The 43,961-nt window shown below is 54.3% G+C and carries 46 protein-coding genes and 1 tRNA gene; 26 read left to right on the top strand and 21 right to left on the bottom strand.

Annotation, left to right across the window (positions count from 1 at the left end; genetic code table 11):
* Together P8O11_RS10495 and P8O11_RS10490 are read left to right on the top strand one after the other, a co-directional pair.
* Positions 1–384: tyrosine-type recombinase/integrase (locus P8O11_RS10495; RefSeq protein WP_300294059.1), on the top strand; the 384-nt coding region annotated here is incomplete at its 5' end.
* A 21-nt stretch (positions 385–405) separates the two neighbouring features.
* A complete protein-coding gene (locus P8O11_RS10490; protein ID WP_300294058.1) occupies positions 406–1,104 on the top strand; it encodes a phosphatidylcholine/phosphatidylserine synthase in 699 nt (232 codons plus the stop codon).
* Here the strand turns inward: P8O11_RS10490 and P8O11_RS10485 are convergent.
* The gene (locus P8O11_RS10485; protein WP_300294057.1) at positions 1,101–1,556 is read right to left on the bottom strand and encodes a methylated-DNA--[protein]-cysteine S-methyltransferase; all 456 of its coding nucleotides are present in this window, start codon (positions 1,554–1,556) and stop codon (positions 1,101–1,103) included. The two genes, P8O11_RS10490 and P8O11_RS10485, sit on opposite strands and share 4 nt — an antisense overlap.
* Between P8O11_RS10485 and P8O11_RS10480 the strand changes: the two genes are divergently transcribed.
* From P8O11_RS10480 to rfbA, 11 genes are all read left to right on the top strand, one after another.
* A complete protein-coding gene (locus tag P8O11_RS10480) occupies positions 1,494–1,622 on the top strand; it encodes a hypothetical protein (protein ID WP_300294060.1) in 129 nt (42 codons plus the stop codon). The genes P8O11_RS10485 and P8O11_RS10480 overlap by 63 nt on opposite strands.
* Before the next feature lie 583 nt (positions 1,623–2,205).
* Positions 2,206–2,775: a universal stress protein gene (locus P8O11_RS10475; RefSeq protein ID WP_300294056.1), complete on the top strand. Its 570-nt coding sequence runs from the start codon at positions 2,206–2,208 to the stop codon at positions 2,773–2,775.
* Positions 2,776–2,902: 127 nt separating this feature from the next.
* Positions 2,903–3,085, top strand: a complete 183-nt coding sequence (locus P8O11_RS10470) for a hypothetical protein (protein WP_300294054.1) — start codon at positions 2,903–2,905, stop codon at positions 3,083–3,085.
* Between the two features lie 384 nt (positions 3,086–3,469).
* On the top strand, positions 3,470–4,696 hold the full coding sequence (locus tag P8O11_RS10465; RefSeq protein WP_300294053.1) for an MFS transporter: 1,227 nt from the start codon (positions 3,470–3,472) through the stop codon (positions 4,694–4,696).
* Between the two features lie 70 nt (positions 4,697–4,766).
* Positions 4,767–5,732, top strand: a complete 966-nt coding sequence (locus P8O11_RS10460; RefSeq protein WP_300294052.1) for a KpsF/GutQ family sugar-phosphate isomerase — start codon at positions 4,767–4,769, stop codon at positions 5,730–5,732.
* A complete protein-coding gene (locus tag P8O11_RS10455; protein WP_300294051.1) occupies positions 5,729–6,520 on the top strand; it encodes a 3-deoxy-manno-octulosonate cytidylyltransferase in 792 nt (263 codons plus the stop codon). Before P8O11_RS10460 ends, P8O11_RS10455 begins: the two co-directional genes overlap by 4 nt.
* Positions 6,517–7,341, top strand: a complete 825-nt coding sequence (kdsA, locus tag P8O11_RS10450; RefSeq protein WP_300294050.1) for a 3-deoxy-8-phosphooctulonate synthase — start codon at positions 6,517–6,519, stop codon at positions 7,339–7,341. The genes P8O11_RS10455 and kdsA overlap by 4 nt, the downstream gene beginning before the upstream one ends.
* 3 nt (positions 7,342–7,344) lie before the next feature.
* The gene (rfbC, locus tag P8O11_RS10445; protein ID WP_300294049.1) at positions 7,345–7,905 is read left to right on the top strand and encodes a dTDP-4-dehydrorhamnose 3,5-epimerase; all 561 of its coding nucleotides are present in this window, start codon (positions 7,345–7,347) and stop codon (positions 7,903–7,905) included.
* Positions 7,902–8,939 carry a dTDP-glucose 4,6-dehydratase gene (rfbB, locus tag P8O11_RS10440; RefSeq protein ID WP_300294047.1) on the top strand — a complete coding sequence of 346 codons (1,038 nt, stop codon included), beginning with the start codon at positions 7,902–7,904 and terminating at the stop codon, positions 8,937–8,939. Before rfbC ends, rfbB begins: the two co-directional genes overlap by 4 nt.
* The gene (rfbD, locus tag P8O11_RS10435; protein WP_300294046.1) at positions 8,936–9,769 is read left to right on the top strand and encodes a dTDP-4-dehydrorhamnose reductase; all 834 of its coding nucleotides are present in this window, start codon (positions 8,936–8,938) and stop codon (positions 9,767–9,769) included. Before rfbB ends, rfbD begins: the two co-directional genes overlap by 4 nt.
* Positions 9,766–10,638, top strand: a complete 873-nt coding sequence (gene rfbA / locus P8O11_RS10430; protein ID WP_300294045.1) for a glucose-1-phosphate thymidylyltransferase RfbA — start codon at positions 9,766–9,768, stop codon at positions 10,636–10,638. Before rfbD ends, rfbA begins: the two co-directional genes overlap by 4 nt.
* A 1-nt stretch (position 10,639) precedes the next feature.
* Here the strand turns inward: rfbA and P8O11_RS10425 are convergent, their stop codons facing one another.
* The 3 genes from P8O11_RS10425 to P8O11_RS10415 are packed head-to-tail and all read right to left on the bottom strand — an operon-like array spanning position 10,640 to position 12,911.
* The gene (locus tag P8O11_RS10425) at positions 10,640–11,224 is read right to left on the bottom strand and encodes a Smr/MutS family protein (RefSeq protein ID WP_300294044.1); all 585 of its coding nucleotides are present in this window, start codon (positions 11,222–11,224) and stop codon (positions 10,640–10,642) included.
* A complete protein-coding gene (locus tag P8O11_RS10420; RefSeq protein ID WP_300294043.1) occupies positions 11,221–12,216 on the bottom strand; it encodes a murein transglycosylase A in 996 nt (331 codons plus the stop codon). Before P8O11_RS10420 ends, P8O11_RS10425 begins: the two co-directional genes overlap by 4 nt.
* Positions 12,217–12,254: 38 nt before the next feature.
* Positions 12,255–12,911, bottom strand: a complete 657-nt coding sequence (locus tag P8O11_RS10415; protein ID WP_300294042.1) for a Tim44/TimA family putative adaptor protein — start codon at positions 12,909–12,911, stop codon at positions 12,255–12,257.
* Between the two features lie 105 nt (positions 12,912–13,016).
* Between P8O11_RS10415 and P8O11_RS10410 the strand changes: the two genes are divergently transcribed.
* Positions 13,017–13,496 carry an FxsA family protein gene (locus tag P8O11_RS10410; RefSeq protein WP_300294041.1) on the top strand — a complete coding sequence of 160 codons (480 nt, stop codon included), beginning with the start codon at positions 13,017–13,019 and terminating at the stop codon, positions 13,494–13,496.
* Between the two features lie 74 nt (positions 13,497–13,570).
* Positions 13,571–14,071, top strand: coding sequence for a protein-export chaperone SecB (gene secB, locus P8O11_RS10405; RefSeq protein ID WP_300294039.1), 501 nt, complete (start codon positions 13,571–13,573; stop codon positions 14,069–14,071).
* Here the strand turns inward: secB and dnaQ are convergent, their stop codons facing one another.
* The 4 genes from dnaQ to P8O11_RS10385 are packed head-to-tail and all read right to left on the bottom strand — an operon-like array spanning position 14,072 to position 16,776.
* On the bottom strand, positions 14,072–14,761 hold the full coding sequence (dnaQ, locus tag P8O11_RS10400) for a DNA polymerase III subunit epsilon (protein WP_300294038.1): 690 nt from the start codon (positions 14,759–14,761) through the stop codon (positions 14,072–14,074). It abuts the gene before it with no gap.
* Complete coding sequence (gene coaE / locus P8O11_RS10395; RefSeq protein WP_300294037.1) at positions 14,754–15,347, bottom strand: dephospho-CoA kinase; 594 nt, start codon at positions 15,345–15,347, stop codon at positions 14,754–14,756. Before coaE ends, dnaQ begins: the two co-directional genes overlap by 8 nt.
* The gene (locus tag P8O11_RS10390) at positions 15,347–16,180 is read right to left on the bottom strand and encodes a shikimate dehydrogenase (RefSeq protein WP_300294036.1); all 834 of its coding nucleotides are present in this window, start codon (positions 16,178–16,180) and stop codon (positions 15,347–15,349) included. The genes coaE and P8O11_RS10390 overlap by 1 nt, the downstream gene beginning before the upstream one ends.
* Entirely contained in the window at positions 16,177–16,776 is a 600-nt protein-coding gene (locus P8O11_RS10385; protein ID WP_300294035.1) for a nucleoside triphosphate pyrophosphatase, read from the bottom strand. Before P8O11_RS10385 ends, P8O11_RS10390 begins: the two co-directional genes overlap by 4 nt.
* Positions 16,777–17,179: 403 nt before the next feature.
* On the opposite strand from P8O11_RS10385, the gene hemJ reads away from it, so the two are divergent.
* From hemJ to P8O11_RS10350, 7 genes are all read left to right on the top strand, one after another.
* Positions 17,180–17,629: a protoporphyrinogen oxidase HemJ gene (gene hemJ / locus P8O11_RS10380; protein WP_300294034.1), complete on the top strand. Its 450-nt coding sequence runs from the start codon at positions 17,180–17,182 to the stop codon at positions 17,627–17,629.
* A 121-nt stretch (positions 17,630–17,750) separates the two neighbouring features.
* Positions 17,751–19,031 (top strand): transcription termination factor Rho, encoded by a 1,281-nt coding sequence (gene rho / locus P8O11_RS10375; protein ID WP_300294032.1) that lies wholly within the window; start codon positions 17,751–17,753, stop codon positions 19,029–19,031.
* A gap of 30 nt (positions 19,032–19,061) precedes the next feature.
* Positions 19,062–20,348, top strand: a complete 1,287-nt coding sequence (gene mnmE / locus P8O11_RS10370) for a tRNA uridine-5-carboxymethylaminomethyl(34) synthesis GTPase MnmE (RefSeq protein WP_300294031.1) — start codon at positions 19,062–19,064, stop codon at positions 20,346–20,348.
* Positions 20,349–20,360: 12 nt separating this feature from the next.
* Positions 20,361–22,223 carry a tRNA uridine-5-carboxymethylaminomethyl(34) synthesis enzyme MnmG gene (mnmG, locus tag P8O11_RS10365; protein ID WP_300294030.1) on the top strand — a complete coding sequence of 621 codons (1,863 nt, stop codon included), beginning with the start codon at positions 20,361–20,363 and terminating at the stop codon, positions 22,221–22,223.
* Positions 22,220–22,825 carry a 16S rRNA (guanine(527)-N(7))-methyltransferase RsmG gene (gene rsmG / locus P8O11_RS10360; protein ID WP_300294029.1) on the top strand — a complete coding sequence of 202 codons (606 nt, stop codon included), beginning with the start codon at positions 22,220–22,222 and terminating at the stop codon, positions 22,823–22,825. The genes mnmG and rsmG overlap by 4 nt, the downstream gene beginning before the upstream one ends.
* A complete protein-coding gene (locus tag P8O11_RS10355; RefSeq protein ID WP_300294028.1) occupies positions 22,818–23,627 on the top strand; it encodes a ParA family protein in 810 nt (269 codons plus the stop codon). The genes rsmG and P8O11_RS10355 overlap by 8 nt, the downstream gene beginning before the upstream one ends.
* Before the next feature lie 9 nt (positions 23,628–23,636).
* On the top strand, positions 23,637–24,521 hold the full coding sequence (locus P8O11_RS10350) for a ParB/RepB/Spo0J family partition protein (RefSeq protein ID WP_300294027.1): 885 nt from the start codon (positions 23,637–23,639) through the stop codon (positions 24,519–24,521).
* On the opposite strand, the gene P8O11_RS10345 is transcribed toward P8O11_RS10350, so the two are convergent.
* Genes P8O11_RS10345 through rph form a run of 4 tightly spaced genes read right to left on the bottom strand, consistent with a single transcriptional unit; the run spans position 24,522 to position 27,340 of the window.
* Entirely contained in the window at positions 24,522–24,872 is a 351-nt protein-coding gene (locus P8O11_RS10345) for a YbaN family protein (RefSeq protein ID WP_300294025.1), read from the bottom strand. It lies immediately after the preceding gene.
* Positions 24,873–26,030: a radical SAM family heme chaperone HemW gene (hemW, locus tag P8O11_RS10340; RefSeq protein ID WP_300294024.1), complete on the bottom strand. Its 1,158-nt coding sequence runs from the start codon at positions 26,028–26,030 to the stop codon at positions 24,873–24,875.
* Entirely contained in the window at positions 26,023–26,631 is a 609-nt protein-coding gene (rdgB, locus tag P8O11_RS10335; RefSeq protein ID WP_300294023.1) for an RdgB/HAM1 family non-canonical purine NTP pyrophosphatase, read from the bottom strand. The genes hemW and rdgB overlap by 8 nt, the downstream gene beginning before the upstream one ends.
* Entirely contained in the window at positions 26,624–27,340 is a 717-nt protein-coding gene (gene rph / locus P8O11_RS10330) for a ribonuclease PH (protein WP_300294022.1), read from the bottom strand. The genes rdgB and rph overlap by 8 nt, the downstream gene beginning before the upstream one ends.
* Before the next feature lie 112 nt (positions 27,341–27,452).
* Here rph and hrcA point away from each other — a divergent pair, with 112 nt between their 5' ends.
* Both hrcA and P8O11_RS10320 read left to right on the top strand, forming a co-directional pair.
* A complete protein-coding gene (hrcA, locus tag P8O11_RS10325) occupies positions 27,453–28,514 on the top strand; it encodes a heat-inducible transcriptional repressor HrcA (protein WP_300294021.1) in 1,062 nt (353 codons plus the stop codon).
* A gap of 10 nt (positions 28,515–28,524) precedes the next feature.
* Positions 28,525–29,088, top strand: a complete 564-nt coding sequence (locus P8O11_RS10320) for a nucleotide exchange factor GrpE (RefSeq protein WP_089893558.1) — start codon at positions 28,525–28,527, stop codon at positions 29,086–29,088.
* On the opposite strand, the gene P8O11_RS10315 is transcribed toward P8O11_RS10320, so the two are convergent.
* The 8 genes from P8O11_RS10315 to P8O11_RS10280 form a co-directional block, all read right to left on the bottom strand.
* The gene (locus tag P8O11_RS10315) at positions 29,085–31,082 is read right to left on the bottom strand and encodes a hydantoinase/oxoprolinase family protein (protein WP_300294020.1); all 1,998 of its coding nucleotides are present in this window, start codon (positions 31,080–31,082) and stop codon (positions 29,085–29,087) included. The two genes, P8O11_RS10320 and P8O11_RS10315, sit on opposite strands and share 4 nt — an antisense overlap.
* Positions 31,083–31,121: 39 nt before the next feature.
* Entirely contained in the window at positions 31,122–32,180 is a 1,059-nt protein-coding gene (gene queG, locus P8O11_RS10310) for a tRNA epoxyqueuosine(34) reductase QueG (protein WP_300294019.1), read from the bottom strand.
* Between the two features lie 5 nt (positions 32,181–32,185).
* Complete coding sequence (locus tag P8O11_RS10305) at positions 32,186–32,851, bottom strand: glutathione S-transferase family protein (protein ID WP_300294018.1); 666 nt, start codon at positions 32,849–32,851, stop codon at positions 32,186–32,188.
* A gap of 54 nt (positions 32,852–32,905) precedes the next feature.
* Positions 32,906–33,571 (bottom strand): monofunctional biosynthetic peptidoglycan transglycosylase, encoded by a 666-nt coding sequence (gene mtgA / locus P8O11_RS10300; RefSeq protein WP_300294017.1) that lies wholly within the window; start codon positions 33,569–33,571, stop codon positions 32,906–32,908.
* Between the two features lie 93 nt (positions 33,572–33,664).
* Positions 33,665–34,576: a Hint domain-containing protein gene (locus P8O11_RS10295; protein WP_300294016.1), complete on the bottom strand. Its 912-nt coding sequence runs from the start codon at positions 34,574–34,576 to the stop codon at positions 33,665–33,667.
* Between the two features lie 257 nt (positions 34,577–34,833).
* Complete coding sequence (gltB, locus tag P8O11_RS10290; protein WP_300294015.1) at positions 34,834–39,372, bottom strand: glutamate synthase large subunit; 4,539 nt, start codon at positions 39,370–39,372, stop codon at positions 34,834–34,836.
* A 4-nt stretch (positions 39,373–39,376) separates the two neighbouring features.
* Positions 39,377–39,802: a GFA family protein gene (locus P8O11_RS10285; protein ID WP_300294014.1), complete on the bottom strand. Its 426-nt coding sequence runs from the start codon at positions 39,800–39,802 to the stop codon at positions 39,377–39,379.
* A gap of 142 nt (positions 39,803–39,944) precedes the next feature.
* A complete protein-coding gene (locus P8O11_RS10280; RefSeq protein WP_300294013.1) occupies positions 39,945–41,378 on the bottom strand; it encodes an NAD(P)-dependent oxidoreductase in 1,434 nt (477 codons plus the stop codon).
* A gap of 216 nt (positions 41,379–41,594) precedes the next feature.
* On the opposite strand from P8O11_RS10280, the gene P8O11_RS10275 reads away from it, so the two are divergent.
* A complete protein-coding gene (locus P8O11_RS10275) occupies positions 41,595–42,401 on the top strand; it encodes an undecaprenyl-diphosphate phosphatase (protein WP_300294012.1) in 807 nt (268 codons plus the stop codon).
* Here the strand turns inward: P8O11_RS10275 and P8O11_RS10270 are convergent.
* Entirely contained in the window at positions 42,398–43,378 is a 981-nt protein-coding gene (locus P8O11_RS10270) for a complex I NDUFA9 subunit family protein (RefSeq protein ID WP_300294010.1), read from the bottom strand. The two genes, P8O11_RS10275 and P8O11_RS10270, sit on opposite strands and share 4 nt — an antisense overlap.
* 148 nt (positions 43,379–43,526) lie before the next feature.
* Here P8O11_RS10270 and P8O11_RS10265 point away from each other — a divergent pair.
* A tRNA-Leu gene (locus P8O11_RS10265) sits at positions 43,527–43,612 on the top strand.
* Positions 43,613–43,961: the final 349 nt, after the last annotated feature.

Below are 43,961 nucleotides of genomic sequence, written 5' to 3'. Positions count from 1 at the left end.
CGCATCAAGGGTAAAGGCGGCAAAGAACGTGTCGTCCCCGTGCTGCCCGCTGCACGCGACGCCGTGAATGCGTATCTGCGCGCATGCCCGCATAGCCTTGAGCCGCGCGTGCCCCTCTTTCGCGGTGTACGCGGTGGCCCGCTGTCCGCAGGTGCCATCCAGAAGGTGATGGCCTCTGCGCGCATGCAATTGGGACTGCCTGCCAGTGCCACACCGCACGCGATGCGCCACAGCTTTGCGACCCACCTGCTGGATGCAGGCGGTGATCTGCGCGCGATTCAGGAGTTGCTTGGCCATGCGTCCCTGTCTACGACGCAAGCCTATACGGCCGTGGATACTCTGCGCCTGATGGAAGTCTACAATAGCGCCCATCCGCGCGCTTGACCTGATGAACGAGAGACAAAGATGACCATCCAAAACAAAGCCCTTGCCGTTCACTTGCTTACCGCAACTGGCGCCGTCTTTGCCATGCTGGCCATGCTGGCAGCGGTAGATGCAAAATACGACATGATGTTTCTGTGGCTGGTGGTCGCATTCTTTGTGGACGGCATAGACGGCCCGCTGGCGCGCAAATACGATGTAAAGACCAACGCACCCGAATTTGACGGCATCCTGCTGGATCTGATCATCGACTATCTTACCTACGTCTTCATCCCCGCCTTTGCCCTTTTCAAATCGGGCCTGATGGACGGGTGGAGCGGGTGGTTGATGATCATCATCGTCACCTTCGCAAGTGCGATGTATTTTTGCGATACACGCATGAAAACAAAAGATAACTCTTTCTCCGGCTTTCCCGGCTGCTGGAACATGCTGGTGCTGGTGATCTTTGCATTGGGCATCCCGTGGTACATCAGCCTTGTTCTGGTGACTTTCCTTGCCATCACCATGTTTGTCCCGATCAAGTTTGTGCATCCCGTCCGCACAGAGCGCTGGCGCACAGTCACACTGCCCATGGCGTTGGCATGGACCTTCTTTGCGGGCTGGGCGGCGTGGGTCAATTTCCACCCCGACAGCTGGGCTGCTTGGGGGCTGGTCGTCACATCAATCTATCTGCTGTTTGCGGGCTTTGCGCAGCAAATCATGTACGATGGCCGCGAAATCTAGATCAGGAAACCGCCCGCGCCCTCGTGGCGCAGCAGTGCTACCTTCGTCTCAACCCCGCCTGCGCCGGAAAATCCAGTCAGCCCTTTGGCGCCCATCACACGGTGGCAGGGGATAATCACGGGGATCGGGTTACCGCCACAGGCACCGCCAACTGCCTGTGCAGGTGCGCCAAGCAGCTTGGCAATATCACCGTAGGTGCAGGTGTCACCAAAGGGGATGGCAAACATGGCATCACAAACCGCGCGCTGGAAATCAGAACCGCGCACCTGCAAGGGCAAGTCGAACTCTGTCAGCGTACCCAGGTCATAAGCCAGCAACTGCCGCCGCGCCTCCTCCAGCACATCTGTGCTGTCCTCGGACGGTGCGCGCCCCCAATTGAGTGCCACGATATGATGATCATCCTCGACGAGGATCAAATCGCCGAATTGGGTGGGAACAGTGCATGTTTTCATGGCGTGAGTATGGGCGCAGGGGCCAGTACACTCAATCCGAATGATGCGGATTACGGAACGGGCTGAAGTGCGGGTCTGCGCCTCGACCCGAACGGCTACGATCCGGCAGTCTCTTTTCGTCCGCTGTGCGGACAAAGCGACACGTATGCCGCTGATTATATGGGCGGCTGCTTTCGATAAATGATGTCTCCACCAAGCTGATCCTGTACTTTTTCATGAACGGGCTTGGCTGCATTCACTGTAGGCAACGAGTGGAAAACCAGAGCTGCCGTCCACTGACATTGATTTTTTTCCTTTGTTCCCTTTATGAGTGAGCGGACGGACCAAGAAGACTGGCATGATGCCGGATTTGAAGCGCGTGCTGGAACATGATGTCCAAGCTGCCCGCAAGGCCCAAGTCGACAAGTCCGAACAGGATGCTCGCACCCCACACCATTCAGACAGTTACTGCCGATTGCTTGTCAATCGCAGGGAAGAAGGAGCACCATGACGGGTTATGCACAAGCAAGAGTATCAAACCCCTCGCGCTACTTTGAAACCCCGGATCGCGTTCTGAGCGACGTCAAGCTCGGCCTCGCTGACAAGCGTGAAAATATTAAAGTCGATGGCTGTCGATGCGGATCAAAAGTTGGAAGCAACGTCTGAGGGCATGGCCGGATCAACTACATCCTTCAATGCGGAGGAACTACAGTCCGCCCTGGTTAATCTCGAAAACGTCAAGGATGTTGAAGGCGTAGAGGCCACAAACGTCGAAACAGCGCACTTCCAACGTATCATGGTCGTCACAACCGTCGATCAGTATCTCAATTGCGAAGTTGCTGGCGTTGCCTTTGATATTGCCGAGAGCAAAGGCGGCAAGGTCAGCTTGCTCAATGTTGTACCGTCAGCCTTCGACGGGGTGGGACTGGCGGCGGCAGGACCAATGGTCACCGCAGTTCCCTTTGTCGCGACTGACGATGCGCAAATCATCGAAGATCGCCAAGATCAGCTCGTAGAGCTGAAGACCGCCTGCGGATCAAATGTCGAAACCGAAATCGAGGTGCGCAGCGGCCAGATCGAGGAAGTTATCGTCGCTTATGCCAAAGAGTTTGACGCCGATCTTATCGTCGTCGGGTCACGAAATCGATCTTGGCTTGAAGCGTTTCTCGACACATCGGTCGCCCGCAAGGTTACGAGATCGGCACTTTGTCCGGTTCTGGTCGTACCTGAACCAGCATAACCGTTCTTCTCAACTCATCCGTCAAAAGCTCTTAGCCGCAAAAGTCGTCAAGTTTTGCGGGCAGAGCGATGACTTGCCGGTTGGCCACATCACAACATCGCTACACGAATATTTAAGGAGACCACTCATGGCCAATCTGGCTAAAACGACCGTCTTTACGTCCGACACTTCCCGAAAAGAGACACCGCTTGATAAGACCACGCGCATTGTGCGACGCATTACTGAAGACGAGGCAGAAGTACGTCATCAGAAGACAGATCGTCTGCGCAAAGCCCGGTTTGAGAGTGAGGCTGACACATCAGACACCTAGCTCAAAAGCTGACATTCGTGGACTGCGCAGTATATGGAACAATGGGCTCAAACCCGCCGTTCGCCGCGCAACGCGTCAATGTTGGTTGTGGGCCGAAAGTTTCATGTAATTGATCGATCCGTAGATTCACGATAACTGGCGTGCCTTCACTAAGTTCCCATGCGAAGAAGCCAAAATCCTTAGCTCCCAATTCCCAGCACCGAACGCCTCATTAACTTAATTTGCGTTAACAAATCCCCGTTTAGGCGGTGCACGGGTTGTGCACGCAAAGTGCACGCTTTTCACCCCCCTGGAATCAGCCCGCTTGGCGGGCGTTAACCCTGCGGGACGATGCGTTTACGTTTCGGGGTTTTATTTCTGGGCGGTTTCCGCAAATGCTGGTGGATGGATACGCTTTCTTTCCTCAAGCTCAATGTCAGGTGGCTCGCCGCGGGTGCGTTGCTCACCTTTATGTCGAGCTTCGGGCAGACGTTTTTTATCTCCATCTTTGCGGGTGAAATTCGCGCCGAGTTCGGCCTAAGCCACGGAGAATGGGGCGGAATTTATGCTCTGGGGACTTTGGCTTCGGCCATTGTTATGGTCTGGTCCGGCGGCCTGACCGACCGTTTTCGCGTCCGCACACTTGGCCCTGTTGTGCTCGTCTGCCTCGCGAGCGCCTGCGCCTTTATGGCCACCAATCACGCCGCATGGCTCCTCCCTGCCGTGATCTTTACCCTGCGCATCACAGGTCAGGGCATGAGCAGTCATATCGCTGTCGTAGCCATGGCCCGCTGGTTCACCACCGCCCGCGGCCGCGCCCTCTCCGTTGCGGCTCTTGGTTTTTCAATCGGAGAAGCTGTTCTCCCATTGCTTTTTGTGGCCCTCCTGACAGTCTATGATTGGCGCTTACTCTGGCTTGCCTCTGCCTTGGTCGCTCTTCTTGGTGTCCCCATTCTGGTTAGGCTATTGCAAGAGGAGCGCACGCCACAATCTATGGCAAAATCAACTCACTCTGTGGGTATGAACGGCCTCCAATGGACGCGCAATCAAGCTATGTCTCACTGGCTTTTCTGGGTCATGGTTCCAACCCTTCTCGGCCCCTCCGCCTTTGGCACCGCACTCATGTTTCACCAAGTGCATTTTTCCGAAATCAAAGAAATATCGCATCTCACATTCGTGGCTATGTTCCCGCTCTACACAGCGGTTACAATCGCGTCGATGGTTCTTTCAGGTTGGGCGCTTGACCGTATCGGAACACCGCGTCTCATTGTCTTTATGTATCTCCCCGCGGTGCTCGCCTTCCTCGTTTTTGGCCTTGGTCAAGGCACAGGCGGCTTGGTGCTTGGTTTCGCCCTCTTCGGCCTGACATCAGGCGCAAACTCAACTTTACCAAATGCATTCTGGGCTGAATTCTATGGCACAGCTTCAATCGGTTCCATCAAGGCGATGGCCGCCGCCGTCATGGTGCTTGGCTCAGCCATCGGGCCCGGCCTTACCGGATGGGGGATCGACGCAGGCATCAGCCTTGAGGCCCAATATGTTGCAGTTGCGGTCTATTTTTCCTGCGCGAGTGCACTCCTCTTTTTCGGCGTGCGCAAAGCCACACAGCTTTTGCCTCCACGCGAGGCATGAGCTTGTTTTTATTGGTTCTGGTGACTAAGACAGCATAAGCGGCCAAGAGATGGCCAAGAGATGAGGCCCAATGACCCAACCAGATGATCTTCCCATCGTTCGCTCGGCCCGCCGTGTGCTCCAAACCGAGGCAAACGCGATCCTTGAAATGGTCGATGCGCTGCCTGACGATTTCGCAGATGTGGTCGAGCTGATCCTCAAAACTGAGGGCCGGGTAATTATCTCGGGTGTCGGCAAATCGGGCCATATCGGGCGCAAGATTTCAGCCACCTTAGCCAGCACAGGCACACCCTCCTATTTCGTCCATGCCTCCGAAGCAAGCCATGGTGACTTGGGCATGATCACTTCCCACGATATTGTTGTGCTTATTTCCAACTCGGGCGAAACGCAGGAATTGCGGGATATCCTTCTACACACCCGCCGCTTCAATATTCCGCTGATCGGGATTTCTTCCAAAATCAACAGCACGCTTTTGCAGTCGGCTGATTATAAACTCAACCTGCCAAACCTGCCTGAAGCCTGTGCCATAGGCATGGCTCCGACAACCTCGACAACGCTCACGCTCGCCATGGGCGATGCGCTCGCAGTCGCCGTTATGGAGCAGCGCGGGTTTGGTTCCGAAGATTTCCTAAAGAACCATCCAGGCGGCAAGCTCGGCGCACAGCTGTCACGCGTGGCTGATCTAATGCACAAAGGCGAAAAAGTCCCCACAGTGGAAGCAGACACTCCCATGTCTGATGTGCTCCTGTCGATGACATCTAAGGGCTTTGGCATCACTGGCGTTCTCAAAGGCGGTGTTCTTATCGGCGTAATTTCCGATGGCGACCTACGCCGCCATATGGGCAACCTGATGGAAAAAACCGCCAGCGAAATCGCCACGCTAGACCCAGTAACAATAACGCCTGAGCTCTTCGCTGCGCAGGCGCTGGCGCTCCTCAATGAAAAGAAAATCTCCGCCCTTATGGTGGTAGATGAGGCCAAACGCCCCGTCGGCATCGTCCATATTCACGATCTCTTGCGCGCAGGTGTTGCATGAAAACGGTTGTCCTCATTCCCGCTCGCTATGCTTCGACTCGCTATCCGGGAAAGCCGCTGGCAACCCTTCGCCAAAAAGATGGCAGCGAGAAATCACTAATCCAGATGAGCTATGAGGCGGCCAGCCAAATCAATGGCGTTTCAGACGTTTATGTCGTCACCGACGATACACGTATCCGTGAGGCCTCCGAGGCCTTTGGCGCAATGGTGATAATGACAAGTCCCGAGCGCGAAAACGGAACGGCGCGTGTCGCCGAGGCTGTAGAAGTTGCCGCGCTTGATGCCGATCTCATCGTCAACTTTCAAGGCGATGCGCCGCTGACGCCTCCTTGGTTTGTCGAAGACCTGATCTCAGCAATGAAAGCTGATAAAACCGCTCAAATGGCGACACCCGTCCTACAATGCGACGCGCAAACCTACGCGATGTTCAAAGAAGATCGCGCAGCTGGCCGCGTGGGTGGCACGACAGCTGTCTTCGGAGCCGAGGGCCGCGCAATCTATTTCTCCAAAGAGGTTTTGCCTTATATCGACGCTGGCAAAGTCCCTTCCGAGAATATCCCCGCCTATCACCACGTCGGCGTCTACGCCTATCGCCCAGAAGCGCTCAAGGCCTATATCAGCTGGCCTGAGTGTCAGCTTGAAAATCTTGAAGGGCTGGAGCAGCTGCGCTTTCTGTACAATGGCGTCGCGGTAAAATGTGTTGAAGTTGAAGCCCGAGGCCGTCTCTTCTGGGAGCTGAACAACCCGGAAGATGTGGCGCGGATTGAAAAGGTATTGGCAGAGCAATGACAAAAATAATCGATATCAATGGCGTAAAGATCGGCGGCAAAGAACCCTTCGCGCTCATCACTGGCCCTTGCCAGCTTGAAAGCTTGGATCACGCCCGCATGATGGCCGAACGCATTGCGGAGGCCTGTGCTCCCACCAAAACAGGCTTCATCTTCAAGGCAAGCTACGACAAAGCTAACCGCTCTTCGATCAGCACAAAGCGTGGCCTTGGAATGGAAGAGGGCCTCACGATCCTCTCCAAAATCCGCGAAGAGTTCGGCTGTCCAATTCTCACAGATGTACATGATGCGCACCAATGTGCGCCTGCCGGCGAGGCTGTCGATGTGATCCAAATTCCTGCCTTCCTCTGCCGCCAGACAGATCTGCTCCTCGCCGCTGGCGAGACGGGTGCAGCTATAAACGTCAAGAAAGGCCAGTTCCTCGCGCCATGGGATATGGGCAATGTCGCCGAAAAGATCGCCAGCACAGGCAACGAGCGCATCATGCTTTGTGACCGCGGTACAAGCTTTGGCTACAACACTCTGGTTTCTGATTTCCGCGGCCTGCCGATCATGGCCGCCACGGGCTATCCCGTTGTGTTTGATGCAACCCACTCTGTCCAGCAGCCCGGCGGCCAAGGCACAACTTCAGGAGGCCAGCGTGAGTTCGCCCCAGTGCTTGCGCGCGCCGCTGTGGCTGTGGGAGTGTCTGCACTGTTTATCGAAACACATGAAGACCCCGACAATGCCCCAAGCGATGGGCCCAACATGATCCCGATTGAAGAAATGCAAGCGCTTATCGGCAACCTCGCCCGTTACGACAGTATCAGTAATGAAAGTTAATTTATGAAAGTTACGGCCACCGTTCTCCCCGATGTCCTTCTCATCGAGCCAGCACGGTTTGGTGACAACCGTGGCTTCTTTTCCGAAAGCTGGAACAAAGAGCGCATGGCCGAACACGGAATCAGCGTGGATTTCGTGCAAGACAATCACTCACTTTCCTCCGCAGTCGGAACAATGCGTGGCCTTCACTTTCAGGCCCCGCCCAACGCTCAAGCCAAACTCGTTCGCTGCGGGCGCGGTGTGCTCTTTGATGTCGCCGTTGATATCCGCAAAGGCTCGCCCACCTATGGCCAGTGGGTCGGCGAAGAGCTTAGTTTTGAAAACGGCAAACAGCTTTTCATTCCTGAAGGCTTCGCCCACGGATTCATCACCCGTACACCCGACACCGAGATCATCTACAAGTGCAACGCATACTATGCCCCCGAGTCAGACGGGGCGATACTGTGGGACAGCTGCGGCATCGACTGGGGCTTCAACGGCACTCCAGAATTGAGCGCCAAAGACGCAAACGCACCCTCCTTCACAAGCTTTGACAGCCCCTTCACATGGGAGGCCGCAGCATGAAGCTTCTGGTCACAGGCGGCGCTGGTTTTATCGGCTCGGCAGTCGTGCGGCTTGCCGTGTCGCGCGGTCACGAGGTCGTAAGCCTCGACGCGCTGACTTATGCCGCCTGCCTAGAGAATGTCGCAAGTGTCTCCGCCAGTCCGCTCTATACATTTGAGCAAGCAGACATTCGTGACCTGCCTGCGCTTGAGGCGATCTTTCAGAAACACCAGCCTGACGCAGTGATGCACCTCGCCGCTGAAAGCCATGTTGATCGCAGTATAGATGGCCCCCAAGCCTTTATCGAAACCAACGTCATGGGCACATACAACATGCTGCAAGCCGCGCGGCACTATTGGGAAGGGCGTGGCAAGCCCAAGGCCTTTCGCTTTCACCACATCTCAACAGACGAAGTCTTCGGCTCGCTCGGCGCAACGGGGCAATTTACCGAAGAGACACCCTATGACCCCCGCTCGCCCTATTCCGCATCCAAGGCCAGCTCCGATCATCTGGTGCGCGCTTGGAATGAAACTTACGGCCTGCCTGTTGTTCTGACGAATTGCTCGAACAACTACGGCCCGTTCCACTTCCCAGAAAAGCTGATCCCCGTGGTGATCCTGAGCGCTCTTGCTGGCAAGCCGATCCCGATTTACGGCAAAGGCGAAAACGTACGCGACTGGCTCTATGTCGAAGATCATGCCGATGCGCTTTTGCTGGTACTTGAGAAGGGCGCGCTTGGCCGAAGCTATAACATCGGTGGTGAAAACGAACGCAGCAATCTGGAACTTGTGCAAACCATCTGCACAATTCTTGATGCGCTCAAGCCTGCTTCTGAACCCTATGCTAATCTGATTGAGTTTGTCTCCGACCGCCCCGGCCACGACCTGCGCTACGCGATCGACCCAACACGTATCCGCGAAGAGCTCGGCTGGCGGCCTTCCGTCACTGTCGAAGAGGGTTTGGAAAAAACCGTTCGTTGGTATCTTGAGAATGAAGAATGGTGGCAGCCCCTTCTTGCTCGCGCTGGCGTGGGCGAAAGGCTGGGGCGCGCATGAGCATTCTGGTTTTTGGCAAAACGGGTCAGGTGGCTTGCGAACTGCAACGCCTTCACCCCGAGTTCACTTATCTCAGCCGCAAAGAGGCTGACCTTTTAAACCCTGACATCTGCGCCGAAGCAATTCTCGCCGCAAAGCCCAGCGCAGTCATCAATGCTGCCGCCTATACAGCCGTTGACCTTGCGGAAGATGAGGAGAGTCTGGCATATACCATTAATGCCGAGGCCCCTGCAGCAATGGCCCAGGCCTGCGCTAACCTTGGTGTCCCATTCGTTCATATCTCGACCGATTATGTTTTTGACGGCAGCGGCGAGATGTCTCGCGCGCCCGACGCGCCAACCGCTCCAATCAATGCTTATGGCCGCACCAAGCTTGCTGGCGAAGAAGCGATCCGCTCGAGTGGCGCGCTTCATGCAATCCTACGGACATCTTGGGTCTTTTCCACGCATGGCAACAACTTTGTCAAAACAATGCTGCGCCTCTCGGAGACGCGCGATTCTCTCAGCATTGTTTCAGATCAGATCGGCGGGCCCACACCCGCCTCAGCCATTGCCGCCGCCTGCATAACCCTAGCGCAGAACCTCGATGAAAGCGGAACATTCCAAATCTCAGGCGCGCCTTCCGTAGGCTGGGCAGAGTTCGCCCGCGAAATCTTTGCCCAAGCAAACCGCTCAGTAACAGTTACAGACATCCCCACAAAAGACTACCCAACACCAGCCGCGCGTCCCCTCAATTCCCGTCTGGATTGCGCCTCACTCCTGTCAGATTTCGGGGTTAAACAACCACAATGGAAAGACGAATTGGCCAAGATAATAAGTGAGCTGACATGACACAACGCAAAGGCATCATCCTCGCAGGCGGCTCAGGCACACGCCTCTATCCGATCACTATAGGCGTCTCAAAGCAGCTCTTGCCGATTTATGATAAGCCAATGATCTACTATCCCCTCTCTGTGCTCATGTTCGGTGGCATTCGCGAAATCGCGATCATCACAACACCACAAGACCAAGAACAGTTTCAGCGCACGCTGGGCGACGGATCACAATGGGGCCTCAGCCTTACCTATATCACACAACCATCCCCTGACGGGCTGGCGCAAGCCTACTTGCTGGCCGAAGATTTCCTCGATGGCGCGCCCAGCGCTATGGTTCTTGGCGACAATATCTTCTTCGGTCATGGCCTGCCTGAAGTGCTTGGCGCCGCCGATAGCGTCGAAACGGGCGGAACAGTCTTTGGCTACCGCGTCGCTGATCCCGAGCGCTATGGCGTTGTCGATTTTGCCAAAGATGGAACCGTAAAATCGATCGTCGAAAAGCCCAAAAATCCACCATCAAACTACGCAGTAACAGGCCTCTACTTCCTCGACGGGTCCGCCCCCCGGCGCGCGGCTCAAGTAAAGCCTTCCGAGCGCGGCGAACTTGAAATCACCTCGCTTCTGGAAAGCTATCTTCACGACGGCCTCCTCAACGTGCAGCAAATGGGCCGTGGTTATGCCTGGCTTGATACCGGCACACATGGCTCTCTGCTTGATGCAGGAAATTTTGTCCGCACGCTGTCAGAGCGCCAAGGTCTTCAAGTCGGCAGCCCCGAAGAGATTGCTTATTCCCGTGGCTGGATCACAGCCGCCGAACTGCAAAAGCGTGCTGAGAGCTTTGCCAAAAACTCTTACGGACAATATTTGCTCAATCTGCTGAAATAGCTCATCGCTGACGGCGCAGATATACGTAATAAGCACCGCCGCCGCCATGGCGCAAATGGGCTTCGCTGATCTGTAAGACAAGTTGCGCCAAAGGCGGTGTGGTAAGCCACTGCGGCACTTGATGGCGCAACACACCGAGCCGCACGGGAATAGGCCCACCGTCATCGCGCGGCTTGCCCTTTCCAGTGACAACTAGGAGCAAGCGCTTCTGGCTCTGAAAGGCCTTCATGACAAATGCTGTCAGTCGCGGGTGCGCCTGATCTTGTGTCATTCCGTGCAAATCGATTTTCGCATCAGGCTTCAGCTTGCCTTGCTTCAGCTTTCCATGCGCCTTCTTGTCCATCTGGACTGGCGCTTTTTTCACCCGCTCGCGAATATCAGGCATCACATCATGCGCTGGCTGATATGCTTGCGCCCGCGCAGATATCTCAAAGTTTGGCATCGCCTCAACAGCCCGCTTTGGTGCCGGCTTTGATACACGCAACGCGTCCTTTGTCTTGGTGCGCTTTGGGTGCATTGGAACGGCCGTTTCAGCCACTTTCCCCCAAAGCTCAAGCTCTTCTCTATGTAACTTGCGACGGCTCATTGCTCGTCCACTGGCAAATACGCATATGCGCGCTGGATCGGCATCAGAACAATCATCCGCCCGGGGTCTTTCAAACGCCCAGCCTTGAGCCCTGCTTCGTCACCCGTGCCAAAGAAAATATCAGCCCGCTGCGCGCCCTTGATGGCAGAGCCAGTGTCCTGCGCGATCATTAGCTTGCGGATCTTGCCCTTACCATTCTTCTCGACCCAAACAGGCGCACCGAGCGGCGTATACCGCGGGTCAACAGCCACAGTGCGCATCTCCGTTACAGAGCGATTCATCGCACCAAGCGGACCTTTGTACGTTGGCACTTCGCTCACCTCTCGGAAGAAAACATAGGAGGGATTGTGGCGTAACAGCTCGAGCCCGTCGATCGGGTTGCGGCGCACCCAATTTTTGATCACTTGTGCTGAGACTTGGTGTACGTTGTAGGCGCCCCGCCGTACAAGCTCCCGACCGATTGAGCGATACTCATGACCGTTCTTGCCGCCATATCCCACACGGATATACCGCCCATCAGGAAGCCTGATCCGCCCCGAGCCCTGAATCTGCAAAAAGAACAGCTCGACCGCGTCATCAACCCAAGCAATCTCAAGGCCGCGCCCTTCCATGGCGCCAGTTTCTTCCAGTTCTCGACGGCTCAGCCAAGCGCCGTCCCGCGCTTCTGGCGGAAGTTTATAGATCGGAAAGCGAAAGCGCTCGGATCGATACAAATCGCCGTCAAGTTCTGGTTTAAAATAGCCGGTAAAAAGAGCAGGCTTACCATCAGTGATCTGAACAGGGCGAAAGAACAGCTCAAAAAAAGCCTTAGCATTGGTCTGATCCCGTCCTGCTCGGCACAGGCCTTTCCAGTCAGGGGATTTCATGTCGCTACAAGTGTTAAGAAAGACAGCCAGCGCCTCGGCGTGATTGTCCTTTTCCCAGCCGTCCAGCTCAGAAAACTCAAGAATACGAATTTCCGTTTCTTCAGCGGCGCTTGCAGCTTCTGTCATGACAAGCCCAGCCGTTATTGCCGCTAAAAGAAAACGCTTCAATCACCCGTGGCAACCAAAATCCAGTTTGGATCATTCACACCCATTTCGCGCTCGAATGTCCAAATATCTTTCTGGGTTTTGACTTTGCCCTCTTTACCCTCAACAATCTCGCCTGTGCTGTCCCGCACAACAGATGTCAGCTCACCAATAAACTTCATGGCAATCTCCGCCGTGCCACTCGCCGCATGAAACTCTGCCGAGTGAATAGACACTTCACGGACACCTATAAATTCAGCTTCGACTTTGAGACCCTTCTTCTCACGGGCTTCCACAACCTGAGCGAAGACCTCATAGACCTCTTCAGAAATGTAGGGTTTGATCTCAGCCAACTCGCCGCGCTCAAAGCCCATCAGGATAAACTCATATGCGCTACGCGCTCCTGACAGAAACTCACCGACCTCAAACGAAGGCTCTCGCTGCTTCATACTCGCAAGCGCCTTTGCTGTATCACTGCCCTCTTCCGCATGATCTGTAATGTCCTGATCGGGACCGCCCTCAATTACTTCAAACTTACGCTTGCGTTCGTCAAGGCCCGCTGGCGGCACGTTTGGCGCTTCAAATCCATCGCGCGTGCCTAGAACGCTGCGCAACCGCAGGATCAGAAAAATCGCAATTCCGGCTAGGACAAGCAACTGAAGAATGGGCAAATTCATGTAAACCTCATTAAGTGAGCGTGGCAAATGGCGCTATCAGCACCTATGTAGGTTATGGGCGTATTCAAGTCTACTACGCCCAATGACAAGCAGGAGATTAAGAAAATGTGGCTTTTAGTGGCGTTTATCGCTGTGCCTCTGATAGAAATAGCCCTTTTTATCCAAGTTGGTGGAGCCATAGGGCTTTGGCCAACGCTCCTAATTGTGGTTCTCACAGCCATGATCGGGACATCACTCCTGCGCAATCAAGGAGCACTCGCGCTGAATAATCTGCGCAGTTCGTTCAATGACCTTCGCGATCCAACAGAGCCTTTAGCCCATGGCGCCATGATCCTGTTTTCTGGCGCTCTTTTGCTGACACCCGGGTTTTTCACAGATGCTATCGGCTTTTCGCTGCTTATTCCGGCAGTGCGCCACGCTGTATTTGCCTATGTCCGTCGCCGCGTGACAGTTCAGGGCTTCACCGCTCACCCTGATCAACAGCGCCACCAAAATGACCCCAGCGACATCATCGATGGTGACTATCATGAAGTCGATGAAACAAAGCGCCCAACGCATACCCCATCAGGCTGGACAAAACACTAGGGCATTGAGGCTTCTAAGCCTTCTTGCTAAGTCAGTCGGCAAGAGTTTCAAAAGTCTTTTCAATGGAGAATAACATGGCCGAAAATGGCGCTGCACCAGAAGCACAAACCGAAACACCCCAAGTTAAAATGAACGTGATCAATCAGTTCATCCGCGACCTGTCATTTGAAAACATCCTCGCCCAAAAGGGCGTCCAAGGCGAAGTCACGCCTGATGTAAACGTTCAGGTCAATCTTGACGCAAAAAAGCGTTCAGCAGAAAATCAGTTCGAAGTTGCGATCAAGCTCGCAATCACGTCTGTGAATAAAGAGAACACGGCTGAAAAGCTCTTCCTCATGGAAATCGACTATGTCGGTATCTTCAATATTGAGGGCGTTCCAGAAGATCAGCTGCACCCCTTCCTTCTGATCGAGTGTCCGCGCCTGCTCTTCCCGTTCCTGCGTCGCATCGTCTCTGACGTTACGCGCGATGGTGGCTTCCCGCCGCTTAACCTCGAAACAATCGACTTCATGGCGCTTTACCGCAACGAGCTGATGCGCCGTCAGGCTGAAGAAGGCAAAAAGCTGGACGCCTGATCAACCAAGCTTTTTCCAAAGTGCGCCGTCGCCCAAGCTTTCTACAAAAGCATCATGGGCGGCGGCTTCTTTTTGGCTGATATGCGCAGGCAAAGGCGTTGGCCGAGGCTGTGGCCGCCAGCGCCCTGCACTTCCAGTCGTTTCACTCTCATGGTTCGTCGAAAGCGCAAAGTCAGGCTGCTTTCCGCCGATCAGCTCAAGATACACTTCCGCAAGAATTTCGGAGTCAAGCAAAGCGCCGTGGAGCGTGCGAGATGAGTTATCAATATTGAAGCGGCGACACAGTGCATCAAGCGAAGCAGGTGAGCCTGGAAATCTTTTGCGCGCAATATCAAGCGTATCAAGCGCCTGACTCATCGGAAGCAGCGGCAGGTTCATCCATTTCAGCTCGGCATTGAGAAACTTCATGTCAAATGCCGCGTTGTGAATAACGAGCGTAGAATCCTGCACAAAATCAAGAAACGCCTGACCGATTTGAGCAAACTTGGGTTTATCCGCCAGGAACTCGTCACCAAGCCCATGCACTTCAAATGCCTCCTGCGGCATCCCGCGCTCGGGATTGATATATTGGTGATAGGTCCGGCCTGTTGGCACGTGGTTATAAAGCTCCACCGCGCCTATCTCGACAATACGATCGCCCTGCATGGGCTCAAAGCCTGTGGTCTCCGTGTCCAGCACAATTTCACGCATCCGTCAGCCCCGCCCTTATCTCTTTAACAATCGCCTTCACCTGCGCTTCAGCGCCTGCAAGCGTATCTGTTGTGACAACATAATCAGCACGCGCACGCTTTTCCACATCTGGCATCTGCTTGGCTTTGATCGCCTCAAACTGAGCCTCAGTCATAGTCCCCCGCGCCAGAACTCGCGCGCGCTGTGTTGCCTCATCCACCGACACAACAACAACAGCGTCCATCATGCCCTCGCTATCCTTTTCAAACAGCAATGGAATATCAAAAACTAAAATATCGCTTGTCGCAGTTTCAGCAAACTGCGCACGATCGGCCGCCACCAGAGGATGAACGATCTTTTCAATCTCTGCCAAAGCACTTGCGTCAGCACCGATAATATCCTTCAGAACATCCCGCGAAACGGCTCCCCCAATCACGGCTTTCGGAAACATCGCCTCCATAGGCACAACAGCCAAGCCTCCCGGCCCATAAAGCCGATGCACCGCCGCATCTGCATCCCAGACAGCACAGCCCTCAGCAGCAAAAATTTTCGCTGTTGTCGATTTTCCCATGCCAATGGAGCCCGTCAGCCCGAGACGATACACCATCAGCGCAACACAGCCGCGCGGGTTTCGTCTGTCACTTGAGGACGCACTCCAAACCAACGCTCAAATGCTGGTACAGCCTGATGCAAAAGCATTCCAAGACCGTCAACAGTAACACAGCCTGCTTCATTCGCTTCATTGAGCAAATGGGTCATCAAAGGAGCATAGACGAGATCCGTGACCAAAGTCCCTTTTTGCAATCCATCCAGCGGGACTCTGAGGGGTGGCTTACCCACCATTCCAAGAGATGTGGTATTGATAACTGTTGTCGCCTCTTCAAGCATATTTCCCGCCTGAACCCAGTCGACGACGCGCAAACGCTTACCAAAGTCAGCCTTAAGCTTTTCCGCGCGGGCTTTTGTCCGGTTTGAAATTAGAATTTCTGGAACCCCCACTTCGACAAGCGCAGCGATAACGGCCCGCGCAGCGCCGCCAGCCCCAAGGATCGCTGCGGGCCCTGCCTTCGGATCCCAATCAGGCGCTTTCTGTCGCAAATTCTGAATGAATCCATAGCTATCCGTGTTGTCTGCGTGAATCTTTCCATCTTTGCGGAAAATAAGTGTGTTCGCCGACCCGATCAGCGCGGCACGATCTGTTACCAGATCAGCAAAATCCATCACTTTTTCTTTGTAAGGCACAGTCACATTAACCCCGACAAATCCCATTTTGGGTAGGGTTTTGATAATATGTTCAAGGTCTTCCTGCGCCACATCAATTGGAATGTAATGCCCGGCAATCCCCAGGGTTTTCAGCCAATGAGTATGCAAGGCGGGCGATTTTGAGTGCGCGATCGGGGAGCCAATAACGCCCGCCAGAGGAATTCTGTTTAAACTCATGCCTTTAGGTCTCCTGAGGCTGTCAGGTAATTAATCATTTCTATCATCGGCAAGCCAAGGATCGTAAAGTAATCCCCTTCGATACGGCTAAAAAGCCGTACGCCCTCCTCTTCAAGCTTATAGCCCCCGACAGAGCTTTGAAGACTGGGCCAATTCCGATCAACATATTCGTTAAGATATGAGTCCGAAATGTCGCGCATATAAAGCCTTACCTGACCGACATGTCGCCACAACGGCTTAAGCTCATGATAAACGACAACAGAAGACAGCAAACTATGGCGTTTGCCGCGCAGCGCCTTGAGCTGTTCTTTGACCTCCTCCGGCGTCTGAGGCTTCGATAGTATTTGCCCCTCAATATCAAGCACTTGGTCGCACCCGATGACCAGTCTGTCTGGATGCTTCCCACCGATCTTACGTGCTTTGGTTTCAGCAAGAGCATCTGCAATATCTCGTGGCGTTGCCTGTTCTGCTTGAAGAGCCATTTTAATCATCTCTTCATCAACGCGTGGCACAATTGCTTCAAACGCAATTCCTGCATTCGAAAGCATCTGCCCTCGTATCGCCGAGCCCGAAGCCAGAACGATCTGACGCGCCATGTGGATAACTCCTGTAATACTTAACGAGTAATTAATGCACAAAAGGGAGCACAATCAACGCCGCCCTCAAAATTGAGGAAAACTAACGTACCTCACGAAGTTTGGCTGACTCTCCCGACAGGTGGAAAAGGATAACTTCAAAAGCAAGTTGAGCTATACTTTCTGGGATTCATACACAGATTCTCCACAGGTATTTTCTTAATATTTTATTTTTAAATATCAATTTTAACAGATGGTTAGTGTTTTTAATGCGCCTCAAAAATTCCAAAGCAGAAGAGTATCTACACACCTGAGTAACCTTATGGATAACTCAATAATCCACAGAATTCGGCCACCCTACATAATCATCAACCTTTCTTTCTTTTATATTTATTATTAAGGGGTCAACGAAAGGGTGGTGAATATGTCTGATCTTTTATCTGATCTGTATCCGTGGACCAAATCACTTCATATCATGTCTGTTATGGCATGGATGGCTGGGCTGTTCTATTTGCCTCGGCTCTTTGTTCATCACACGGAACAAAGCACAGCAGGCGATGAAAAAGACACCCTCTTTCAGATGATGGAGCTCAAGCTATTTAAGCTCATCATGAATCCTTCCATGATCTCAACATGGATCTTTGGTCTGTGCCTCGTTTTCACGCCGGGAATAGTTGATTGGTCTTCCTTATGGCCTTGGACGAAAGCAATCAGTGCTCTGGCAATGACTTGGTTTCATCATTGGCTTGGGGCTCGCCGAAAAGATTTTGTCAGTGGTAGCAATATCCGTACCGGCCGGACCTATCGCATGATGAATGAGGTGCCGACGGTTCTAATGATTGTTATCGTCCTTTCCGTGGTCGTTAAGTTCTAATTTATTGACTCATACGCCCCTCAGGCGTATCTGGTGCTCAAGCCTGCCCGTTCTGGGAGTACAGGTAATCCCATTCTCAAATCTATGAAGCGCCGCATTCGCGGGCGTAGAGGCCATTTCTATGACAAACGAGACACAAGAACAGCTCCACCTTGCCGAACTTAAGGCAATGCACCCTAAAGAACTGGTCACAATGGCTGAAGAGCTCGAAATCGAAAACGCCACAACCATGCGCAAGGGCGAGATCATGTTCTCGATCCTTAAAGAGCGTGCTGAAGAAGGCTGGATGATCGGCGGTGAAGGCGTTCTTGAAGTCCTTCAAGACGGTTTCGGATTTTTACGCGCGCCTGAGGCAAACTATCTACCAGGGCCTGATGACATTTATGTATCGCCGGAAATTCTGCGCAAATTCTCACTTCGCACGGGCGACACAATCGAAGGCCACTTGAAGCAGCCCGAAGACAACGAGCGCTATTTTGCTCTCACTCACGTTACCAAGATCAACTTTGAAGATCCCGAGAAGGCCCGTCACAAGATTGCCTTCGACAACCTGACGCCGCTTTATCCTGATGAGCGCCTGAAAATGGAAATCGAAGACCCAACAATCAAGGACCGGTCAGCGCGGATCATCGATCTTGTCGCGCCGATCGGGAAAGGCCAGCGGTCGCTGATTGTTGCTCCGCCTCGCACAGGTAAAACTGTTCTGCTTCAGAATATCGCCCACAGTATTGAAAAGAACCACCCTGAGTGCTATCTCATCGTTCTCCTGATAGACGAGCGCCCAGAAGAAGTGACGGACATGCAGCGCTCTGTAAAAGGCGAGGTTGTCTCCTCGACTTTCGATGAGCCAGCGACCCGTCACGTGGCCGTCTCCGAAATGGTCATCGAAAAGGCCAAGCGCCTCGTTGAGCACAAACGAGACGTCGTCATCCTGCTCGACTCAATCACGCGCCTTGGCCGTGCCTTCAACACAACTGTTCCATCTTCAGGTAAGGTTCTCACAGGCGGTGTCGATGCCAACGCTCTCCAGCGTCCTAAACGCTTCTTTGGTGCCGCGCGTAACATTGAAGAAGGCGGCTCTCTGACAATCATCGCAACAGCCCTTATTGATACAGGCTCGCGCATGGATGAGGTCATCTTTGAAGAGTTCAAAGGCACGGGTAACTCCGAGATTGTGCTTGATCGCAAAGTTGCAGACAAGCGCGTGTTTCCAGCGATGGATATTCTCAAGTCCGGCACCCGGAAAGAAGAGCTCTTGGTCGACCCAAAAGATCTTCAAAAGACCTTCGTTCTGCGCCGTATCCTCAATCCGATGGGCACAACAGACGCCATCGAGTTCTTGCTGGGCAAGCTCAAGCAAACCAAGACAAATGGCGAATTCTTTGACTCCATGAACACGTAAAACCTGTTCAAAATCAACGGGTTATGAAAAATGAGCACTATTTTTGCCCAAGCCTCTGCGGCTGGTAAAGCTGGCGTTGCTGTGGTTCGAATTTCCGGACCGCAAGCCTTTTCGGCTGCATCCCAGCTTTGCGGCTCCCTCCCCGCGCCGCGTCAAGCGGGGTTGCGTCGTCTCAGGTCTGCGGCTGGAGAGGTGCTCGATGAAGCCTTGGTTTTGTGCTTCTCGGAAAAAGCGAGCTTCACAGGCGAAGAGACAGTTGAGCTTCAGACACATGGGTCTGTCGCGGTTGTAAACGCATTGCTCGCTGAGCTTGGCACGGTTGATGGCCTTCGGCTTGCCGAGCCTGGTGAATTCACACGTCGAGCTTTGGCCAACGGGCGACTTGATCTTGCCCAAGTTGAAGGTCTTGCAGATCTTATCGCCTCCGAGACTGAGGCACAGCGGCAGCAAGCGCTACGCTTGTTTTCTGGTGGTTTAGGTGATCTCGCTGCCCATTGGCGTGAGCGTCTTATCCGCGCAAGTGCGTTGCTCACCGTCACAATAGATTTCGCTGATGAAGAAGTGCCAGTCGATGTATCCCCCGAAGTTCTTGAACTTATCGCCGAGGTCCAGACAGCCATGCAGGCTCAGGTCGATGGTTTTGGTGCTGCAGAGCGCATTCGTACTGGCTACGAAGTTGCTATTGTTGGTCCGCCCAACGTTGGGAAATCCACATTGCTCAATGCTCTTGCTGGACGCGATGCAGCGATTACCTCCGAGGTAGCTGGAACAACGCGAGACGTCATAGAAGTTCGAATGGAGTTGGCGGGTCTACCTGTCACTCTGCTTGATACAGCCGGTTTGCGTGAAACTGACGACACAGTTGAAAAGATTGGCGTTGCTCGCGCTCTTCAGCGTGCGAAGGCCGCTGATTTGCGAGTTTTCCTAATAGAATCAGATAGTAAGCCAGAATTTGACCCCGCCCCAGATGATATTGTGATTGCGCCGAAGGCCGATCTTTCGGGCAAAAAGTCTGGGGCGGTGTCTGGTAAGACAGGGGCTGGAGTTGCGGAGCTCGTTGAGCAAATTGGTGCTAAGTTGTCCTCCAAGACGGCAAAGGCGGGCCTGGCGACGCGCGCGCGTCACAAAGAAGCGATGGAGCGGTGCTTGGTTTCGCTTGCGGAGGCGTCCAACCGTGTTGCTTTGGGGCCTGAATTCACAGATATTGCTTCGGAAGAGCTACGCATCTCCCTTGAAACATTGAACATGTTGATTGGCCGCGTTGATATCGAGAATGTTCTCGATGAGGTGTTTTCCAGCTTTTGCTTGGGCAAATAGGGAGTGTTTCACGTGAAACATTTTGATGTGATCGTCGTTGGTGGAGGACACGCTGGGACCGAAGCTGCCCATGCGGCAGCGCGGATGGGCGTCCAAACCGCGTTGGTGACTTTACGACAACGCGATATTGGCGTTATGTCATGCAACCCAGCTATGGGCGGGCTTGGAAAAGGCCATTTGGTTCGAGAAATTGATGCCATGGACGGTGTCATGGGGCGCATGTCTGACAAAGGTGGGATTCAATTCCGCCTGCTCAACCGTCGTAAAGGCCCCGCTGTTCAAGGCCCACGCGCTCAGCAAGATCGCCAACTTTATCAAAAGTCGATGCTGCAAGAGACGCTAAATCGCGAAAACCTAACGATTGTCGAGGGCGAAACTGTCGACTTTCTTATGGACGGTCAGCGCGTCGCGGGTGTCGTCTTGGCGGATGGTTCCGAAATATCTGCACGCGAAGTCATCTTGACCACAGGAACGTTTCTGCGAGGACTCATTCACATTGGAGATGTTTCTTATTCTGGTGGCCGCATGGGTGATAAACCTTCAATAAGGCTAGCAGAACGTATGGATGCATTTGAGCTTCCAAAAGGACGATTGAAAACAGGGACACCCCCTCGTCTTGACGGACGCACGATAAACTGGGATGCACTTGAGAAGCAGCCTGGCGACGAAAACCCAGCCTTGTTCTCCTTTATGTCGTCCGCTCCCGAAGCGCGTCAGATTTCCTGCGGAATCACTCATACGAACGAGCGCACGCACGAAATTATCGCTGCAAATCTTGTGCGTTCAGCGATGTACGGCGGGCACATTGAAGGCGTTGGCCCCCGGTATTGCCCTTCCATCGAAGATAAAATTGTACGTTTTGCTGACAAATTATCACACCAGATTTTCCTTGAACCAGAAGGGCTTTCAGATCACACGGTCTATCCAAACGGGATATCAACATCCCTGCCCGAGGATGTACAGCACGACTACGTTCACTCAATTTTTGGTCTTGAGGGGGCAAAGATCACTCAGCCTGGGTACGCTATTGAGTACGACTATATTGACCCACGCGCTTTGACCCTCGAGTTGCGAGTCAAATCACTCGAAGGCTTGTTTCTCGCTGGCCAGATCAATGGAACGACAGGATATGAAGAGGCCGCAGCGCAAGGTCTGGTTGCTGGCCTAAATGCGGCTAGATCTGTTTTGGGTAAGGATCCCGTACCCTTCAGTCGCTCACAGAGCTACATTGGCGTGATGATAGATGATCTTGTAACGCGGGGTGTCACAGAGCCCTACCGGATGTTTACATCTCGCGCTGAGTTTAGGTTGTCGTTGCGGGCTGATAATGCAGACCAACGCCTCACACCGCTCGCAAAGTCTCTCGGATGTGTTTCCGACGGTCGGGCTCGAGCGTTTGATACGAAGATGGAAGCATTGGAATCTGGAAAGAAGATGCTTGATTCTAAGCTTTATTCGGCGACGGATCTTAAAAAAGTCGGCATCCAACTGAAGCAAGACGGTACTAAGAGAACGGCGTATCAATTGCTGTCTTTCCCTGAGATCAGCTTTGAAGATCTTGTGGTTGTGAATGAGCAGCTTTCAGAGATTGATCAGAACACACGCGATCAACTTTCAAAGGATGCTCTTTATGCGAATTACATAGAGCGCCAGCAGCGGGACGTTGATGCTATGAAGCGAGATGAAAATCTCCTTATTTCCCAAGACTTTGACTACCAGCCTCTTGATGGGCTTTCCAATGAGCTGAAAGCAAAATTGCAAGCCGCACGTCCGCAAAACCTGGCGCAGGCGGCACGCGTAGACGGTATGACGCCGGCAGCGATAACGCTTCTCCTTGCCAAAATGCGTCAGGCACAGAAAGAGAAGTCAGCATGAAAGGCTTAGAGAGAGTTTCACGTGAAACATTGGCGAAACTTCAGGTTTATGCTGATACTCTTGTAAAGTGGAATCCAAAGATAAACCTGGTGGCAAAGTCGACAATTAGCGATCTTTGGGATCGTCACATTGTCGATTCTCTCCAGATAATGCGGCACATTCCAGAAAGCGCCCAACATATTGTAGACATAGGCAGCGGCGGTGGATTTCCAGGGCTTGTGCTGGCAATAGCCAGTGCAGAGGCCCGTCCTGAAAGCTCGATCACGATGATTGAAAGCGATCAAAGAAAATCAGCGTTCCTTCGCACTGTTTTGCGAGAAACAGGCGTATCGGCGACCGTTATAACCGAGCGCATTGAGAAGGCTCCAGCGCAGAGCGCCGATGTTCTCACAGCACGTGCGTTGGCTGACTTATCAATGTTACTGGAATTTACAGAACAACATTTGAAGAAAGAGGGGACAGCCTTCTTTTTAAAAGGTAAAAACTGGCGAACTGAGCTTCAAAAGGCCCAAGAAGTCTGGCAGTTTGATTATGAAGAGGTCACAAGTGAGACCAATGTTGAAGCGGTTCTGTTAGTTATCAAAGGAATTGAACGTGTCTGATCTTTCTAGGCCGCCTGCAGCTAAGATAATTGCCATCGCAAATCAAAAAGGTGGTGTTGGAAAGACGACCACAGCCATTAATTTGGCCGCTGCTCTTGCAGAAGCGAAGAAAAACATTCTGCTGGTTGATCTAGACCCGCAGGGTAACGCTTCCACAGGCCTCGGAATTGATCGTGAGAACAGAAACTTCACGACTTACGATCTGCTTTTGGAAGATACGCCGCTCAATCAAATCATTCAGTCAACAGAAACAGAGCGCGTGAGTATCGTTCCGGCGACGGTTGATTTGAGCTCAGCAGATATTGAGCTTTATACCAATGAAAAGCGCAATCATCTGCTTCGAGATGCCCTCAAGCAGCCCGACATTGATGCCTTCGCATTCGATTATATTCTCGTGGATTGCCCGCCGTCGCTCAATCTCCTGACAGTAAACGCTATGGTTGCAGCTGACTCTGTTCTGGTCCCACTTCAAAGCGAGTTTTTCGCGCTCGAAGGCCTTTCGCAGCTCATGTTAACTATTCGAGAAATGCGCGAAGTGGCCAACCCCAACCTCCGGATTGAGGGTATTGTCTTGACGATGTATGACAGTCGCAACAACCTATCACAGCAAGTGGAGGCTGATGCGCGCGATAATCTGGGCGATCTTGTTTTCAAAACGGTTATTCCGCGCAATGTTCGGGTGAGCGAAGCGCCGTCGTTTGCGATGCCTGTTCTGAGTTATGATCCAACGTCGAAGGGCGCTATGGCCTATCGTGCGCTTGGCAAAGAAGTGATTAAAAACAACGCTCAAAAGAAGCGCTAGGAGAGCAAGATGGTCGATAAGAAAAGCAAATCTCGCGGGCTTGGTCGCGGTCTCTCGGCTCTTATGGCTGAAGTACAAAGCGACGCTGAGACACCAGCGGCCACTCCGCGCCGCTCGGATCTGATGCTCCCGATCGAGCAGGTAAAGCCAAACCCAGACCAGCCCCGCCGCCACTTTGACAATGAGGCTTTGATTGATCTTGCGGAATCCATCCGTGAAAAAGGCGTCATTCAGCCCATTATTGTGCGCCCGTATCCTGGGCAGGACGGCGTTTATCAGATCGTGGCTGGCGAGCGCCGGTGGCGGGCTTCTCAAAAGGCTCAGCTACACCAAGTACCTGTTATCATTAGAGAGTTTGATGATATCGAGGTTCTCGAGGTCGCTATTATTGAAAATATTCAGCGCGCCGATCTTAACCCCGTTGAGGAAGCGACGGGGTATCGTCAGCTGATAGATAAGTTTGGTCATACTCAAGAGAAGCTAGCCCAAGCGTTGGGCAAAAGCCGAAGCCACATCGCAAACCAGATGCGGTTGCTGTCTTTGCCGGACGAAGTTTTGGTGCTACTCAATAAGGGCGAGCTGACAGCTGGGCATGCGCGCGCTTTGATTACCGCTGAAAATCCAGCTTTGTTAGCGCGAGAGATTGTGAAAAAGGGTCTCTCTGTCCGCGGAGCCGAGCAGCTTGTGAAGAAAGAAAGCGCACCCGCGCCCAAACCACGCACTGCGCGTAAACTCGACAAAGATGCTGATACGCTTGCCCTTGAGGCCGATCTTTCAGCGGCGCTTGGAATGAAAGTAAGCTTGAATCACTCCTCTGGTGGCGAGTCTGGACAAATCACAATCCGCTATGAAACCCTCGATGAGCTTGACGGGCTTTGTGCAAAGCTGAGTTGATCAGTTCGGGCGGGACCAGATAAACAACAGCACACATCCAAGCGTGAGAGCTTGTATGGCAAGCAGTGTAAGCTTTAGGCCGATCAGAACAGATAGCATGAAAACCGCAACAATAGAGACGGTTGCCATGCGTTTCGCGCGTAAAGAGATAGCCCCACGCTCGCGCCAGTCCATGATCGATGGGCCAAACTTCGGGTGCATAACGAGCCAATTGTGAAGGCGCTCTGAAGAGCGCGCAAAACAGAAGGCCGCGAGCAAGAGAAATGGAACTGTTGGTACGAGCGGTAGAACCACACCAACAAAGCCAGCACCAAGAGACAGCACTCCAAATATCAGCCAAACAATACGCATTCAGTCTTCCAACAGCTTGCTTAGCACTGAATTTAGCACAAATCGGCCCTTCTCGCTCGCGATAAGCCTGTCCCCCTCTCGGGCCACCATCCCGAGCTCTAGCAGCTCCGCGAGCGCGCTCGGCTTTAGCTTCCGTTTGGCAAGAGCCTCATAGCGGTTCAGACTAACGCCTTCAGACAGGCGCATCCCCATTAGCAAAAGCTCTGTTGCTTCGTCTTCATGCATCAAGATTTCGCGCGCCTTATCACCTGTTCCGCGCTCTGCCGCGTCGAGCCAGGCGTTTGGTTGCCGGTAAGCCTCTGTGGCGCAGCGCGCAGCAATCGGGGTGATGCGGCCATGTGCCCCTGGCCCAATTCCTACGTAGTCACCATAGCGCCAATAGATCAGATTGTGTCTACATTCGGCGCCTGTACGGGCGTGGTTCGAAACTTCGTAGGCAGATAGGCCAGCCTGTCCACAAACATCTTGAGTGATTTCATACATCTCTGCTGCATCGTCATCGTCGGGCAGATCTCGCAGTTTTCCTGCGTTGTATCTGTCGCCAAAAGCTGTGCCTTGCTCAATGGTGAGCTGATAGAGCGAAAGATGGTCCACAGCGAGCGCCAAGGCTTCGTTTAACTCCGCACGCCACGCGTCGGGCGTCTGCCCTTGTCGCGCGTAAATCAGATCGAAGCTGACGTTCTCAAAAGTGTTGCGTGCAATTTGAAAGGCCGCTTGTGCTTCTTTAACGTTGTGTATTCGCCCCAAGCGCCGCAAATCAGGATCGTTCAGCGCCTGAACACCCATAGAAATGCGGCTAACGCCTCCCTCTTGATAGGCCCGAAATCTCCCTGCCTCGACCGAGCCGGGGTTTGCCTCAAGCGTCACTTCCAAATCATTGGCCACAGGCCATGTGGCTTTGATTTTGTCGATGACCCCCGCAACAACATCTGGGTTCATCAAGCTTGGCGTACCGCCGCCAAAAAATACGCTAGAAACAACGCGCCCAGGAAGCTCTCTCCCGTAGCGTTCGATCTCTGAAAGATAGGCTCTAAGCCAGCGCAACTGGTCGATTTCGCGCACAACATGACTGTTGAAGTCGCAGTAAGGGCATTTGGCCTCACAAAACGGCCAATGCACATAAATGCCGAAGCCGCCATGTTCCCAATCGCTACTCAAAGCAGCGCTTCACGAGCTTATCAAAAGCATCCTGCCGATGGCTCATCGCGTTCTTTTCTGCGGGGTCCATTTCCCCGAAGGTTTCGCTTTTGCCTAAGGGCTGAAACATCGGATCAAATCCAAAGCCATCTACGCCGCGTAGGGGCCAGACAACCTCTCCCTTTACCTCACCTTCAAAGATTTCGTCGTGCCCGTCAGGCCAAGCAAGGCACAGTGTCGCCTTAAAAGCCGCAGTCCGTGGAAACGGCGCCATCTTGGTGTCGAGCAAGGTCCAGACCTTTTCCATCGCCCTACCAAAGTCGCGCCCGTTTGGCGTTTCGGCCCAGTCGGCAGTGTAAACGCCGGGTGCACCGCCAAGTGCATCCACAACTATCCCACTGTCGTCTGACAAAGCGGGCAGGCCCGTCGCCTTCGCGGCAAAATGAGCTTTGATCCGCGCATTGCCGACAAAGGTATCTTCGGTTTCATCTGGCTCTTCCAGTCCATGCTCCGCCGCCGAGCTGACCCTGACGCCAAAAGGCGCAAGAAGCTCGGCAATTTCACGTAGCTTGCCTTTATTGTGGCTCGCAATAACCAGATGGTCTCCGTCAAACTTACGCACTGGTCGCCGCCTTCTGAAGCATAACAAGTTCGCTCATGCCTTTTTCGGCGAGGTCCATAAGCTCGTTCATTTGTGCGCGGCTAAAGACTTGGCCTTCCGCAGACATTTGAACTTCGATCAGCTTTTTGGAACCTGTCATGATAAAGTTTCCGTCAACACCAGCTTCGCTGTCTTCTGGATAGTCCAAATCAAGGACAGACTGGCCTGCATAGATCCCGCAAGACACAGCTGCCACAGGGTCAATCAGCGGATCGGTGATCACAGCGCCCGTTTTCATGAGTTTGTTCACTGCCAGCTTCAGAGCAACCCAACCGCCCGTGATCGCCGCACAGCGCGTGCCGCCGTCAGCTTGGATAACGTCACAGTCAATTGTGATCTGGCGTTCACCAAGTGCAACACGGTCAACACCCGCACGCAACGAGCGGCCAATCAAGCGTTGGATTTCTACGGTGCGTCCACCTTGCTTTCCGGCTGTCGCTTCACGGCGCATACGGCTTGTGGTTGAGCGTGGCAGCATCCCGAATTCTGCAGTGACCCATCCGAGGCCCGAGCCCTTTACAAACGGCGGTACGCGCTCTTCCAGTGTCGCGGTGCAAAGAACATGTGTGTCTCCGACCTTGATCATGCAGGAGCCTTCCGCATGTTTAGTTACATTTGTCTCGATGGTTACATCGCGCATTTGGTCTAGGCTTCGGCCTGAAGGTCGCATTACAAAATCCTTTTGTTGTTCCCGTTGGGATACAAGGCCCAAGCCCCATAACACAAGCCCGATTGACCTTTCGGAGCGCGTGGTTCTTAAATGCTGCGCGAGGAAAGCCCAAATGAGTGACAATTCACAGCTTCTATCCGAAATGAACGATCGTACGCGCGAAGTCTTTCGTCGCGTCGTACAGGGCTATCTGGATTCAGGTGATCCTGTCGGTTCGCGCACCCTCACTCGCACAATGAGCGAAAAGGTGAGCGCGGCAACCGTGCGCAATGTTATGTCTGATCTTGAGTTCATGGGTCTTCTTGGCAGCCCTCATACAAGTGCTGGCCGCATTCCAACACAGCAAGGCTTGCGCATGTTTGTTGACGGCCTTCTCGAAGTGAATGAGCTTGAGATAAACGACCGGCAACGCATTGATGAAACAATGGGGCGCAACTCTGGCGATGTGGGCGGTCTACTTGACCGCGTCGGCGCCGCGCTTTCGGGTGTTACGCAGGGTGCATCGCTCGTTCTTGCACCAAAGCATGAAGCAGCGATCAAACATATCGAGTTTGTCCCCCTTGCTGCGGATCGCGCACTTGTTGTTCTGGTTTTCTCCGATGGCCATGTTGAAAACCGTGTCTTCAATCCGCCCTTGGGCGCGACTCCAAGCTCAATGCGCGAAGCGGCAAACTTTCTCAATGCCCTCGCCGAGGGAAAGACTCTCACAGAGCTTGGCACAACCATCCGCCGCGAAATCGACAGCCGCCGCCAAGAGATTGACGTTCTGGCGCGCCAATTGGTCGATAGCGGCCTCGCGGTCTGGGAAGGCCAGGGAGAAAGCTACGAGCGCCTGATTGTCCGGGGCCGTTCCAATTTGATTGCTGAATCCGAGACAGAGGGCTTTGAGCGCATCAAAACCCTGTTTGATGACCTTGAGCGCAAGCGAGATATCGTCGAATTCCTCCAACTCACCGAAGAAGGTGAGGGTGTGCGCATTTTTATTGGCTCAGAGAACAAACTTTTTTCACTTTCGGGTTCCTCTTTGGTTGTCTCTCCATATATGAACGCTGATCGAAAGATTATCGGCGCTGTTGGCGTCATAGGGCCCACGAGGCTGAACTATGGCCGCATTGTTCCGATAGTCGATTATACAGCGCAGTTGGTTGGCAAGCTTATATCCAACCAAAGTTAAAGGTGACGACATGGCAGATCGCAGAGAAGACGATTTCCTGGATGATATCGAGCAGGCCGAGCTGGACGAAATGTCCGAAGAGCTCTCCGAGCCGCTCCCTGAAGAATACGAGCTTGATGAGCTTCGCGCCGAGCGTGACGCGCTTAAAGACAAGTTCATGCGTGCTTTGGCCGATGCTGAAAACGCGCGCAAGCGTGGCGACAAAATGCGCCGCGACGCCGAGCAATACGGTGGCTCAAAGCTCGCGCGTGATATGCTTCCAGTCTATGACAACATGAAGCGCGCCCTTGAGGCCGCCACAGAAGAGCAGCGCGCAGGTGCCGCTGCCCTCATCGAGGGTATCGAGCTGACAATGCGCGAGCTTCTCAACGTTTTCAAAAAGCACGGTATGACTATCATTGCGCCGCAAGTTGGTGACAAATTTGATCCAAATATCCACGAAGCGATGTTTGAAGCCCCCGTCCCTGGAACAAACGCGGGTGATATCATTCAGGTTTCGACAGAGGGCTTTATGCTGCACGATCGCCTCTTGCGTCCGTCGCAAGTTGGCGTGTCGTCTATGCCAAAGTCCTAAGCAGTAATTCGGGGCCGCCCTGCGGCCTCGACAGTCACCAGGCCTTCGACAAAAATCTCGCGTGCTTCTGCCTCACTGCGGCGCAGCTCTCTTGTCGCAGATGTTTCTATATCGTCTGCTCCCGCATCCTTTGCTGCCTGAATAACAGTGGCGCGAAGCCAGTCTTCTGCGGCCTTTAGCGCGGGTTCAAGCTCAGTGAAGTCTTCTGGCCCCGTCGCCGCATGAAGGCGGTAAAGCCCCTCAGATGGGCTGGTTACAGAAAGGCTCCGCCGCATCGTCACTCGCCCGACAACCGCGCCAAGCGCATTCGCCACGCCCGCATGCTCTGGTAGGATCATCTCACAGCCGAGCTTGCCACCCACATCAGGATAATATGTGCTCGCCGAAGCCCCTAGGCCCACAACCGGCACATTTACTTTTGCAGTCAACGCGATAAGCCCGCTGTGTCCAAGGAGCGCTGCGCGCAGCAATTCGTGCCGTGCCAGTCTTGCGGGCTCCGTTTCAAACGTTTCGGCCTCCTCGGCAAAAACAGTCTCTAATAAAGCTAAACTCGTCTGTTCTGTCATCTGATCAAGGATCAGCCTCGCAAGCGTTTCTGGCTCTCTGGCGAGCCGCTCCCCGTCGCCCTTACGGCGGCGGCAGAACAACTCAAGCGCAAGATGTGCCGCCTCTGCGTCCCAGCTGTCGAGCAAGCCAAGCACATGGCTCGCGTCCGAGGGCGTCACGCCAGAGACTTGAACAATCCCCCGCTCCACAAGTCGGCGGATGCTTTGTGTCTCAATACGCGTACGGACCACTTTGCTCAGTGGCATCACGCCCTCAACCCGTTCCAAAACCGCCTCATCACGGGGTGCAAGTCCCGCATGGCTCACGCCATCAACCCGCTTGATGAACTTCCCGTCAAACTCGCTTGGCGCAGGCGCTCGCAACTGCGTTTCCATTGTGCTTTTCACAAGCTCTGGCGCATCAAGCGCAATCAGACTCACGGGCAAAACCCGCCTTGGTCCAAGCGTCAGCCCGCCCTTGAGCCCCTCGGTGATAAAGTGCACTTCGCTGTCACCGCCGAGTCCACTTGTGCGCATTGCCACGGCCTCAACCATGGTGCGGTACGGCCCCACGCGCGCACCCTCGGGGTCAATCTTGGGCCGTCCGTCGCGCAAAAGCGCAATGTCGGTTGTCGTGCCGCCAATATCACTGACCAGCGCTTCCTGTGCCCCCGTCATCCATTGCGCGCCAACAATTGAGGCCGCAGGTCCGCTCAAAATTGTCTCGATTGGCTTTTCCCGCGCCTGTGCTGAAGAGATCAGCGCACCATCGCCGCGCACAACCATCAGCGGCGCAGTGATTCCGAGGTCGCGCAGCCCGTCTTCGGCCCGCACGATCAGCTTGTCGATCATACCGATCAGCCGCGCATTCAGAAGTGCCGTGAGCGCACGCTTTGGCCCGTTGAGCTTCGCAGACAGTTGGTGTGACGCGGAGACAGGCGCGCCCGTCGCTTCGCGGATCATTTCCATTGCGCGTAGCTCATGGGCTGGGTTTCTGGTGGCAAACTTACTTGCAACCGCAAAGGCAGACACGCCTGAAACAGTCTCTAACCATGCCGAAAGCCCAATTTCATCAAGAGTATGCGCTTGGCCACCAGCGTGGTCGTGGCCGCCTGTTAAAACGATCTGCGGATCGCCCTTGAGCGCCTCATTCAGCCCATGCTTGGCAAGGTCGCTTTCAGGAAATCCGATATAGACAAGCCCGACTCGTCCGCCCTGCCCTTCGACAAGTGCGTTGGTGGCTAGAGTGGTTGAGAGCGAAGCAAGACCGATTGTTGAGGGATCAACCCCGGAGGCATCCAGCACCGCCTGCACAGCCTTGCCGATTCCGATGGCTAAGTCATGCCGCGTGGTCAAAGACTTGGCGGAGGCGAGGACTTCTTCCTCGTCGCGCAGCAAAACTGCGTCGGTATATGTTCCGCCTGTGTCCACACCTAGCAAAATAGCCATGTCGCCTCCAAATCCTGTTCGCCCTACGGGTTTAGCGGCTTAGCCCGCTTCGTCCTGCCCGTTTGCGTCGTTTTTCAGTCGCTTGCAGGCCCAGTCCGCCGCGTCACGGACAGTTTCATCGTTGTCATTCAGCAGGTGTTGCGCGCACTTCAGAAGGTTTGTGCTTCCCGAGTTGCCGACTGCATAGAGCACATTACGCACAAACCTGTTCCGTCCAATCCGTTTGATCGGACTGCCAGAGAATTTTTCGCGAAACTCTGTGTCATTTAGCATTGCCAGCTCCGCCAATGGCGGGCTTTGCAGATCATCCCGCGGCTTTAGTCGCATATCTCGGGCATTTTGCGCAAACTTGTTCCAAGGGCAGACAGCAAGGCAGTCGTCGCAGCCATAAATACGGTTGCCAAGAAGCGGGCGCAGCTCTTCGTCGACAGGCCCGTGGTGTTCGATTGTCAGGTAGGAGATACAGCGCCGAGCGTCGAGCTGATAAGCCGCAGGAAAGGCTCCGGTCGGGCAAACATCCAAACAGTTGCGGCAGCTTCCGCAATGGTCCTGTTCCGGAGCGTCCTTCGGCAGATCGAGCGTGCTAAAGATAGACCCGATAAAAAACCAGTTGCCAAGCTCACGGCTCACAAGGTTCGTGTGTTTGCCTTGCCATCCAAGCCCTGCGGCTTGCCCCAGCGGTTTTTCAGGCACAGGTGCGGTATCTACAAAAACTTTCACTTCGCCACCCGCCTCCGCGATCAGCCAGCGGGCCAAACGCTTCAGCCCTTTTTTGACGAGGTCGTGATAATCCTTGTTTTGGGCATAAACAGAGACTGTCCCTGCTTCTTTCTGGGTCAGCGCCTCCAGTGGGTCCTCCTCAGGCGTATAGCTGACGGCCAGCATGATCACAGAGCGCGCCTCGGGCCAGAGCGCCGCAGGATTTCCGCGCCAATGGGTCCGCTCGGCGAGCCAGCCCATTTGTCCGTGATATCCCTTTTCAAGGAACGTATCGAGCCGCGCAGGAACGTCGGGCACAGCGTCAGGTGCGCAAATCTGGCAGCTGTCAAAGCCCTCGGCCCTCGCCTGTTCGCGCAGCTTATTTGCCAGCGCGTCCATCGGACTCAAAAGTCGAGGTCAGCATAATGTGGAGGGGGCGGAAAGCCTGACACTTGGTCTGCCAGAATAGAGCGGAACGCAGGCCGCGACTTTATCTTTGCATACCAGTCTTTGACAGTCTCGGAGCGGTTCCAGTCGACATCCGAGATATAATCAAGCGAAGAGAGGTGCGCCGCCGCCGCAAAGTCCGCGAGCGTCATTTCATTGCCTGCGAGCCAGCGCCGCTGCTCCAAAAGCCATGTCATGTAATCCAGATGAAACTTGATCGCTTTCGCGCCAGCTTTCACGTTTTTACTGTCAGGGTAGCCCTGCCCCATCACCTTCTTGTTGACGCGCTCATAGACAAGGTTTGCTGTCACTTCACTGTGAAACTTGTCATCAAACCAGCCCACAATACGGCGAACTTCATAGCGTGCCTCAGGTGCGCTCGGCATCAAAGAGACTTCGGGGTAGACCTCCTCAAGATACTCGCAAATCGCGGCACTCTCCGAAAGCATGCGGCCGTCTATCTTCAGAACTGGTACTTTAGCCGCTGGGTTGCGGCGCAAAAAATCGCTGTCCTTTTCCCAATAGCGCTCCTCGATCAACTCGCATTCAATCCGCTTTTCAGCGAGACTCAGCCGCACCTTGCGACAAAACGGAGAGAGAGGAACATGAAATAAAGTGGCCATAATAGATGCTCAAAGATTGGGACTGTTCTTCAATGCAACTTTAGCGGCGAAGTTTCAACTCTCGAAACACTTGGCGCGCCCGTCTCGGCGGATTGTTTCAGCGCCGTCGCGGATCCGAGCGGTACGCTTTCGAATATAGTTTGAAGGCTTGGAGGCCGAGCGTTCTTTTGGGGCTGGCAGGATCGCGGCAAGCCGTGCCGCCTGCAGCGGACTCAGCTTGGCTGGCGTTACACCAAAGTAATGCTGTGCGGCTGCTTTCACACCAAAAACACCCTCATCAAATTCTGCGATGTTGAGGTAGACCTCAAGGATGCGACGCTTTGGCCAGATCAGTTCCACAAGCGGCGTCAGCACAGCTTCAAGCGCTTTTCGGCTCCAGTTGCGGCCGTGCCAAAGATAAGCATTCTTCACGACTTGCTGTGTGAGCGTCGAGGCGCCTCGCCCTGTCCCGTCCGCGAGCGCCGCACGGATTGCATTCATATCAAAGCCCCAGTGCGCGCAAAAGTTTGCATCTTCGGCCGCCACAACAGAGCGAAACATCACAGGTGCGATTTCGTCAGCACTTACCCAGCTCTGCTTGATCCCACCGAGACGCGCCGCTTCTTGGCGCATATATATCCCCTGCGGTGGCGCAAAAAAGCGGTGCGCCGTAACAGTTACAAGCCCCAAAATCACCACCAACAGACACAGCCTAATAGCCCACCGCTTGAGCCAGCGCATGGGCTGAAGCCTAGGCTCCTGTTTCGCATTGGGTTTCGTTCTTTTCGCCACGTTGCTTATATACGTTGCTCTGGGCGCGCAGGAAAGCTTCAATCAGGCCGCTAGTAAACTGGCCTCAAAGCCGCGCAGTTCCGGACGCGCCAGCTGCCAGGTCTCGCTGTTTTCTAAGAACAACTCAGGAAATAGCTCGGCGAGCTCCGCTTCGGCGTCCGTCTCGGCTGCGCTCTTGGCATGTCCTGGAAAGTAGCTCTCCGAGTAAACGCCATGCGCCTCGATAATCTCGTGCGCGTCAAACAGCAAATGCATGTAGCAAACACCGCCGTCGTTCTGGCGCGTAATACTCGTGCCGTTCACAAGGTGCTTGGCCGCGATCAGAACTTCGCTCTCGCCTGTCAGGAGCTCGGCTTGCCAGCCCGTCACAAACATTCTGTGCTCTGGAGAAACCACAAGAACTTCGGTGTTTCCGATGGCTCCAACCTCAAATCTTACAGGGGTATGCTTGCCTATATGTCGCAAGACGGTCTTTCCGATCCAACGGATAGGTTGCGGTGGGCCATCAAGTGTTGTGACAAGGTCGCCCACGCTCAGGCTTTCAACAGGAACGGCGCCATAAGGCGTTTCAATCGCTGTTCCTTCGGTAAAACATGCGGGTCCAAGCTCGGGGACAAAGAGCGGCCCCTGTGGTGTCACAAAGGTCGAGCTGACAAATGTTCCGCTTTTGAGCGGCTGGCCATCTTCAGGGGTGAAAAAGCGTTGCCCGTTGGCCATGTAAAAAGTCGTGCCAGTGTAAGTTACATTCCCCACACCCGGAACATTGACCGTCACGGTATCGCCCGAATAAGACTGCAAGATATCAATCCCGTTGATGCTGTCGTTGTCGAAGGCGTCAAAGTCGCCATCACCGTTGTTGTCATTGATGCTCAAAACCGAATAGGTAAGCGTCGCTCCAACGCCCGGAGGGTTTGCCGGGTCCATTTGCCAGAATCGTGTTGTGTATATGGGCATTTGCCTCGTCCTTTGACTGCTCTCAAAGGCAAGTTTCGCCCCACAAAGCGGCGTTAAAATGGAAACAATGAGGTAAATTTTATGAAACAATGAGTAAAAGCGTAACGAGTCACATCACCTAAGCACTTATAAAAATTAGCTTTTTAAGCGAGTGCCAACATTCGCTGCATTCCCGCCACATTTTCAGTCGTTAAACAGGAAACAAAAAGGGCGGCTCTTTTGAGGGCCGCCCTTTCTCTATCAGTATATCAAATAGCTTACTCTGCCGGCATGGCCTCGCTCTCGCGGGTGAGCGGATGCGCCAGTTTGCCAAGCATCTCCTTGGGGCAAATCTGGAGGAAGTTCTGCTTCTCCATGTCCCAATGCAGCAGGATTTCAGCGGCTTTGCGGCTGCCTGTCTCTTCTGCGTGGCGCATGACAAGTCCCTTAAGCTGCGCTTCCCAGTGGCTCACGCTTACAGAGCAAGTCACCAGTGTTTCAAGGTTCATAAGGTCTTGCGCCTTGCCATCGGGGTCATACACATAGGCCATACCGCCAGTCATCCCTGCGCCAAAGTTCGCGCCAATACTACCGAGGATAACAGCGATACCGCCTGTCATGTATTCACAGCCGTTGCTTCCACAGCCCTCGATCACAACTTTCGCGCCCGAGTTGCGCACAGCAAAGCGTTCGCCTGCGCGACCCGCAGCAAAGAGATTCCCGTCTGTCGCGCCATAGAGCACTGTGTTGCCGATGATGGTGTTCTCGCTGGCAATCAGTTTGCTCGCCATAGGTGGACGCACAACGATCATACCACCAGACAGGCCCTTGCCGACATAGTCGTTGGCGTCGCCACTGACTTCCAGTTTGAGGCCAGGCGCTGCAAACGCACCAAGAGACTGGCCCGCGCTGCCTGTAAGCTTCACAGTCAGGTGGTCGTCCTGAAGGCTGTTACGCATGCCGAACTTGCGGACAATGTGGCTTGAGGTGCGCGTACCGACAGTGCGGTGCGTGTTCTGAACCGCGTAGCTAAGCTGCATTTTTTCGCCGTCTTCCAAGAAGCGCTGCGCATCGCGCACGATCTCGGCATCAAGTGTATCAGGCACAGCGTTGCGCGGGCGGTCACGATCATAAGTGATCGCTTTCGCGCCATCCACGGTGATGAGCAGCGGGTTCAAGTCCAGATCATCAAGGTTTTCCGAGCCACGGCTGACTTGGCTCAAAAGATCTGCACGGCCAATGACATCATCAAGGCTTTTTGCGCCGATCTCGGCCAAAATCTCACGCACTTCTGTTGCGTAGAAAGTGATGAGATTAACAACCTTATCGGCATTGCCGGTAAATTTGGCGCGCAAGTCTTCGTCTTGTGTGCAGACGCCGACAGGGCAGGTGTTGCTCTGGCACTGACGCACCATAATACAGCCCATCGCAATCAGAGCAGCGGTCCCGATTCCGTATTCTTCTGCGCCAAGCATCGCCGCCATGACAATGTCACGGCCCGTGCGGAGCCCGCCATCCGTGCGGAGCGTGACACGCTCGCGCAGGTTGTTCATGCTCAGAACTTGGTGTGCTTCGGTCAGGCCCATTTCCCATGGCAGACCTGCAAACTTGATACTGGTTGCAGGGCTCGCACCCGTGCCGCCGTTGTGCCCCGAGATCAGGATCACATCGGCCTTGGCTTTGGCCACGCCCGCGGCAATCGTGCCCACACCCGAGCTTGCGACAAGCTTCACAGTCACTTTGCAGCGCGGGTTGATTTGCTTGAGATCATAGATCAGCTGAGCAAGATCTTCGATTGAGTAGATGTCATGGTGTGGCGGTGGGCTGATCAGCGTCACGCCCTTTGTTGAATGCCGCAGCCGTGCGATAAGATCAGTGACCTTCATCCCTGGAAGCTGACCGCCTTCACCAGGCTTGGCGCCTTGCGCAACTTTGATTTCTAGCTCTTCGCACTGGTTGAGGTATTCCGCGGTCACGCCAAAGCGCCCTGACGCCACCTGCTTGATCTTTGCAGATGGATTGTCGCCGTTTGGCTCTGGGTGGAAGTGTGCGGGGTCTTCGCCGCCCTCACCACTGTCTGATTTCGCGCCGATACGGTTCATCGCAACGTTGAGTGTCTTGTGAGCCTCTGGTGACAGCGCGCCAAGGCTCATGCCGGGCGTGACAAAACGCTTCCGAATGCTTGTGATGCTTTCGACCTCTTCCAGCGGGATAGATTTACCCAAAGGTTTGATCGCCAGCAAATCGCGCAGGTGGATCGGCGGGTTAGATTGCATCGCCTTGGAATACTTCTTCCACATCTCATATGAAGCGCGGTTGCAGGCGCTTTGCATCATATGCATCGTGCTGGCGCCCCAAGCGTGTGTTTCGCCTGATTTTCGGGCTTTGTAAAAGCCACCAATCGGAAGAACATCTGTGCCCGTTGCAAAGCCTTTGGCGTGAATAGAGACTGCTTTTTCTTCAATCCCCCGAATACCGATCCCGCTGATACGGCTTGTCAGGCCAGGGAAATACTCGGCACACATTGCACGGCTGAGGCCCACGGCTTCAAAATTCATACCACCACGATAGGACGAAATAACACTGATCCCCATCTTCGCCATGATCTTGAGCAAGCCTTGGTCAATCGCTTCACGATAGCGCGCCATGTTCTCTGTGAGAGTTCCATCGAGCAAGCCACGGCGAATACGGTCGGCCACAGAGTCTTCTGCCAAATATGGGTTTACGGTCGTTGCACCACAGCCGACAAGGACGGCAAAGTAATGTGGGTCAATACATTCCGCTGCCCGTACGTTGAGCGAGCAGAACGTCCGCAAGCCTTTGCGCGTCAGCCACGAGTGTACTGCGCTCGTGGCCAAGATCATCGGGATCGCGACACGGTTTTCGTTCTGGTGCTGATCTGTGAGTACAAGATGCCCCGCGCCCGAGCGGACAGCGTCTTCCGCACGCTGACGGATGCTTTCGAGAGCGTCGCGCAGCGCATTTTCGCCAGCGGCTTCTTCAAACGTACAGTCGATCTCGACCAAGCCGGCGTTGAAGTGACGCGTGACTTCGTCCCACTGTGCATTCGCAACAAACGGGCTTTCCAACACAATAATCTCGGTCTGTGCGCTGCTCTGGTCGAGCACGTTCTTGAGGTTTCCAAAGCGCGTCTTGAGGCTCATCACGCGGAATTCGCGCAAGGAGTCGATCGGCGGGTTTGTCACCTGAGAGAAGTTCTGACGGAAGTAATGGCTCAAGGGGCGATACTGCTTTGAAAGCACCGCACTTGGCGTGTCGTCGCCCATGCTGGCAAGCGCTTCCTTGGCGTCTTCACACATCGGAGCAAGCACCTGTTCCAGCTCTTCCATTGTGTAGCCCGCTGCAATCTGGCGCTTGCGCAGATCTTCGCCCTCAAACATCGGCACTTCAGTGACACCCGCCAGCTCTTCGTCCAGCTCGTTGATCTTGCCGACCCACTCGCCAAAAGGCTGCGCTGCCGCCATTCTGTCTTTGATCTCTTTGTCGTGGAAAAGGCCACCTTCTTTCATATCCACAGCAATCAGTTGCCCCGGACCAAGCGCGCCTTTTTCAATAACGCCAGCCTCATCAATCGGAACCATTCCTGCTTCGGAACCAGCAATAAGCAAGCCATCGCCCGTCACAACATAACGCATTGGGCGCAGGCCGTTGCGGTCAAGCCCAGCACAGACCCAGCGGCCATCCGTCATCGCAAGAGCGGCAGGGCCGTCCCATGGTTCGATGACAGAGTTGCAGTAGCTATACATGTCGCGCCACGCTTCGGGCAGCTCCACAGCCTGCTTGCTCCAGCTTTCAGGGATAAGCATAGTCTTCGCCATCGGCGCATCACGGCCCGCGCGCACAAGCACTTCAAACACAGCATCAAGCGCCGCAGAGTCCGATGATCCTGGCTGCACAATCGGCTTGATGTCTTCGGCAAGCTCGCCAAAGAAGTTTGATGCCATGCGGATCTCATGGCTTTTCATCCAGTTGACGTTGCCTTTAAGCGTGTTGATCTCGCCGTTGTGCGCCAGCATGCGGAAAGGTTGCGCCAGCCACCATTGCGGGAAAGTGTTTGTGGAATAGCGCTGGTGATAGATCGCAAATGCACTCTCAAAGCGCTCATCCATCAAATCAGGGTAGAACTCGGCGACTTGCTCAGCCAGCATCATCCCCTTGTAGATCACAGAGCGGCACGACAGCGAGCACACATAAAGCCCCTGAATGCCAGCCGCGGTCACGGCCTTCTCGATACGGCGGCGGATGACATAGAGCTCACGCTCAAACTGTTCCTCGTCAACGCCTTTGGAGTTTGAGATAAGGATTTGTTCAATTTCGGGGCGCGTTGCATTTGCCTTCTCGCCCAAGCAGCCGATCTCGACAGGAACGTGCCGCCAGCCGTAGATATAATACCCCAAGCGCAGAACTTCGGTTTCCACAATCGTACGGCAGCGCTCTTGTGCGCCAAAGTCCGTGCGCGGCAAGAAAATCTGGCCGACAGCAATCAGCTCGTCCATGCGTGGCTCGTGGCCTGTGCGGCGGATCTGATCATAAAAGAAATTCGCAGGGATCTGGACATGAATGCCCGCGCCGTCGCCGGTCTTGCCGTCCGCGTCTACAGCCCCTCGGTGCCAGATCGCCTTAAGCGCGGCGATACCGTTGTCCACAACCTTGCGGTTCGGTTTGCCATCGAGTGAAACAACAAGGCCCACGCCGCAGGAAGAGTGCTCTTCCTCTTCGCTATAGAGCCCGTTCTCGGCCATCCACTTGCGCTTAGCTTCTTCTTCACGCACCCAGTTTTCATCATATGTGGTCATGGCTTTAGTCCTCCTCAGGCGCAAACAGCGCAATCGTTTCGTCAGTTGTCAGCCGTTTATGCTCGCCTGCAAGCGCATAGCCTTCAGGGCACATATCAGCAAAAAATTCAGTGGTGAGCGGCGCGCCACCCGCATTGTCAAACAGACCTGCGGCAAGGTTGATCTCGCCAGTCTCGCGCAACCCATACCAAAGCGTCGAGCCGCAGGTCTCACAGAAGCCGCGCTCGGCCCAATCAGAAGAGACAAAGCTCTTGGCCGGACCGTTCAGGCGGATACTGCCCTCATCGGTCTTCAGAGACATAAACATGCTGCTCGTGTGACGGCGGCACATATCACAGTGACACGCGCGTACAGTTGGCGCTGTCACAGTGGCTTGCACTGTCACGGCGCCGCATAGGCACTGTCCGCTGATGTCTCTCGTTTCGGTCATTCGTCTCGTTTCTCGTCTAAGTCAGTCAAGTTGTCCTATGGGGGCGGCGCACGCTCGGGTCACGATCGGGCTTTTCGCAAAAACCCGTTTTAGCGGTGCACGGGTTGTGCACGCAGTGTGCACGCTTTTCACCCCCCTGGAATCACTCCGCCGCGATTTTGTTAACAGCGGCAAATTTTGTTAGGATTGCATCGGCACAGTCGCGTCCGTCGCGGATGGCCCAGACAACAAGCGAGGCGCCGCGCACAATATCGCCAATGGCGTAAACGCCTTCCAGCTCTGTCGCGCCCGTTTCGTATTCGGCCTTTACAGTGCCCCAGCGGGTCACGGGAAGCTCGGGCGAGTCCCAGAGTGTTGGCAGGTCTTCCGCCTCAAAGCCAAGGGCCTTGATCACAAGGTCAGCGGCTTCATTATAGTCGGCCCCTTCGATCACTTCTGGGCTCTGCCGTCCGCTCACATCAGGTGCGCCAAGACGCATCTTCTGGACTTTCACGGCGCTGACAGGGTTGCCCACAAAGCCTGCAGGTGCGGCAAGCCACTCAAAGATCACGCCTTCTTCCTCGGCGTTGTTCACCTCGCGCTGGGAGCCGGGCATGTTCGCTCTGTCACGGCGGTAAAGGCATTTCACGCTTTCCGCGCCTTGACGGATCGCTGTGCGAACACAGTCCATTGCTGTGTCGCCGCCGCCGATGACAACAACTTTTTTGCCTGCTGCGTTCAGCGCACCGCTGTCAAACTCTGGCACACTGTCGCCAAAGCTGAGGCGATTTGAAGTTGTGAGATAGTCAATCGCGTTGACGATCCCGTCAGCCGCAGCACCTTCTCCACCAAGGTCACGGGTCTTGTATACGCCCGTTGCGATGATCACAGCGTCATGCTGCCCGCGCAGTGCGCCAAAGGTAATATCGGTGCCAATGTTGCAGTTCAGCTTCATTGTCACGCCGCCCTGCTCAAGCTGGTCAATACGGCGCATAACAACGTCTTTTTCAAGCTTGAACCCGGGGATGCCATACGTGAGCAATCCGCCGGCGCGGTCATAGCGGTCATAGACAGTGACTTGGATGCCCTGCGCCCGAAGCCGCTCAGCAGCAGCAAGGCCACCCGGCCCCGCGCCAATGATGCCCACGCTTTCGGTGCGTTCCTGCGCTGGTACAACAGGTGTGACCCAGCCGTTTTCCCAAGCGGTGTCGGTGATATATTTCTCCACGGCGCCGATGGTCACAGTGCCGTGGCCCGACTGTTCGATCACACAGTTGCCTTCGCAGAGGCGATCCTGTGGGCAGATACGGCCGCAAATCTCGGGGAACGTGTTTGTCGCTTGGCTAACCTCATAGGCCTCCTTGAGGCGGCCCGTTGCAGTCAGGTTGAGCCAGTCGGGGATATTGTTGTGCAGCGGGCAGTGGTTCTGACAATAAGGAACACCACACTGGCTACAGCGGCTGGCCTGCTCTTCGGCTTTGGCCTTAGCATATTCTTGATAAATCTCGCCGAAGTCTTGCTTGCGCGCACCCGCCGCCCGCTTTTCGGGCATGTCACGTTCTACAGATACAAATTTCAGCATTGGTTGCTTTGCCACAGCCAAATCTCCCTCTTCTCGTTAAAGCCCTAATAATACACCATCAAAATAAAAGAAAGTCAGTTTTATTGACCCATTGTCAGAAAAGGCCGCGTCAGATTGTCAATTTTGCGCAAAAAGTTGAGATAATAATTCCGAAACGGACAGATCAAGCATCTTTCCTTTTTCTCACAGCGCGCTATAGCTGCCACAAGACCAAGAAAAGCAGGGGCGCCCATGCCATTTTATCTATTGATTCTCGTCGCACTGGTACAAGGCATCACAGAGTTCTTGCCCGTCTCTTCCTCGGGGCACCTCATTTTGATTTCTGAGCTGTCCTCTGCCCCCGATCAAGGCCAAGCGATAGATGTCGCCGTTCACATCGGGACACTCTTCGCCGTAATCATCTTCTTCTGGCGAGATGTATCCATGGGCCTTTCTGGTATCCCCCGTATGCTCACAGGCCGCATAGACACTGCGGGGTCAAAGCTCGCGTTCTTCCTGATGATTGCAACCATACCTGCAATCGCATTTGGCTTCGTTTTAAAGCTCACGGGTCTCTCTGACGCCATGCGTTCGATGACGGTAATCGGCTGGACAATGCTGCTGTTTGGTCTGTTGCTCTGGTGGGCCGACCAGCGCGGAACAATTGAAAAAACTGACGCCGACTGGACTGCAAAAGACGCCATCAAAATGGGCCTTTGGCAAGCGGTCGCGCTCATTCCTGGGACGTCACGCTCAGGTATTTGTATTACAGCGGGCCGGATGCTTGGTTATTCGCGCCAAGATTCAGCCAAGCTTGCGATGCTTATGTCGATCCCGACAATTATCGCCAGCGGGGCGCTCCTCGGCGCAGAAGTGATCGCAACAGCGGATGCTCAGGTCGCCCGCGATGGCGCTGTCGCCGCGGTCATGTCTTTCGTTGCGGCCCTCTTCGCTCTGAGCATTATGATGCGGCTTCTGCGCAGCGTTAGCTTCACACCCTACGTAATTTACCGTGTTGCGCTGGGTATTGTTCTGCTGGCGGTTGCCTATAGCGCTTAAAGATTGAGATTTTTGGCGGAATCTCGGATCGCATCATACTGGCCAGACGGGCGATAGCGCCAGAGATAGCTCTCGATCACAGCTTCAGGTGCTGTTGCAACAATGCCAAGGTCCTCAAAGGTTTTCGCACCTTCTTGAACAACATTGTCGGTCTTGAGCTGCTTTACCTGATCACGTGTGATGAGCCCGTTTTTTGCGATTCCAAATGTCAGAGTCTGCATCAGATCAAGACCCCAAGCCATCATACGGCCAACAAACATCGGCGCATTGAAAACAGGTTTCGTCCTGTGAACCTCCGCCAGGATCACATCAATCCATCCGCACAGAGTTTTCGTTTCAGGCCCACCAAGCTCATATATGCCACTGGCTTTGCCTTCGACACCCATCACAGCCGCGCTCGCAACATCCATAACATAGACGGGTTGGAACTTTGTGTTGCCTCCCATCAGCGGAAAGATCGGACCCATGCGGGACATGCTTGCAAACCGGTTAAAGAACCCATCTTCCTGACCAAAGATAACAGAGGGCCGCAGGATCATCGCGTTGGGGAACTGCGCCAGAATCCCAGCTTCGCCCGCGCGCTTTGTGCGGGCGTATTCGCTTAGCTCGTCACGGCCGATACCCAATGCAGAGATATGCACGAGGTTCTTTACGCCATGCGCCGCAGCGATCCGGGCCACTCGCTCTGCCCCATCGGCTTGGACGGCGCCAAAGTTGTTTTTGCCCTTGCGATCAAATGTGCCCACGCAGTTCACGACAGCGTCAGACCCGCGTGTGACCGCATCGACAGACGCATCATCACGAATGTTGCAAAACACTGGCTCCACTTGCCCAACGGCACCATAAGGGCGCACATGCAAGGCTTCGTTCGGACGGCGCACGGCCACTCGAACACGCCAGCCTTTCATAGCAAGCTGCTGCGCTATATAGCGCCCAACAAATCCCGATCCGCCAAAAATGGTGACAAGCTTTGACATAGGGTGGCCTCCGTTTGGCTTAAAACTCGCCTTTTCCTACGCGCGCAAGCGGCTTTGGGCAAGGTGATATGGCGTGTTTGAACGTAAAAGCTTTTGAATCCCGTTGACAGCGCCATTCCTCAAGCTTAAAGCGCTGCCATCGACACCTGCCCAGGTGGCGGAATGGTAGACGCGCTAGCTTCAGGTGCTAGTGTCTGTATGGACGTGGAGGTTCGAGTCCTCTCCTGGGCACCAATAACCAGTCGATTATCTCATAAAACCTAGCAAACGTTGATGCTGTGGCCTGCATAGGACCACTTTCGGGACCGCTTTTGGGACCACTTTGTCGAGTTTGGGCCGTGGTTTGTCAGTCTTGGACGGTCGGTTTGGGTTGCACTTGGTTAGGTTTGGAGAACACAGTCCTGAACATGAATGACGAGATGCCGATAAACCTTCCCCGCTATGTGTTCCGCCGTGCGAATGGCAGCTTCCGGTATAAGCGGAATGTCCCAAAGCACCTGCGAGCCCTGCTTGGGAAGGACACGCTGTATCGCCAGTTGGGAGACAGCTACCGTGAGGCCATGCAGGCGCTGCCTTTGGTGTA

Source organism: Lentibacter sp., from assembly GCF_029254145.1.
Classification (GTDB): domain Bacteria; phylum Pseudomonadota; class Alphaproteobacteria; order Rhodobacterales; family Rhodobacteraceae; genus Lentibacter.
The sequence above is the reverse complement of the archived record's forward strand: the minus strand, read 5'-3'. Positions and strand labels throughout refer to the sequence as shown.

Bases quoted from the DNA above. Each gene is read 5' to 3' on its own strand.
- P8O11_RS10320 (WP_089893558.1), top strand. From the start codon at position 28,525: ATGGCAGATCGCAGAGAAGACGATTTCCTGGATGATATCGAGCAGGCC.
- rfbA (WP_300294045.1), top strand. From the start codon at position 9,766: ATGACACAACGCAAAGGCATCATCCTCGCAGGCGGCTCAGGCACACGC.
- rfbB (WP_300294047.1), top strand. From the start codon at position 7,902: ATGAAGCTTCTGGTCACAGGCGGCGCTGGTTTTATCGGCTCGGCAGTC.
- P8O11_RS10270 (WP_300294010.1), bottom strand. From the start codon at position 43,378: ATGTCAAAGCTTGTCACCATTTTTGGCGGATCGGGATTTGTTGGGCGC.
- mnmE (WP_300294031.1), top strand. From the start codon at position 19,062: ATGAGCACTATTTTTGCCCAAGCCTCTGCGGCTGGTAAAGCTGGCGTT.
- P8O11_RS10455 (WP_300294051.1), top strand. From the start codon at position 5,729: ATGAAAACGGTTGTCCTCATTCCCGCTCGCTATGCTTCGACTCGCTAT.
- P8O11_RS10425 (WP_300294044.1), bottom strand. From the start codon at position 11,224: ATGAGCCGTCGCAAGTTACATAGAGAAGAGCTTGAGCTTTGGGGGAAA.
- hemJ (WP_300294034.1), top strand. From the start codon at position 17,180: ATGTCTGATCTTTTATCTGATCTGTATCCGTGGACCAAATCACTTCAT.
- P8O11_RS10490 (WP_300294058.1), top strand. From the start codon at position 406: ATGACCATCCAAAACAAAGCCCTTGCCGTTCACTTGCTTACCGCAACT.
- dnaQ (WP_300294038.1), bottom strand. From the start codon at position 14,761: ATGCGTGAAATTGTGCTGGACACGGAGACCACAGGCTTTGAGCCCATG.
- gltB (WP_300294015.1), bottom strand. From the start codon at position 39,372: ATGACCACATATGATGAAAACTGGGTGCGTGAAGAAGAAGCTAAGCGC.
- P8O11_RS10315 (WP_300294020.1), bottom strand. From the start codon at position 31,082: ATGGCTATTTTGCTAGGTGTGGACACAGGCGGAACATATACCGACGCA.
- coaE (WP_300294037.1), bottom strand. From the start codon at position 15,347: ATGGTGTATCGTCTCGGGCTGACGGGCTCCATTGGCATGGGAAAATCG.
- kdsA (WP_300294050.1), top strand. From the start codon at position 6,517: ATGACAAAAATAATCGATATCAATGGCGTAAAGATCGGCGGCAAAGAA.
- P8O11_RS10410 (WP_300294041.1), top strand. From the start codon at position 13,017: ATGTGGCTTTTAGTGGCGTTTATCGCTGTGCCTCTGATAGAAATAGCC.
- rfbC (WP_300294049.1), top strand. From the start codon at position 7,345: ATGAAAGTTACGGCCACCGTTCTCCCCGATGTCCTTCTCATCGAGCCA.
- rho (WP_300294032.1), top strand. From the start codon at position 17,751: ATGACAAACGAGACACAAGAACAGCTCCACCTTGCCGAACTTAAGGCA.
- P8O11_RS10285 (WP_300294014.1), bottom strand. From the start codon at position 39,802: ATGACCGAAACGAGAGACATCAGCGGACAGTGCCTATGCGGCGCCGTG.
- P8O11_RS10275 (WP_300294012.1), top strand. From the start codon at position 41,595: ATGCCATTTTATCTATTGATTCTCGTCGCACTGGTACAAGGCATCACA.
- P8O11_RS10485 (WP_300294057.1), bottom strand. From the start codon at position 1,556: ATGAAAACATGCACTGTTCCCACCCAATTCGGCGATTTGATCCTCGTC.
- mtgA (WP_300294017.1), bottom strand. From the start codon at position 33,571: ATGCGCTGGCTCAAGCGGTGGGCTATTAGGCTGTGTCTGTTGGTGGTG.
- P8O11_RS10460 (WP_300294052.1), top strand. From the start codon at position 4,767: ATGACCCAACCAGATGATCTTCCCATCGTTCGCTCGGCCCGCCGTGTG.
- P8O11_RS10345 (WP_300294025.1), bottom strand. From the start codon at position 24,872: ATGCGTATTGTTTGGCTGATATTTGGAGTGCTGTCTCTTGGTGCTGGC.
- rph (WP_300294022.1), bottom strand. From the start codon at position 27,340: ATGCGACCTTCAGGCCGAAGCCTAGACCAAATGCGCGATGTAACCATC.
- P8O11_RS10390 (WP_300294036.1), bottom strand. From the start codon at position 16,180: ATGAGTTTAAACAGAATTCCTCTGGCGGGCGTTATTGGCTCCCCGATC.
- P8O11_RS10420 (WP_300294043.1), bottom strand. From the start codon at position 12,216: ATGACAGAAGCTGCAAGCGCCGCTGAAGAAACGGAAATTCGTATTCTT.
- hrcA (WP_300294021.1), top strand. From the start codon at position 27,453: ATGAGTGACAATTCACAGCTTCTATCCGAAATGAACGATCGTACGCGC.
- P8O11_RS10480 (WP_300294060.1), top strand. From the start codon at position 1,494: ATGATGATCATCCTCGACGAGGATCAAATCGCCGAATTGGGTGGGAAC.
- rsmG (WP_300294029.1), top strand. From the start codon at position 22,220: ATGAAAGGCTTAGAGAGAGTTTCACGTGAAACATTGGCGAAACTTCAG.
- secB (WP_300294039.1), top strand. From the start codon at position 13,571: ATGGCCGAAAATGGCGCTGCACCAGAAGCACAAACCGAAACACCCCAA.
- P8O11_RS10465 (WP_300294053.1), top strand. From the start codon at position 3,470: ATGGATACGCTTTCTTTCCTCAAGCTCAATGTCAGGTGGCTCGCCGCG.
- P8O11_RS10475 (WP_300294056.1), top strand. From the start codon at position 2,206: ATGGCCGGATCAACTACATCCTTCAATGCGGAGGAACTACAGTCCGCC.
- P8O11_RS10350 (WP_300294027.1), top strand. From the start codon at position 23,637: ATGGTCGATAAGAAAAGCAAATCTCGCGGGCTTGGTCGCGGTCTCTCG.
- P8O11_RS10295 (WP_300294016.1), bottom strand. From the start codon at position 34,576: ATGCCCATATACACAACACGATTCTGGCAAATGGACCCGGCAAACCCT.
- P8O11_RS10385 (WP_300294035.1), bottom strand. From the start codon at position 16,776: ATGGCGCGTCAGATCGTTCTGGCTTCGGGCTCGGCGATACGAGGGCAG.
- queG (WP_300294019.1), bottom strand. From the start codon at position 32,180: ATGGACGCGCTGGCAAATAAGCTGCGCGAACAGGCGAGGGCCGAGGGC.
- P8O11_RS10470 (WP_300294054.1), top strand. From the start codon at position 2,903: ATGGCCAATCTGGCTAAAACGACCGTCTTTACGTCCGACACTTCCCGA.
- P8O11_RS10415 (WP_300294042.1), bottom strand. From the start codon at position 12,911: ATGAATTTGCCCATTCTTCAGTTGCTTGTCCTAGCCGGAATTGCGATT.
- rfbD (WP_300294046.1), top strand. From the start codon at position 8,936: ATGAGCATTCTGGTTTTTGGCAAAACGGGTCAGGTGGCTTGCGAACTG.
- P8O11_RS10305 (WP_300294018.1), bottom strand. From the start codon at position 32,851: ATGGCCACTTTATTTCATGTTCCTCTCTCTCCGTTTTGTCGCAAGGTG.